The 57,671-nt window shown below is 53.7% G+C and carries 55 protein-coding genes (1 of these 55 only partly in view); 38 read left to right on the forward strand and 17 right to left on the reverse strand.

The genetic code is table 11. The annotated features are described in order from the left end of the window. Together rhlB and NHM04_RS16390 are read left to right on the forward strand one after the other, a co-directional pair. Positions 1-807: the 3' portion of an ATP-dependent RNA helicase RhlB gene (gene rhlB / locus NHM04_RS16385; RefSeq protein ID WP_254266658.1), read on the forward strand. It extends 777 nt beyond the left edge of the window; the window shows 807 of its 1,584 coding nt (coding positions 778-1,584); its start codon lies beyond the left edge, outside the window; the stop codon is at positions 805-807. Positions 808-906: 99 nt separating this feature from the next. Beyond that, entirely contained in the window at positions 907-2,259 is a 1,353-nt protein-coding gene (locus NHM04_RS16390) for an MFS transporter (RefSeq protein WP_254264827.1), read from the forward strand. On the opposite strand, the gene NHM04_RS16395 is transcribed toward NHM04_RS16390, so the two are convergent. Further along, positions 2,256-2,561, reverse strand: a complete 306-nt coding sequence (locus NHM04_RS16395; RefSeq protein ID WP_254264828.1) for an MGMT family protein — start codon at positions 2,559-2,561, stop codon at positions 2,256-2,258. The genes NHM04_RS16390 and NHM04_RS16395 overlap by 4 nt on opposite strands. 30 nt (positions 2,562-2,591) lie before the next feature. Between NHM04_RS16395 and NHM04_RS16400 the strand changes: the two genes are divergently transcribed. The 10 genes from NHM04_RS16400 (at position 2,592) to NHM04_RS16445 (ending at position 11,589) form a co-directional block, all read left to right on the forward strand. Continuing rightward, entirely contained in the window at positions 2,592-3,623 is a 1,032-nt protein-coding gene (locus NHM04_RS16400; RefSeq protein WP_254264829.1) for a DUF481 domain-containing protein, read from the forward strand. Positions 3,624-3,627: 4 nt separating this feature from the next. After that, entirely contained in the window at positions 3,628-4,098 is a 471-nt protein-coding gene (locus NHM04_RS16405) for an FxsA family protein (protein ID WP_254264830.1), read from the forward strand. 231 nt (positions 4,099-4,329) lie between these two features. Then, positions 4,330-4,620: a co-chaperone GroES gene (groES, locus tag NHM04_RS16410; RefSeq protein ID WP_254264831.1), complete on the forward strand. Its 291-nt coding sequence runs from the start codon at positions 4,330-4,332 to the stop codon at positions 4,618-4,620. 50 nt (positions 4,621-4,670) lie between these two features. Beyond that, positions 4,671-6,320: a chaperonin GroEL gene (groL, locus tag NHM04_RS16415; protein WP_254264832.1), complete on the forward strand. Its 1,650-nt coding sequence runs from the start codon at positions 4,671-4,673 to the stop codon at positions 6,318-6,320. Positions 6,321-6,501: 181 nt separating this feature from the next. Next, positions 6,502-7,083, forward strand: coding sequence for a superoxide dismutase [Fe] (gene sodB / locus NHM04_RS16420; RefSeq protein WP_254264833.1), 582 nt, complete (start codon positions 6,502-6,504; stop codon positions 7,081-7,083). Positions 7,084-7,224: 141 nt separating this feature from the next. Continuing rightward, complete coding sequence (locus NHM04_RS16425; RefSeq protein ID WP_254264834.1) at positions 7,225-8,016, forward strand: hypothetical protein; 792 nt, start codon at positions 7,225-7,227, stop codon at positions 8,014-8,016. 77 nt (positions 8,017-8,093) lie between these two features. Further along, on the forward strand, positions 8,094-9,614 hold the full coding sequence (locus NHM04_RS16430; RefSeq protein WP_254264835.1) for a fumarate hydratase: 1,521 nt from the start codon (positions 8,094-8,096) through the stop codon (positions 9,612-9,614). Between the two features lie 98 nt (positions 9,615-9,712). Beyond that, positions 9,713-10,048 carry a 4a-hydroxytetrahydrobiopterin dehydratase gene (locus NHM04_RS16435; protein ID WP_254264836.1) on the forward strand — a complete coding sequence of 112 codons (336 nt, stop codon included), beginning with the start codon at positions 9,713-9,715 and terminating at the stop codon, positions 10,046-10,048. Positions 10,049-10,170: 122 nt separating this feature from the next. After that, the gene (locus tag NHM04_RS16440; protein WP_254264837.1) at positions 10,171-10,932 is read left to right on the forward strand and encodes a sulfotransferase family 2 domain-containing protein; all 762 of its coding nucleotides are present in this window, start codon (positions 10,171-10,173) and stop codon (positions 10,930-10,932) included. A 15-nt stretch (positions 10,933-10,947) separates the two neighbouring features. Then, a complete protein-coding gene (locus tag NHM04_RS16445) occupies positions 10,948-11,589 on the forward strand; it encodes a hypothetical protein (RefSeq protein WP_254264838.1) in 642 nt (213 codons plus the stop codon). Between the two features lie 30 nt (positions 11,590-11,619). Here NHM04_RS16445 and can read toward each other — a convergent pair whose 3' ends face one another. Beyond that, positions 11,620-12,249, reverse strand: coding sequence for a carbonate dehydratase (gene can / locus NHM04_RS16450; RefSeq protein WP_254264839.1), 630 nt, complete (start codon positions 12,247-12,249; stop codon positions 11,620-11,622). Positions 12,250-12,349: 100 nt separating this feature from the next. Between can and sbcB the strand changes: the two genes are divergently transcribed. The 13 genes from sbcB (at position 12,350) to NHM04_RS16515 (ending at position 26,763) form a co-directional block, all read left to right on the forward strand. After that, the gene (sbcB, locus tag NHM04_RS16455) at positions 12,350-13,813 is read left to right on the forward strand and encodes an exodeoxyribonuclease I (RefSeq protein WP_254264840.1); all 1,464 of its coding nucleotides are present in this window, start codon (positions 12,350-12,352) and stop codon (positions 13,811-13,813) included. 147 nt (positions 13,814-13,960) lie between these two features. Then, complete coding sequence (locus NHM04_RS16460) at positions 13,961-15,181, forward strand: argininosuccinate synthase (RefSeq protein WP_254264841.1); 1,221 nt, start codon at positions 13,961-13,963, stop codon at positions 15,179-15,181. Positions 15,182-15,388: 207 nt separating this feature from the next. Then, a complete protein-coding gene (gene ccoN / locus NHM04_RS16465) occupies positions 15,389-16,837 on the forward strand; it encodes a cytochrome-c oxidase, cbb3-type subunit I (RefSeq protein ID WP_254264842.1) in 1,449 nt (482 codons plus the stop codon). Between the two features lie 12 nt (positions 16,838-16,849). After that, complete coding sequence (gene ccoO / locus NHM04_RS16470; RefSeq protein ID WP_254264843.1) at positions 16,850-17,461, forward strand: cytochrome-c oxidase, cbb3-type subunit II; 612 nt, start codon at positions 16,850-16,852, stop codon at positions 17,459-17,461. Further along, positions 17,462-17,668, forward strand: a complete 207-nt coding sequence (locus NHM04_RS16475; RefSeq protein WP_254264844.1) for a cbb3-type cytochrome c oxidase subunit 3 — start codon at positions 17,462-17,464, stop codon at positions 17,666-17,668. It begins immediately after the preceding gene. Positions 17,669-17,670: 2 nt separating this feature from the next. After that, a complete protein-coding gene (ccoP, locus tag NHM04_RS16480; RefSeq protein WP_254264845.1) occupies positions 17,671-18,579 on the forward strand; it encodes a cytochrome-c oxidase, cbb3-type subunit III in 909 nt (302 codons plus the stop codon). A 60-nt stretch (positions 18,580-18,639) separates the two neighbouring features. Beyond that, positions 18,640-20,052 (forward strand): cytochrome c oxidase accessory protein CcoG, encoded by a 1,413-nt coding sequence (gene ccoG, locus NHM04_RS16485; RefSeq protein ID WP_254264846.1) that lies wholly within the window; start codon positions 18,640-18,642, stop codon positions 20,050-20,052. 4 nt (positions 20,053-20,056) lie between these two features. Further along, a complete protein-coding gene (locus NHM04_RS16490; RefSeq protein WP_254264847.1) occupies positions 20,057-20,581 on the forward strand; it encodes a FixH family protein in 525 nt (174 codons plus the stop codon). A 3-nt stretch (positions 20,582-20,584) separates the two neighbouring features. Beyond that, positions 20,585-22,963 (forward strand): heavy metal translocating P-type ATPase, encoded by a 2,379-nt coding sequence (locus tag NHM04_RS16495; protein ID WP_254264848.1) that lies wholly within the window; start codon positions 20,585-20,587, stop codon positions 22,961-22,963. A gap of 14 nt (positions 22,964-22,977) precedes the next feature. Next, positions 22,978-23,193, forward strand: coding sequence for a cbb3-type cytochrome oxidase assembly protein CcoS (ccoS, locus tag NHM04_RS16500; RefSeq protein WP_254264849.1), 216 nt, complete (start codon positions 22,978-22,980; stop codon positions 23,191-23,193). Then, positions 23,186-23,950 (forward strand): sulfite exporter TauE/SafE family protein, encoded by a 765-nt coding sequence (locus tag NHM04_RS16505; RefSeq protein WP_254264850.1) that lies wholly within the window; start codon positions 23,186-23,188, stop codon positions 23,948-23,950. Before ccoS ends, NHM04_RS16505 begins: the two co-directional genes overlap by 8 nt. A gap of 150 nt (positions 23,951-24,100) precedes the next feature. Further along, positions 24,101-25,798 (forward strand): hypothetical protein, encoded by a 1,698-nt coding sequence (locus tag NHM04_RS16510; RefSeq protein WP_254264851.1) that lies wholly within the window; start codon positions 24,101-24,103, stop codon positions 25,796-25,798. 56 nt (positions 25,799-25,854) lie between these two features. Beyond that, positions 25,855-26,763: an MBL fold metallo-hydrolase gene (locus NHM04_RS16515; RefSeq protein ID WP_254264852.1), complete on the forward strand. Its 909-nt coding sequence runs from the start codon at positions 25,855-25,857 to the stop codon at positions 26,761-26,763. 35 nt (positions 26,764-26,798) lie between these two features. Here NHM04_RS16515 and NHM04_RS16520 read toward each other — a convergent pair whose 3' ends face one another. Next, positions 26,799-27,440: a DUF2799 domain-containing protein gene (locus NHM04_RS16520; RefSeq protein WP_254264853.1), complete on the reverse strand. Its 642-nt coding sequence runs from the start codon at positions 27,438-27,440 to the stop codon at positions 26,799-26,801. A gap of 48 nt (positions 27,441-27,488) precedes the next feature. Here NHM04_RS16520 and NHM04_RS16525 point away from each other — a divergent pair, with 48 nt between their 5' ends. The 3 genes from NHM04_RS16525 (at position 27,489) to NHM04_RS16535 (ending at position 30,199) form a co-directional block, all read left to right on the forward strand. Further along, positions 27,489-28,346, forward strand: coding sequence for a hypothetical protein (locus NHM04_RS16525; protein WP_254264854.1), 858 nt, complete (start codon positions 27,489-27,491; stop codon positions 28,344-28,346). 20 nt (positions 28,347-28,366) lie between these two features. After that, positions 28,367-29,659 (forward strand): DUF945 family protein, encoded by a 1,293-nt coding sequence (locus NHM04_RS16530; protein WP_254264855.1) that lies wholly within the window; start codon positions 28,367-28,369, stop codon positions 29,657-29,659. Between the two features lie 105 nt (positions 29,660-29,764). Continuing rightward, complete coding sequence (locus tag NHM04_RS16535) at positions 29,765-30,199, forward strand: Spy/CpxP family protein refolding chaperone (RefSeq protein ID WP_254264856.1); 435 nt, start codon at positions 29,765-29,767, stop codon at positions 30,197-30,199. A gap of 78 nt (positions 30,200-30,277) precedes the next feature. Here NHM04_RS16535 and NHM04_RS16540 read toward each other — a convergent pair whose 3' ends face one another. The 10 genes from NHM04_RS16540 to metG form a co-directional block, all read right to left on the reverse strand. Beyond that, a complete protein-coding gene (locus tag NHM04_RS16540) occupies positions 30,278-31,585 on the reverse strand; it encodes an ATP-binding protein (RefSeq protein WP_254264857.1) in 1,308 nt (435 codons plus the stop codon). Beyond that, entirely contained in the window at positions 31,582-32,247 is a 666-nt protein-coding gene (locus tag NHM04_RS16545) for a response regulator transcription factor (protein WP_254264858.1), read from the reverse strand. Before NHM04_RS16545 ends, NHM04_RS16540 begins: the two co-directional genes overlap by 4 nt. A 103-nt stretch (positions 32,248-32,350) precedes the next feature. Beyond that, positions 32,351-33,190 (reverse strand): mechanosensitive ion channel family protein, encoded by an 840-nt coding sequence (locus NHM04_RS16550; protein ID WP_254264859.1) that lies wholly within the window; start codon positions 33,188-33,190, stop codon positions 32,351-32,353. Between the two features lie 151 nt (positions 33,191-33,341). After that, a complete protein-coding gene (locus NHM04_RS16555; protein ID WP_254264860.1) occupies positions 33,342-34,058 on the reverse strand; it encodes an electron transport complex subunit E in 717 nt (238 codons plus the stop codon). Next, a complete protein-coding gene (gene rsxG / locus NHM04_RS16560) occupies positions 34,048-34,698 on the reverse strand; it encodes an electron transport complex subunit RsxG (RefSeq protein ID WP_254264861.1) in 651 nt (216 codons plus the stop codon). The genes NHM04_RS16555 and rsxG overlap by 11 nt, the downstream gene beginning before the upstream one ends. Further along, positions 34,698-35,750 (reverse strand): electron transport complex subunit RsxD, encoded by a 1,053-nt coding sequence (gene rsxD, locus NHM04_RS16565; protein WP_254264862.1) that lies wholly within the window; start codon positions 35,748-35,750, stop codon positions 34,698-34,700. Before rsxD ends, rsxG begins: the two co-directional genes overlap by 1 nt. 10 nt (positions 35,751-35,760) lie before the next feature. Next, positions 35,761-38,292: an electron transport complex subunit RsxC gene (gene rsxC, locus NHM04_RS16570; RefSeq protein WP_254264863.1), complete on the reverse strand. Its 2,532-nt coding sequence runs from the start codon at positions 38,290-38,292 to the stop codon at positions 35,761-35,763. Then, positions 38,292-38,927: an electron transport complex subunit RsxB gene (rsxB, locus tag NHM04_RS16575; RefSeq protein WP_253966193.1), complete on the reverse strand. Its 636-nt coding sequence runs from the start codon at positions 38,925-38,927 to the stop codon at positions 38,292-38,294. The genes rsxC and rsxB overlap by 1 nt, the downstream gene beginning before the upstream one ends. Before the next feature lie 12 nt (positions 38,928-38,939). Further along, the gene (rsxA, locus tag NHM04_RS16580; protein ID WP_253966194.1) at positions 38,940-39,515 is read right to left on the reverse strand and encodes an electron transport complex subunit RsxA; all 576 of its coding nucleotides are present in this window, start codon (positions 39,513-39,515) and stop codon (positions 38,940-38,942) included. Between the two features lie 173 nt (positions 39,516-39,688). After that, on the reverse strand, positions 39,689-41,695 hold the full coding sequence (gene metG / locus NHM04_RS16585) for a methionine--tRNA ligase (protein WP_254264864.1): 2,007 nt from the start codon (positions 41,693-41,695) through the stop codon (positions 39,689-39,691). A 229-nt stretch (positions 41,696-41,924) separates the two neighbouring features. Here metG and apbC point away from each other — a divergent pair, with 229 nt between their 5' ends. Beyond that, entirely contained in the window at positions 41,925-43,013 is a 1,089-nt protein-coding gene (gene apbC / locus NHM04_RS16590; RefSeq protein WP_254264865.1) for an iron-sulfur cluster carrier protein ApbC, read from the forward strand. 284 nt (positions 43,014-43,297) lie between these two features. On the opposite strand, the gene NHM04_RS16595 is transcribed toward apbC, so the two are convergent. Continuing rightward, entirely contained in the window at positions 43,298-44,182 is an 885-nt protein-coding gene (locus tag NHM04_RS16595) for a ChbG/HpnK family deacetylase (protein ID WP_254264866.1), read from the reverse strand. 513 nt (positions 44,183-44,695) lie between these two features. Here NHM04_RS16595 and NHM04_RS16600 point away from each other — a divergent pair. The 5 genes from NHM04_RS16600 to NHM04_RS16620 all read left to right on the forward strand — a co-directional run bounded on the left by NHM04_RS16600 (position 44,696) and on the right by NHM04_RS16620 (position 49,456). Then, complete coding sequence (locus NHM04_RS16600; RefSeq protein WP_254264867.1) at positions 44,696-45,601, forward strand: lytic polysaccharide monooxygenase; 906 nt, start codon at positions 44,696-44,698, stop codon at positions 45,599-45,601. A 134-nt stretch (positions 45,602-45,735) separates the two neighbouring features. Then, the gene (dcd, locus tag NHM04_RS16605) at positions 45,736-46,305 is read left to right on the forward strand and encodes a dCTP deaminase (RefSeq protein ID WP_254264868.1); all 570 of its coding nucleotides are present in this window, start codon (positions 45,736-45,738) and stop codon (positions 46,303-46,305) included. A 206-nt stretch (positions 46,306-46,511) separates the two neighbouring features. Then, entirely contained in the window at positions 46,512-47,366 is an 855-nt protein-coding gene (locus NHM04_RS16610; protein ID WP_254264869.1) for a putative porin, read from the forward strand. Between the two features lie 166 nt (positions 47,367-47,532). Then, the gene (locus tag NHM04_RS16615; RefSeq protein WP_254264870.1) at positions 47,533-48,351 is read left to right on the forward strand and encodes a putative porin; all 819 of its coding nucleotides are present in this window, start codon (positions 47,533-47,535) and stop codon (positions 48,349-48,351) included. A 220-nt stretch (positions 48,352-48,571) separates the two neighbouring features. Then, the gene (locus tag NHM04_RS16620; RefSeq protein WP_254264871.1) at positions 48,572-49,456 is read left to right on the forward strand and encodes a putative porin; all 885 of its coding nucleotides are present in this window, start codon (positions 48,572-48,574) and stop codon (positions 49,454-49,456) included. A 74-nt stretch (positions 49,457-49,530) separates the two neighbouring features. Here the strand turns inward: NHM04_RS16620 and aroA are convergent, their stop codons facing one another. Further along, positions 49,531-50,817, reverse strand: coding sequence for a 3-phosphoshikimate 1-carboxyvinyltransferase (gene aroA, locus NHM04_RS16625; protein WP_254264872.1), 1,287 nt, complete (start codon positions 50,815-50,817; stop codon positions 49,531-49,533). A gap of 110 nt (positions 50,818-50,927) precedes the next feature. Beyond that, positions 50,928-51,920 carry a Gfo/Idh/MocA family protein gene (locus NHM04_RS16630; protein ID WP_254264873.1) on the reverse strand — a complete coding sequence of 331 codons (993 nt, stop codon included), beginning with the start codon at positions 51,918-51,920 and terminating at the stop codon, positions 50,928-50,930. A gap of 109 nt (positions 51,921-52,029) precedes the next feature. On the opposite strand from NHM04_RS16630, the gene NHM04_RS16635 reads away from it, so the two are divergent. From NHM04_RS16635 to betT, 4 genes are all read left to right on the forward strand, one after another. Then, complete coding sequence (locus tag NHM04_RS16635) at positions 52,030-52,575, forward strand: NUDIX hydrolase (RefSeq protein ID WP_254264874.1); 546 nt, start codon at positions 52,030-52,032, stop codon at positions 52,573-52,575. 16 nt (positions 52,576-52,591) lie between these two features. Further along, entirely contained in the window at positions 52,592-53,338 is a 747-nt protein-coding gene (locus NHM04_RS16640; RefSeq protein WP_254264875.1) for a TIGR01458 family HAD-type hydrolase, read from the forward strand. A 24-nt stretch (positions 53,339-53,362) separates the two neighbouring features. Continuing rightward, positions 53,363-54,262: a Gfo/Idh/MocA family protein gene (locus NHM04_RS16645; protein WP_254264876.1), complete on the forward strand. Its 900-nt coding sequence runs from the start codon at positions 53,363-53,365 to the stop codon at positions 54,260-54,262. A gap of 126 nt (positions 54,263-54,388) precedes the next feature. Further along, complete coding sequence (betT, locus tag NHM04_RS16650) at positions 54,389-56,395, forward strand: choline BCCT transporter BetT (protein WP_254264877.1); 2,007 nt, start codon at positions 54,389-54,391, stop codon at positions 56,393-56,395. A gap of 16 nt (positions 56,396-56,411) precedes the next feature. Here the strand turns inward: betT and gltS are convergent, their stop codons facing one another. Continuing rightward, entirely contained in the window at positions 56,412-57,614 is a 1,203-nt protein-coding gene (gene gltS / locus NHM04_RS16655) for a sodium/glutamate symporter (protein ID WP_254264878.1), read from the reverse strand. Positions 57,615-57,671 lie beyond the last annotated feature (57 nt).

Raw genomic sequence — 57,671 nt, forward strand, 5'->3', positions numbered from 1 at the left:
CAACTGGAAATTCTGGTGATCGACGAAGCCGACCGTATGCTGGATATGGGGTTTATTCCCCAAGTGCGGCAAATTGTTCGCCAGACACCCAAACGCGAAGATCGCCAGACCCTGTTTTTCTCGGCGACTTTCACCGATGAAGTGCATCGGCTGGTAGAGCAGTGGACCGATAACCCGGTTACGGTTGAGATCGCGCCGGAAAGTGTCGCCACCGACACCGTAGAACAGCATGTTTATTTGGCCAGTACCGACGAAAAATACACCTTGTTGTACAACCTGATTCAGGACGCCGAGGTGGAGAGCATGATTGTGTTCGCCAATCGTCGTGATGAGTGCCGCCGCCTGGAAGACAAGTTACAGCGCCACGGCATTCGGGTGGGCTTGCTCTCGGGTGAAATTGCACAGAACAAACGAGTCTCTACCCTCAAAGCTTTTAAAGAGGGTGACCTAAAAGTATTGGTAGCAACTGATGTGGCTGGGCGAGGTATTCACATTGATGGCATCAGTCATGTGGTTAACTTCACCTTGCCCGAAGAGCCCGAAGATTACGTGCACCGCATTGGTCGCACCGGTCGGGCGGGCAAGTCGGGTACGTCTATCAGCTTTGCCTGTGAAGATGACGCTTTCCGTTTGATGCCGATCGAAGAGCTGTTGGGGCGTCCCCTGCGCTGTGAGCAACCACCGCAGGACTTACTGTTAGAAACACCGCCTATGGCGCCGGCCAAGCCCAAGCCGCGCGGCGAGCAAAACCAGCGTCGCGGCGGACGCGGGCGAGGCGGTCAGCGTTCGGGGCAACGTCGGTCTTAACGAATCTTTCTTTACAAGGGCGGCGGCTGCGCCGTGCGCCCTGCGGGCTTTTCTGCTAACGTTGCGCTTTTATTAAAACGCAGACGATAACAGGCTCCGATGCTGGATAATTCCAATCGCGTCCGCCACCCTTGGCTAGCGGCGCTTGATAACTACCGCGATCTGCGACTGCTGTATATTTTCTTGCTGGGCTGCTCGTCCGGTTTTCCCTTCGTTCTTATTGGTTCTAATTTAAGCGGTTGGCTAACGGACAGTGGTATCGCCCGCGCGCAGGTGGGTTTGCTGTATTCGGTGTTTGCGGTCTACGCCATCAATTTTCTTTGGGCGCCACTATTGGACCGCATTCAGCTGCCGGGTATTTGCCGTTTGCTGGGTTTGCGGCGCGGTTGGATCTTTACCCTGCAGGCAATCATGCTACTCGCGACCGTGGTTTTAGCCTCGCTTGATCCGAACCACGATCTGTTTGTGTTGTCCTTACTGGCGCTGCTAATTGCCACCTGTTCGGCCACTCACGATATCGCGATTGATGCCTACCGCATTGACATCATCGGCAAAGATGCCGGCAAGGTGCCGGCGGCTTCGGCAGTCAGTATTGTCGGCTGGTGGACTGGCTACTCGCTCCCCGGCTATCTGGCGTTTGCCAATGCAGACTCGGTGGGGTGGGCCGGAGTGTATGCCTGGATGGCGGTGATACTCGGGGTGTTAATGGTATTTACCCTGGTAGTGAGGGAGCCTGCGAGCGACCGTCAGGCTTTACAGCAGCAGGCGCAGTTGCGGTATCAGGGCATGTTGGACGCGGGCAATTCCCCCTGGGGGCGGGCGCTGGTCTGGCTGACGGTGACGGTAGTGGAGCCCTTTGCCGAATTTTTTCGTCGCAACGGTGTACGCCTGGCGCTCGCGATTTTGTTGTTTGTGTTTTTGTTCAAGATTGGTGAGGCCTTTTTAGGGCGGATGTCTATCGTGTTTTACCGCGAGATTGGCTACTCCAATGAGCAGATCGCCCACTACTCCAAACTCGTGGGGTGGGGGCTGACCATTGTCTTTACCCTGCTGGGCAGCACCATTAACATTCGCTACGGTATTGTGCGCGGTCTGTTTATTGGCGGTGTCGCCATGGCCGCGAGCAATTTAATGTTCGCCTGGATTGCCTTGGCCGGGCCCAAAGAGAACTTATTTTTAGCCGCCATTGTGGTGGACAACTTTTGCGCTGCCTTTTCTACCGTGGCGTTTGTGTCGCTGCTTACGTGGTTGACGGGCAGGGCTTTCTCGGGGGCTCAGTATGCGCTTTTGGCATCACTCGGCAGTCTAGGGCGCACGACCCTGGCCTCGGGCAGTGGTTTTTTAGTGGATGCCTTGCATGGCAATTGGGCGTTGTTTTTTGTTCTGACGGCGCTGATGGTGATACCTGGTCTGGTGCTTTTAGTGTTTATCGGTAAAAAGTTGCGCGATTAACCGCGGTATTGGCAGTGCCTTAATAAGCTCGCGCCTTGCCTATGAATACCTTCGGCCGCCAGACGGTCGAGCTGGCGTTGGCCACCGCTATCAAGTGGCAGAGAGATGCGCCCGGCGGCGTTGACCACCCGGTGCCAGGGCAGTGTTGAGTCCGTGGGCAGTTCTCTTAACAGACGACCTGCCCAGCGCGCGGCCCCCGGCCGACCGGCCAGGCGGGCCAGCTGACCGTAGGTGACAACCTGACCTTCAGGAACATGGGCGAGCGCGGTGTAGAGCGCTTGGGCTGAATCAGAATTGGGCATGGATAGCTCTGGTCAATTACTAGAGTAATTATGAGACGGTTAATAGCATACAGTTTACTGCTTTTGCTCTGCTGGTTTCCCGGCGCTCGGGCCGGCGTGGTCGAGCTGTTTAACGGCGATCGGCTGGAAGGGGATTTTGTGCGTCTGGAGGGCGACAAATTGGTGTGGGCCTCGGGCAATTTCGGTGAGGTTAAAATAGATCGCAGTAAAATTAAAAATATGACCACCACCATGCCGATGAAAATCAGCGGCAGTGACACGCCCTGCTTGATTGACGGCATGAAACAGGAGTACCTGTTTTACACCTGCGGAGGGGACCCGGATCAGCGCAGCGCACCTTTGGCGGCGTTAGAAATCATGCTTCCGTTCGAAAGTCACATTGAAGGCGAGTACACCCTCAAAGGCAAATTCAGTCTGTCGGGCTTTTACGCCGAGGGTAACGACGTGCGCCGGGATATAAAATCCAAGGCCACTACTGAGTATCGCCGCAGTGAGTTTCGTCATAATGGCTCATTGGAGTACGCCAGTTATTCATCGGATAACGAGGCGCCGGATGAAATCTGGGCCGCTCGCTATATTGTCGACTGGTTTTTTCGCGAGCGCTGGTTCTGGAACAATGATATTTCTTTCGGTGCGGACGAGTCGCGCGCGGTGCAGCGCTACTCTCAAATTGGTAGCGGTACCGGTTTTCAGGTGTGGGAAAGCAGCGAGCGTGCCCTGGCCTTTACCGCCGGTTTAAGTTATCTGAATGAGCGCTATGAGATACCGGAGGAGCCGGAGGATGATTTTGAAAGAGTTAACGAGCGCTTTGCCGGCCGCCTGGGGACCAACTTTCGCTATAAACTTCCCCTGGGAATTTCCTTTTTTCACGAAAATGAATTGTTTCAGTCGCTGGAAGACAGTAACGACTGGCGTCTGGTAACTAATACCGGGGTGAGCACCTTAATAGCCGGGGAACTGTACTCCGAGCTGAAAGTCGATTACAACGTCGACAATGAGCCCCAGCCCGATAAAACCCGAGAAGACACCCGAGTACTCGTGGGTGTCAGTTACGAATGGTGAGTGAATGCCTGTATTCTTAGTCTTGTTTATTGTTATTCCTCTGATAGAAATCGCCCTGTTTATTCAGGTGGGGGATGAAATTGGTGTGCTCGCCACCGTGGGGCTGATTATCCTCACCGCTGTTATCGGCGTCGCATTACTGCGCTGGCAGGGGGTTGCAACCTTGTTGCGGGCGCGCAGCCGCATGGCCAGCGGCGAGCTGCCAGCGCGGGAAATGATCGAAGGGGTGATGCTGGCCATTGCCGGCGCCTTTTTGCTGACGCCCGGCTTTTTCACCGACACCCTGGGCTTTTTACTTCTGATCCCGATGAGTCGGCGCTGGATTATTCACACCTGGGGCGACAAGATTAAAGTCCAGGGCGCGTCACAGCGGGGAGCTTTTTACCGCGCCTCTGAAGATGAACACACCTTTGAAGGTGAGTACCGCCGCACCGATAGCACCAACCCCACTGATAGAGAGTTGCCTAAAAAGTAGCCAGTCGGCCCCTGCGTGGAGCGATATTGCGCTCCCAAAGCAAAAAAGTGAATTTTTTTCGCCTCTGCCTATTGAAAAGAGCGCGTCTAGCCCCACCTTCTCTCCAAGCTGATCGGCCCTCGGCCGTGATACAGAATTTTTGCTTTGGGCTCAGGCCCTTAGCAAAATCCCGGTACGCCGGGTTTTTAACATTGATAAGCATATCAACCTGCTAGTTGGAGATTACTATCCATGAATATTCGTCCTTTACACGATCGCGTTGTGGTTCGCCGCAAGGAAGAAGAGGAAAAAACCGCCGGTGGTATCGTTCTGCCGGGTTCGGCCAAGGAAAAGCCCAATCAGGGTGAAGTCGTTGCCGTAGGCAATGGCCGTGTGCTGGATAACGGTGAAGTTCGCGCTGTAGATGTAAAAGTGGGTGACGTTGTGGTTTTCGGTAAGTACGCCGGTAGTGACACCATTGAAATCGACGGTGAAGAACTGGTGATTCTGAGCGAGAGCGACATTAAGGCCGTGTTGTCTTAATCCCCCTTATTTCTTGTATTGTTGAACGAATTATTGGAAGGAATTGAATTATGTCTGCAAAAGAAGTGAAGTTTGGTGACAGCGCTCGTCAGCGTATGGCCAAAGGTGTAAACATTCTGGCTGATGCCGTTAAAGCCACTTTGGGTCCCAAGGGCCGTAACGTGGTACTGGAGAAATCTTTCGGCGCCCCTACCGTAACCAAAGACGGTGTATCGGTCGCTAAAGAAATTTCTCTGGAAGACAAATTTGAAAACATGGGCGCGCAGATGGTGAAAGAGGTTGCCTCTAAAGCCTCTGACGATGCCGGTGACGGTACCACCACTGCTACCGTTCTGGCCCAGTCCATTGTTAACGAAGGCTTGAAATCAGTGGCCGCGGGTATGAACCCGATGGATCTGAAGCGCGGTATCGATAAAGCCGTGACCGCCGCTGTGGCGCACATTCAGTCTATCGCTCAGCCTTGCGATACCCCTAAAGCCATCGCTCAGGTAGGTACTATTTCTGCGAACAGTGATTCTCACGTGGGTGACATCATCGCCGAGGCCATGGGCAAAGTCGGTAAAGAAGGTGTTATTACCGTAGAAGAGGGCACCAGCCTGGAGAACGAGCTGGACGTGGTTGAAGGTATGCAGTTTGACCGCGGTTACCTGTCGCCTTACTTCATCACCAACCAGGACAACATGATGGTTGAGCAGGACGACCCCTTCATCCTGCTGGTAGACAAGAAAATCTCGAACATCCGCGAGTTGCTGCCAACTCTGGAAGCCGTAGCAAAAGCCGGTAAGCCTTTGGTGATCGTTGCCGAAGACGTGGAAGGCGAAGCTCTGGCCACTCTGGTGGTAAACAACATGCGCGGCATCGTGAAAGTATCTGCGTGTAAAGCGCCTGGCTTCGGCGATCGTCGCAAAGCCATGCTGCAGGATATCGCTGTGCTGACCGGCGGCACCGTAATCAGTGAAGAAGTGGGTCTGGATCTGGAAAGCATCACTCTGGAGCACCTGGGTACTGCCAAGCGTGTGACCATGAGCAAAGAGAACACCACCATTGTTGACGGTGCTGGCGATGCCAAAGAAATCGAATCTCGCGTAGCGCAAATTCGCACTCAGATCGAAGAAACGTCTTCTGATTACGACCGCGAAAAACTGCAAGAGCGCGTAGCCAAACTTGCTGGCGGTGTTGCGGTAATCAAGGTCGGTGCCGCTACCGAAATCGAAATGAAAGAGAAAAAAGCCCGCGTTGAAGACGCACTGCACGCTACCCGCGCTGCGGTTGAAGAGGGTGTTGTGCCTGGCGGTGGTACCGCTCTGCTGCGCGCTGTTGCGGCCATCTTGGATCTGAAAGGCGACAACGAAGAGCAAGACGCCGGTATCGCTATCGCCCGTCGTGCGATGGAAGCTCCGCTGCGTCAAATCGTGACCAACGCCGGTGAAGAAGCCTCTGTGGTGGCTGAAGCGGTGCGCAAAGGCGAAGGCAACTTCGGCTTTAATGCGGCTACCGGTGAGTACGGCGATATGCTGGAAATGGGTATCCTCGACCCCGCCAAGGTAACTCGTACTGCTCTGCAGGCGGCCGGCTCAGTGGCAGGCTTGATGATTACCACCGAAGCTATGGTGGCTGATAAGCCCGATGAGAAAGGCGCTGGTGGTGCCCCAGATATGGGCGGCATGGGCGGCATGGGTGGTATGGGCGGCATGATGTAAGCCCACTCCCTCGCAAAGGCATCTGCACCCGCAGGTGCCTTTGTTTTATATTGCGGCTATACTAGTGGCCCCGATATTGCTCCATTCTAAAAAGTATCAGTTGATAGCCACGCTGATGACAAACCTTACAAACCCGGCCTGCGCCGGTGTATGTTTTTCACCGTGATCTAAGGAGATTGTTATGGCTTTTGAATTACCGGAACTGCCCTACGCGAAAGACGCTTTGGCTCCGCACATTTCTGAAGAAACCCTGGAATTTCACTACGGCAAACACCACAAGACTTACGTTGATAAGCTCAACGCCGCCGTACCGGGTACTGAATTTGAAGGTAAAAGCCTGGAAGAGGTGATTAAGTCGTCTTCTGGTGGTGTTTTTAACAACGCCGCTCAGGTATGGAACCACACCTTCTACTGGAACTGCCTGAGCCCCAATGGCGGCGGTGAAGCAACTGGCGCCGTTGCCGCAGCGATCGACAGCGCTTTTGGATCTTTTGACAAGTTCAAAGAAGAGTTCACCAATTCTGCCATTGGCAACTTTGGCTCTGGCTGGACTTGGTTGGTGAAAAAAGCCGATGGTTCGGTTGCCATTGTAAACACTTCTAACGCCGAAACTCCGCTGACCGACGAGTCAGTGACTCCGCTGTTGACCGTGGATGTGTGGGAGCACGCCTACTACATCGACTACCGCAATGCTCGTCCTAAGTACATGGACGCATTCTGGGCACTGGTGAACTGGGATTTTGTGAACCAAAACTTCGCATAATCATTGTCAGTATTTGCAAAAACGCCGGGCACTGCCCGGCGTTTTTGTGTCGGTATCCAGTGCCGGGCACTTCTCTTCTTTTTTGTTGCCAGACCTGTTATAAACTCACCGACGCGAATTTCTGCAGTAGATAGGTAATTTATGGAACGCAAAGAGCCCACTTTGTCTGGTATTGTGCCTGAGCGAGACGATGATCATCCATCGCAGCCCCCCCGCAGACCAGCGGGTAAATCCTCGTCCGGTGGGACTCCGCCACCCCAAGTGATCAAAGAGAGCTCCGGTCCCGGCTTTTTTGCGGTGTTTGCATTGATTCTCGCGGTTGGAGCCCTGGGCTACAGCGGCTACCTGACCTGGCAGTTTACCGAGGCGCAGAAAGAGCTAGTGGCGGCGCAGAACCGCGTAACAAACCTTGAGGCGCGGCTGGACCTCAACTCCAACGAGTCCAATGAAACCGTGGATGAAATTCGCGATAAGCTGGAGTGGGCCGATTCAGAAATCCGCAAGTTGTGGGGCGTTTCACACGACACCAACCGCAAGAAAATTACCGCCAACGAAGATGCCTTGGCGGCGCTCAAAAAACAGGTGGCTGCCACAGAAAAAGACGCGGCTACCGCTCGAGCCAACGCCAATAGCATTAAAACTGAGCTGGAAAAGCGCATTGCCGCCATGGATAAGCAGCTCAGCTCATCCACCAAAGAGCTGCAAAAATCACAGCAAGCCCTGCAAGATCTCGCCGCGAACGGCGAGCGTTTACAGAGTTTGAGTATGGATGTTCAGCGCCTATCCCAGCAATTGCCCGGACTGAAGGATATAGCCGCAAGGGTTAAAACCAACGAAGAGGCCATCGCCGCCATTGATGCCTATCGACGCAATATCAATCGCGATATTTTGCAGTTAAAGCAAAGTGTCGGCGGCTCCACAAGCGGACCTTAGGGGCAAAACCTAGCGGGCAGAAAAGCCTCACATGGTGTAAAATTCGCCGCAAAATCCAAATACCCAGAGATTTTGCTATGACCACCGTGATTAAAGAAGCCGATTTTATCGAGAGCGTCGCCGACGCTCTCCAGTTTATCTCCTATTATCACCCCGTCGATTTTATCCAAGCCGTCAATCAGGCCTACGAGCGCGAGGCTAACCCCGCCGCAAAAGACGCCATGGCGCAGATTCTGATTAATTCGCGCATGTGCGCTATGGGCCACCGGCCTATTTGTCAGGATACCGGCATTGTGACCGTGTTTGTCACCGTGGGTATGGACGTTCAATGGGACACTACCCAGAGCCTGACCGATATGGTCAATGAAGGCGTGCGCCGCGCCTACAACCACCCGGATAACGTCCTGCGCGCGTCGATCCTGGAAGATCCGGACGGCTCGCGGAAAAATACCGGCGATAACACCCCGGCGGTGATTCATTACAATATTGTGCCCGGCAACGAAGTTGACGTTCACGTCGCTGCTAAAGGCGGCGGCAGCGAGGCTAAAACCAAATTTGCCATGCTCAACCCGTCTGATTCCGTGGTGGAGTGGGTGCTGGATATGGTGCCGAAAATGGGTGCCGGCTGGTGTCCTCCCGGCATGCTCGGCATTGGCATTGGCGGCACGGCGGAAAAAGCCATGTTACTCGCCAAAGAGGCTTTGCTCGATCCCGTGGACATTCAAGATCTGCAGGCCAAGGGTGCCGATAACCGCAGCGAAGAACTGCGCCTGGAGCTGTATGACAAGGTGAACCGTCTGGGAATTGGTGCCCAGGGGCTGGGCGGCTTGACCACAGTGTTGGATGTTAAAGTCAAAGACTACCCCACCCACGCGGCCAACAAAGCCGTGGCAATTATCCCCAATTGCGCCGCTACCCGTCATGCGCACTTTACTCTGAAAGGTGATGGCCCTGCATTGCAGACGCCACCATCGCTGGACGACTGGCCTGAGATCAGCTGGGAAGTGTCAGATACCGTGCGCCGGGTCAACCTGGATGAGGTCACCGCCGAGGACGTAAAAACCTGGCAGCCTGGCGATACTATTTTGCTGTCCGGAAAAATGCTTACTGGCCGCGATGCCGCGCACAAGAAGATGGTGGATATGCTGGCCAAGGGTGAGCAGTTGCCGGTGGACTTAACCGGACGCTTTATTTATTACGTGGGCCCGGTAGATCCAGTGCGCGACGAAGTTGTTGGCCCGGCGGGCCCCACTACCGCCACCCGTATGGATAAATTTACGCGAACTATGCTCGAGCAAACCGGTCTGTTAGGCATGATCGGTAAAGCGGAGCGAGGCCCCGCTGCGATTGAAGCTATCCGCGACAATGAATCTGTCTATCTGATGGCCGTGGGGGGCGCTGCCTACCTAGTGGCCCAGGCGATTAAATCCGCTAAGGTGCTGGGCTTCCCAGAATTGGGCATGGAAGCTATTTACGAGTTTGAGGTAAAGGATATGCCTGTTACTGTGGCGGTAGACAGTAAAGGCGAGTCGGTGCACCAGACCGGCCCGCAGGAATGGCGCGCCAAGATCGAAGAAGGCGTTGTTACTGTTGCTTGAAAGAGTAACTGTTGGTTGGATCGCCAGGGATAGCTACTGTCGGTTAAACACTTTTATCGGGCGGATTTCCGCCCGTATCGCTTGAGGAGGAAAACATCATGTCAGAACTTCACGAGCAACAATGTGAGGCTTGCCGCGCCGATGCGCCTAAGTTGGACGAGCAGCAAATTGCCGAATTGCAGCAAAGCTTACCCCAGTGGCAGGTGGTGCATCATGACGATATTCCCGTGCTAACCCGGGAGTTTAAGTTTGACAATTTTGTCCAGGCATTGGCCTTCACCAACGCCGTCGGCGAGCTGGCCGAGCAGCATCAACACCACCCGGCGCTCACTACTGAGTGGGGCAAGGTAAAGGTTGAGTGGTGGACCCACAAGATAAAGGGATTGCATCGGAACGATTTTGTTATGGCAGCAAAGACGGATAAATGCCGGTAGCGTGTTGTTACAGGGAAGTTGTTTTGATTAATACTGAACTTTAGAGTCTAGCGGAACCATTGGTCAGCGGCTCCAGGCTTCAAAGTGCCCAGGCTGTGCTTGTAGGGGTAAACAGGGCATAAATGCGAAAAGTTATTTTTCACTATCATTTGTTTAAAAATGCAGGCACATCCATCGACTCTATTTTTCGTTCGTTGTTTGCGTCAGGCATTTCACAGGAAAAAGAGTTTCCTGAGGGAATTAAGCGCAATAGGGCGTGTGTCAAAGCTTGGATATCAGAGCAAAAGAGCTGTCTTTACTTCTCATCTCATACGGCATATTTACCGCCACCAAGGTTTTTGTTTACCAGGGTGCTGCCTATTATCTTTGTGAGGCACCCCCTTGATAGGGTTGCTTCTGTGTATGAGTTTGAAAGCCGAAGTGCCGGTAGTGATTTTGGCTCTGCTCTGGCCCGAAAAACCGATTTTTCGGGTTATCTTAACGCTCGCTTGGCGGTTCCTCTTGATCGGCAATGTAGAAACTTTCACGCGCAGAAGCTGGCGTTTATGTATGGTGAAAGACATGGGCCAGATATAGTGCGAGCTGAGAAAGCGATTCGCTGCTTGCCGTTTGTGGGTGTGGTAGACAGATTCGCTGAGTCACTGATGGTGCTGCAGTCCTGGTTGAAGCGAGAAGGTGTCATAGGGGCTGACGTAGTGCTTGAGCCGCAATGGAAAAATGCAACGCAAAGTCGTAAATACGAATTAGATCAGCGGCTGGTGTCAATGGAGGAGGGTTTGGCGCCCTCAACTTTTAGTAGGCTGTTAGAGGCAAATCAAGATGATTTGCAGGTTTATCAGCTGGCAAATGAAAAACTGGACAGAGCGCTTTTAGGGTGTTCTTAACTTGGTGGTTTATCTGTGATTTGGAATAACAAAGTTTTATTTATTCATACTCCGAAAACGGCTGGTATGAGCATGACCCAAATGCTTTTGGAGTCATTGGAAGGTCAGGTTTTCGTGACTGGGCCGTTTGAGCAAAAGCGAGAAGATCGAGTCGGGTATTTGCCCGGTCGCCGACACGAAACCTTGGTGGACGCGCAGTCGTTTTTTACTTACCGAAACATGGATCTCGCGGGTTTTGAGCGTATTTTTGCGGTTATGCGTAACCCTTATGATTTGGAATTGTCGCGCTATGCGTATCTACGCAAAAACTTGCCTCAGGACAGGGGGCCTGCGCAAAAAATTGCACTGGCAAATGATTATAAGGAGTACTTAAAGCAGGCACCTTTTTTTGGCATGAATCCGCCTCGCTTGAATTTGTACTTTTCCATGAATGGCGCTTTACCGGATAACCTGACCGTTCTCAAGTTTGAAAATTTAAATGCTGATATTGAAACTTATATGAGCCCATATTTGAGTGCAGGTTATAAGCTTCCTTTTGAAAATGTCAGCAAACACAAAAAATATCAAGAAGTTTACGATGCAGAGTGCGAGCAATTAGTTTTTGACCGTAACCGCTGGTTCTTTGAAAAAGGTTTCTACGCTAGGGAAAATTTCTAACAAAAAGGGCGCTTTGGCGCCCTTTGCTTGTTAGATTAAACGATATCTCTCGCTTAAATCTTCTGGGCCGCTAATTGAGTCCATCAAATTGCGGATAATGCCGTCCTTAATGCTGTAGCACCAGCCGTGCAGGGTGAGCTCCTGGCCACGTGCCCAGGCGTTTTGCACAATGTTGGTGTGGGAGACATTGGCCACCTGCTGCATCACGTTCAGCTCAACCAAGCGTTCCAGGCGCTTCTCTTCATCGCCGATAGCTTCCAGTTCATCCTGGTGGTTGTAGTACACGTCGCGGATATTGCGAATCCAGTAGTCGACAATGCCTACTTGTTGGTTTTGCATTGAGGCTTTAACACCACCGCAGCCGTAGTGTCCCGTTACCATAATATGTTTCACTTTTAACACTTCTACGGCGAATTGCATCACCGACAGGCAGTTCAAGTCCGTATGCACCACCAGGTTGGCGACATTGCGGTGCACGAACACATCTCCGGGCATCAAATCGACAATTTGGTTGGCCGGCACGCGGCTGTCGGAGCAGCCGATCCAGAGGTATTCGGGGGTTTGTTGTTCAGACAGTTTGGCAAAAAATTCAGGGTCTTCGGATTTGATCCGCTCCGCCCACTCGGCGTTTTGCTTAAAAAGGTGATCTAGGTTCGACATGAATTCCTCCCGGCTGTTTTTTCGTCGCGCAATTATATTTCAAAGTGGGCGGGTGATACAGTAGGCGTGGATTTTGGAAGGGGGCTCAGAGGAGAACAATATGGCAGCGGGCGGTTTTAGCTTTTATTGGCACGACTATGAAACCTGGGGCGAGGTGCCCGCCATTGACAGGCCCTCGCAGTTTGCCGGGGTGCGTACCGATGCCGACCTAAATGTTATTGGCGAGCCGCTGATGATTTACTGCAAGCCGCCGCAGGATTTGCTGCCCAAGCCCGCCGCCTGTTTGGTGACTGGTCTGAGCCCGCAGCTGGCCCAGGAGCGGGGATTGTGCGAGGCGGAATTCATGGCGCAAATCGCCGCTGAACTGGGGGCTCCCGGCACCTGTGGCGTGGGTTATAACTCTATTCGTTTTGATGATGAAGTCACCCGCTACAACCTCTACCGAAATTTTTACGACCCCTATGAGCGCGAGTGGAAAAACGGTAATTCGCGCTGGGATTTAATTGATGTCATGCGTATGGCGCGCGCCCTGAGACCCGAGGGCATTACCTGGCCCAACTACGAAGATGGCACCCCGTGTTTTAAGCTGGAGGCCTTGACGGCGGCGAATAATCTGGAGCACGGTTCGGCGCACGACGCCCTGAGTGATGTTTACGCCACAATTGCTCTGGCCCGGCTGTTAAAGACCGCTCAGCCCAAGCTGTTTGAATACGCCTTAAAATTGCGCAATAAACGGTTTGCGGCGGGGCAACTGGATGTCGACGGTCTCAAGCCGGTGTTGCACATTTCATCGCGTTTCCCGTCTGCCCAGGGTAATGCAGCCCTGGTGGTTCCCCTGGCCTGGCATCCCCAAAACAAGAACAGTGTGATTGCTTTTAACCTCAGCAGTGATCCGCAAGCGCTGCTTAATCTTGCTTCGGAGGCGCTTGCCGAGCGATTGTTTGTGGCGACCAGTGAGTTACCCGAAGGTGTCGAGCGGTTGGCACTTAAGGAAATTCATTTGAATAAAAGTCCCATGGTTTTGCCGCTCACCGCCCTGGATGAGGCGACAGCTGCGCGCCTGGGGCTGGATCGCAACCTGTGTGAGCGCCACTGGCAAACCTTTTACAACTTATCTGTGGCAGAGCTGGCCGAGTTGCGTAAGAAGCTTGCGGATTTGTATCAGCTGGGGCAGTTTGCGCCGCGTACCGATCCCGAGCAGATGCTATACGAGGGTTTTTTCTCCGATCACGACCGGGCGTTGATGCGCAAGATTCGCAATTCGTCCCCTGAGGCCTTGGGCGGGGAGTTCGACTTTCACGACGGGCGCCTGCCCGAGCTTTTGTTTCGCTACCGTGCGCGTAACTTCCCGCACACCTTGACCCCGGACGAGGCCGAGCGCTGGCGGCGTTTTTGCTATCGTCGCCTGACCGATCCGGCGGCGGGCGCATCGCTGGTGAAAAGCGATTTTGACCGGTTAATGGCTGAGCTTCTGCAGGGCGGCGAAGTAACTCCCTCGCAGCGTCAGCTACTGGAAGAAGTGACCGCATTCGCCAATCATCAGCTGGCCGTGGCGGGCGGGTAATCTTATCCACAGGGGCGCGAGCCTCTGTATATCTGTGTAATCCGGTAACATTTAGTGTGGGAATTGGCTGCGATTGCGGGTACAATTTCGCCGCACCTTTTCTGGTGCTCTACAATTGGTGAAAATCTAGTCAATTAGGAGCAGTGTATGTCGTCCATCAATAAAGTTGTGCTGGCTTATTCCGGCGGTCTGGACACTTCGGTGATCGTGAAATGGCTGCAGGAAACCTACAACTGCGAAGTGGTGACATTCACTGCCGATATCGGTCAGGGTGAAGAAGTCGCGCCCGCCCGCGCCAAAGCTGAGGCGTTGGGAGTTAAAGAAATTTATATTGACGATTTGCGCGAAGAGTTTGTGCGCGACTTCGTCTTCCCCATGTTTCGTGCTAACACTATCTACGAGGGTGAGTACCTGCTGGGTACTTCTATCGCCCGCCCGTTGATCGCCAAGCGCCTGATCGAGATCGCCAACGAAACCGGCGCCGATGCCATCGCCCACGGCGCCACCGGGAAGGGTAATGATCAGGTTCGATTTGAGCTTGGCGCCTATGCACTCAAGCCCGGCATCCAGGTGATTGCACCCTGGCGCGAGTGGGATCTGACCTCGCGCGAAACGTTGATGGCCTACTGCGAAAAGCACAGTATTCCGGTGGACTTTTCTTCCAAGAAGAAAAAGTCGCCTTATTCCATGGATGCCAATCTGCTGCACATCTCCTACGAAGGCGGTGTGCTGGAAGATCCCTGGACCGAAGCTGAAGAAGATATGTGGCGCTGGAGCGTGTCACCGGAGGCGGCTCCGGACACTCCTACCTACGTTGATCTTACCTTTGAGAAAGGTGACATCGTCGCTATTGATGGTGAGCGCCTTAGCCCGGCCACCGTGCTGGAAACGCTTAATAAGCTCGGCGGCGACAATGGTATCGGCCGCTTGGATATCGTGGAAAACCGCTACGTGGGTATGAAATCCCGCGGTTGCTACGAAACTCCCGGGGGCACCATTATTCTGAAAGCGCACCGCGCGATTGAGTCCATTACTCTGGATCGGGAAGTGGCGCATCTGAAGGACAGCTTAATGCCCAAATATGCCGAAGTTATTTACAACGGCTACTGGTGGAGTCCTGAGCGCAAGATGCTGCAAAAGGCTATTGATGAAACTCAAGAGCCAGTGAACGGCGATGTGCGGGTTAAGCTGTATAAAGGGGCCGTCCACGTAGTGGGCCGTCGCTCAGCAGATAGCCTGTTCGATGAGAAAGTCGCCACCTTTGAAGACGATGCTGGCGCCTACGATCAGAAAGACGCCGAGGGCTTTATTAAGCTCAATGCCTTGCGTATGCGTATCGCGGCCAGTAAGGGCCGCAACCTGCTGTAACAATGCTGTGACTCGGGGTTGATATACCTCGTGTCAGCGCAGCCAGTTTTTACCTCGCCGGGTTTACGGCTCCGGTGTTTGTACTATATTTGATGAGAATCAAATACTCATAGGCCCGGGTGGCGCAGAATGTCACCGGGGCCTAAGTACATCTCTAATAACAACATTCACTTACAATTGTGTTTTGCCAAAAATAGGGAAGATCCTATGAGTAGTAACCTAGTTGCGGCGGGCGACCACCCGGTGTACGACTATAAAGTCGTACGTCAGTTCGCAATCATGACCATTGTCTGGGGCATCGTCGGCATGGGGGTCGGCGTATTAATCGCGGCTCAGCTGGTCTGGCCCCAGTTAAACGATATTTTTCAGCCATATACCCACTTTGGCCGTTTGCGTCCGCTGCACACCAATGCGGTAATCTTCGCATTTGGTGGCTGTGCGCTGTTTGGTACCTCTTATTATGTGGTGCAGCGTACTTGTCAGGCTAAATTATGGGGTGGCTGGCTGGTGCCTTTCACTTTCTGGGGCTGGCAGTTGGTTATTGTTCTGGCGGCCATTACCCTGCCGCTGGGTCTGACTTCAGCAAAAGAGTATGCCGAGCTTGAGTGGCCCATCGATATTTTGATTGCTATTGTCTGGGTCTCTTACGCTGCGGTGTTCTTTGGCACTATTGTCAAACGTAAAACTTCGCACATCTACGTGGCTAACTGGTTCTACGGTGGTTTCATTCTTACTGTTGCGGTATTGCATATCGTCAATAGCGCCGCTATCCCGATTTCCTGGTTTAAATCCTACTCGGCCTATGCGGGCGCTGCCGATGCTATGGTGCAGTGGTGGTACGGCCACAACGCCGTGGGCTTTTTCCTGACCGCCGGCTTCTTGGGCATGATGTATTACTTTGTACCCAAGCAGGCTGATCGTCCGGTGTATTCCTATCAGCTTTCTATCGTGCACTTTTGGGCCCTGATTTCTATCTACATTTGGGCCGGTGCTCACCACCTGCATTACTCAGCATTGCCGGACTGGGCACAGAGCTTGGGTATGGTGATGTCACTGATTCTGTTGGCGCCCAGCTGGGGCGGTATGATCAACGGTATCATGACCTTGTCAGGGGCCTGGCATAAGCTTCGCACTGATCCCACCCTGCGCTTTTTGGTAGTGTCTCTGTCGTTCTACGGTATGTCGACCTTTGAAGGTCCGATGATGTCGATCAAAACCGTTAATGCGCTGAGCCACAACACTGACTGGACCATCGGTCACGTGCACTCTGGTGCCCTGGGCTGGGTGGCGATGATCTCCATCGGTGCTGTTTATCATTTGCTGCCTATTCTGTTCGGCCGCAAAGAGATGTACAGCGTGAAATGGATTAATGTCCACTTCTGGCTCGCCACCATAGGCACGGTGTTGTACATCGCCTCTATGTGGGTAAACGGCATTATGCAGGGCTTGATGTGGCGCGCGTTTAACGACGACGGTACCTTAACCTACAGCTTCGTTGAGGCTGTTCAGGCCAGCTACCCAGGATACTTTGTCCGCTTCCTCGGCGGCGCCTTCTTCCTTGCCGGTATGGTGTTGATGGCCTACAACGCCTACTGCACTGCCAAAGCACCAAAGCAGTCAGACGCACAAGCTGACGCTGAGCCACAGACGGTATAAGGGAGAAGAAAGATGAAGAATCACGATATCGTCGAAAAAAATATCGGCTTGATGACCGTTTTGGTTATTGTCGCCATCAGTTTTGGCGGCCTGGTAGAAATTGTGCCGCAGTTCTTCCTCAAGGAGACCACTGAGCCTGTCGCTGGTTTGAAGCCATTGGGCCCGGTGGAACTTGAGGGGCGCGATATTTATATTCGCGAGGGCTGCCATGTCTGCCACACCCAGATGGTGCGCCCACTGCGCGCCGAAGTTGAGCGCTATGGCCATTATTCAGTGGCCGGTGAAAGTGTTTACGAGCACCCCTTCCTGTGGGGTTCCAAGCGCACGGGTCCGGACCTTGCCCGGGTCGGTGGTCGCTACTCGGACGACTGGCACAAAGTGCATCTGTTTAACCCGCGCATAGTGGTGCCCGAATCAAATATGCCTGCTTTCCCCTGGCTGTATGACAACACCCTGGATGGCAAGCACACTGAAGCGAAAATGCGCGGCCTGCGCAAAGTGGGCGTTCCCTATACCGATGAAGATATCGAGGGCGCCGGCGATAAAGTCAGAGGCGTGACCGAAATGGATGCGCTGGTGGCTTATTTGCAGCAGCTAGGCACGCTGCTGAAGGAGAAGCGCTAAGTGGATAAGGGCACACTGGGTGCCATCAGCACTGTGCTGGTGGCCATAGCGTTTGCGGCGGTGTGCTGGTGGGCCTTTGCCCCTAAGCGCAAAAAACGTTTTGAAGAAGATGCCAACCTGCCGTTTGCCGATGAGCAAAACGACGGGGAAAAACAACAAGCAGAAAAAGACACTCCATCGACCGATGATGTAGCAAGGCGGAATTAACTATGAGTACTTTTTGGAGCCTTTGGATTATCGGCCTGACCCTGACCAACCTGGTACTGGTGTTGTGGGTTTTGCTGGCCAATCGCAAGGTGGCGGTAAGGGACGACGAATCCCCTGAAAACCGCACCACAGGACATGTGTACGACGGCATTGAGGAGTACGACAATCCTCTGCCACGCTGGTGGTTTAAGATGTTTATTGCCACCTTTGTGTTTGCCGGTGCCTATCTGATTATTTACCCGGGGCTGGGGGCGTTTGAAGGTATCGCCGGCTGGACTCAGGAAAAGCAGCTGGCTGAGCATCAGCAAAAAGCTGAGGCCTTGTACTCCGAGCAGTTTGGTAAATACAACGCCATGCCTATTGAGGAGCTGGCGCGCGATCCTGAAGCCATGAAAATGGGGCTGCGTTTATTTGCCAACAACTGTGCAGTGTGCCATGGCGCCGATGGCGGTGGTAACCACGGCTTCCCCAACTTGACCGATAACGATTGGCTGTGGGGAGGCGAGCCGGCCACCATTAAGCAGACTATTACCGGCGGTCGTAAAGGTGTTATGCCACCCTGGGCTGCTATTTTGGGTGAAGAGGGCGTTCACGAAACCGCTGAATACGTTTTAAGCCTGTCGGGCCGTGAGCACGACCAAACCATGGCAAGTGCGGGTGAAGCGCACTTTAAGCAAAATTGTGTTGCCTGCCACGGGGTAGATGGTAAAGGGAATCACGCCCTGGGCGCACCTAACCTGACGGATGATATCTGGTTGTATGGTGGCGAGCCGAGCGATATTCGTCAGACGCTGCGTAATGGCCGCAATGGTGTTATGCCAGCCCAGCAAGAGCTGTTAAAAGACAGTCGTATCCATTTGTTGGCAGCGTATGTTTATAGCTTGTCCCTGCCTTTTGAGGAGCAAGAGTAAATCCTGCCCGCGCCGGGGTAACCCGGCGCACGCCACACATTGCTCACGTCGAGGTGTCCTGTGAGTCAAGATCCTGCTTCCGACGACAGCCCAGAAGGCGTTCGTTATATCAATCTCTATGAGGCGGAAGATAAGGTTTACACCCGTCACATAACCGGTTTTTATCAAAAGCTTCGTCGCTACACCGGCCTGCCGCTCATTCTCGGATTTATACTGATGCCCTGGCTGGTGATCGATGGCCGCCCGGCCATGTTGTTCGATTTGCCAGAGCGCAAGTTTCATATTCTTTGGACCACTTTTTGGCCCCAGGACGGTATGTATCTGGCCTGGTTGCTGATTATCAGTGCCTTTTTATTGTTTACCGTGACGGTGCTAGTGGGGCGCGTCTGGTGTGGTTTTACTTGTCCGCAAACCGTATGGACTCAGATGTTTATCTGGGTGGAGTACATTTGTCAGGGGGATCGCAATAAGCGTATCCGGCTGGACGCAGCGCCCTGGAGTGCAAACAAGCTGATGCGCAAGGGGGCGACTTTCACCCTTTGGTTTGTGATTGCACTGATTACCGGTCTCACCTTTGTCGGTTATTTTGTACCGATTCGCGATTTGATCATGGGGCTGGTAACCATCGATGTGCATCCGGCGGCTGCGTTCTGGGTGTTTTTCTTTACCGCTGCGACGTTTATCAATGCCGGGTTTATGCGCCAGCAGGTGTGCAAGTATATGTGCCCCTATGCGCGGTTTCAGTCGGTGATGTACGATCGCGATACCCTTACTGTGTTTTACGATTATGTGCGTGGCGAGAAACGCGGCCCGCGCAAGGCTAACGAAGACTACAAGGCAGCGGGTAAGGGCGATTGCATTGATTGCTCTTGGTGTGTGCAGGTGTGTCCTGTGGATATTGATATCCGCGACGGCATGCAATCTGAGTGTATCGATTGTGGATTGTGTGTAGATGCCTGCAACACGGTAATGGATAAAATGCATTACCCCCGTGGTTTAATTCGGTTTACCACCGAAGACAATATTAAACACGGCAAAACCCATGTAATGCGGCCGCGCTTTATTGGTTATCTGGTGGTCTTGTTGGTCATGATCAGTGTCTTTATCTACAACCTGTCTACTCGCACAGCCCTGGGGATGGAGGTGCTGCGCGATCGCGGTGTACGTATGTATCGTATCAGCGGTAAAGATGTACAGAATGTCTATACCATCAAAATCAATAATATGGATAGCAAACCACACCAGTACAATTTGGCCGTGGACGGTGATTTCGATTTTCAGGTCCAGGGCTTCAGGCCCATCACCGTCAACTCCGGTGAAGTGTTTACCATGCCCGTGCGAGTTGCGGTGGATCGCAGCGAACTCACCGAAGTAAAAACCAGCGTGACATTCACCCTGAGTGCCAAGGATAATCCGGACCTGGTAACGGAACACGAAACCTCTTTTATTGGCCCGCAACCGAGAGACCGCTAATCCTATGCAAGATCGTTCTGCCAACCCCTGGTATCGCGAGCCGTGGGCCTGGTTCGTTTTAACGCCCCTTATTGTAGTTGTGATTGTGTCGCTGAGTTTCGTCACTGTTGCGGTGCGTCACGCTGACGATACGGTAATCGACAACTATTACAAACAGGGCCGAATGATCAACCAGAGCCTGGAACAGGATAAGCGTGCGGCCAACTGGCAGTTGCAGGCCGAACTGCAGTGGCGCGGCGCTAAGAGCGAGGTTAACGTCGAGCTAAGTTCGCCGGTGATTCCCGCACCCGAAGAGCTGACTCTGTGGCTGGATCATCCGTTTGAAGAGTCTCTGGATACCCGCTTAACCCTGCAAAAGGTGTCGGATACCTCTTACCGCGCACAGAGCCCAAACCTTACACATCAGTGGTATGTCACCCTAGTGCCCGGCCGCTCCGACAGCGGCCGCACAGATTCTCCCTGGCGCTTACGTGGAGAAATTAATTTTGATCACAGGGAACAGTGGACTCTTTCGCCCACGGTACCCTAACCCATGAGTGAGCAAACAGCAGCGGATTGCGGCTGCTATCACTGCGGCCTGCCTTTACCCCGACAGCAGCAATACCCCGTCGAAATTGATGGCCAGACCCGTTTTATGTGTTGCCCCGGCTGCCAGGCGGTGGCCTCGGCCATTGTCAGTGGTGGTCTAGAGCAGTTTTATCAATATCGCAGCGAATTAAGTGAGAAGCCGGGGGCGGCGGGGCAGGACTTTTCGGTTTACGACTTACCCGAGCTGCAGGAAGAGTTTGTTCTGCCTTTGGGGCAGAACAGGCATCAGGCGAACTTACTGCTTGAGGGAATCTCCTGCGCCGCTTGCAGCTGGCTAATTGAAAAGCATCTGGAGCCCCTAACTGGCCTCGAGTCGGTGCGGGTTAATGTCACCAGCTATCGTGCCCAGTTAGTGTACGATCCCGCGCAAATAAAACTCAGTGAGTTAATGTCCACCCTCGCAGCGATTGGCTATCAGCCCAGGCCCGCCACCGATGAACAGCAGGCACAGTTGGATGCACGCGAAAACCGTCGCGCGCTCTTGCGCTTGGGGGTGGCCGGTTTTGGCATGATGCAGGCTGGTATGGTGGCCGTAGGACTCTACACCGGGGCCGTGGACGAATGGCAAAACCTGTTGCGTTGGTTGAGCCTGCTATTGGCCACTCCCGTGGTTTTTTACAGCGCCTGGCCGTTTTTTAATAATGCCTGGCGCAGTCTAAGAAGCGGCGCCCTGGTTATGGACGTGCCTGTCGCCCTGGCAATTGGGTTGGGGTACGGAGCCAGTGTGTGGGCGACACTGAGCGGTAGCGGCGATGTCTATTTCGAATCCATCGCCATGTTTGTCTTCTTCCTGCTGTTGGGGCGTTATTTAGAGTTGCGCTCGCGCACCCGCAGCCGTATCGGTCTTGCCAATGTGGCGCAGCTGCTGCCGCCGGTGGCGGAGCGCCTCAATGATGGCATATGGCAGCAGGTGCCGATGCGGTTATTACAGCTGGGTGACCGGGTGCGTGTCAGTGCAGGGCAGAGTTTTTGCGCCGATGGGGTGGTGCTCGCTGGCAGCAGTTGCGCTGATGAATCCCTATTGACCGGTGAGTCTCGCCCGGTCGCTAAAACGGTGGGGGATTTTGTCATCGCCGGCAGCGGTAATATCGACAGCCCTGTGGAAATTGAAGTGATGGCAATGGGTGCGGACACCCGCTTGTCTTCGATTGAGCGGCTGATCGACCGGGCGCAAAAAGACAAACCGCGCCGGGCCCTGATCGCCGATCGAGTGGCGCGTTATTTTGTCGCCGCCGTGCTCTTGGTCTGTGCTGGGGTGTATTGTTATTGGCACTTTACCGAGCCCACTCGAGCCCTCTGGGTAGCGCTGTCTGTGCTGGTCGTAACCTGTCCCTGTGCGCTAGCACTAGCCATGCCCACAGCCTTAACAACAGCGGCTGAATATTTACGACGCCAGGGCGTGCTGATGACCCGCGGGCACGTACTGGAAAGCCTGGAGCAAATTGACCGGGTTATTTTTGATAAAACTGGCACGCTTACCAGCGGGCACTTGTCGGTGTCTGAATACATTCCCCTGCAAGGAAAAGAGAACCGCGAGGCCCACTTGGCCATTGCTGCGGCTCTGGAAGAGGGCAGTTCGCATCCCATTGCCAGTGCGTTTGCGCCATGGCGCGGGCAGTTTAAAGCCGAGGGCATTAAACAAAACACGGGCCAGGGCGTCAGTGGCCTGGTTAATGGCGAGCGCTATCAGCTCGGGCGACCCGATGCGATCGATAGCCATCTTGCCGCGCCGCCCGGCGACTGTCTCTGGTTGTTGCTGGCCGATACGCGCGGACCATTGGCGTGGGTAGGCCTAGCCGATCCGCTGCGTCCAGAGGCCGCCGAGGTCGTCGCTCGCTTGCAGCAGCAGGGAATTGCGGTGGAGCTACTGAGCGGCGACGCCGAAGCCAACGTAGCGCGAGTGGCGCGAACGCTGGGGATAACCGACTATCGCGCCGGGGCCTCGCCCGACGACAAACTGTCGCACCTGGCCAAACGTCAGCGCCTGGGTGATAAAGTACTGATGGTGGGTGATGGCATTAACGATGTGCCGGTGCTTTCCGCCGCGGATGTTTCTCTGGCTATGGCAAGAGCCTCGGATTTGGCGCAAACCCACGCAGACGCTCTGTTGTTGGCGGACAGCTTGCAACCTTTGCCCTTGGCTTTACACAGAGCCAGACGCACGGGCACGATAGTGCGGCAAAACCTGGGATTGTCACTTTTGTATAATCTACTCGCTCTGCCCTTGGCGGCAGCCGGGATGGTGGCGCCCTGGGCAGCGGCGCTGGGTATGACCACCAGTTCGCTGCTGGTGGTCGCTAACGCCCTGCGTTTATCTCGTTAATCCGGAGTTAGGTAGTGGATAGCTTATTTTTCTTGATCCCTGTGGCACTGGTTTTTGTCGCCATCGCTGTACGAGTGCTCTTCTGGGCGATCAACTCGGGCCAGTATGACAATCTGGATACCGAAGCGCACCGCATTTTATTTGACGATGAGCGGGACTATAAAAAGGTGCCACCATCACCGAACTCTGAAAACGAACCCCAGCAAAACGACGAGCAAAACCGTGGCTGAGCCTTTGAGTCTCGCGGCGGGCCTGCTGCTGGGTTTTTTTAGCAGCAGCCATTGTGTGGGCATGTGCGGGGGCATCATGGGGGCCTTGACTCTCGCGGTTGGGCAGGTTTCCGGGGCGCGCAAGATGGCGATCGTGGTGAGCTATAACATAGGCCGAATTGCCAGTTACACGCTTATGGGCGCTTTGGTGGCTCTGGCTGGGGAGCAATTAACGGCCATGGGGGCCGGTAATGGGCTGCGTTTGTTGGCGGCGCTGTTACTTTTGGCCATGGCTTTGTATCTATTGGATTGGTGGCGAGGCTTAACCCACCTCGAGGCTTTAGGCGGCCGACTGTGGCGTTTTCTACAGCCCTGGGGCCAGCGGCTAATGCCAGTGCGCACTCCTGGCAGTGCGCTGTTGCTTGGAGCGATATGGGGCTGGTTGCCCTGCGGTCTGGTTTACACCGCCCTGAGTTATGCAATGCTACAGGCCAGCAGTGCTGCTGGCGCCGGGTTTATGTTCGCCTTTGGTGTTGGAACCTTACCAGCGGTTATTCTAGTGGCCGTTGCCGCAGACCCGGTGATGCGGCTCATGCGCGCGCGCAAAGTGCGCATTCTAGCAGCGCTCTTGTTGGTCATTTTTGCAATCTGGACGGCATATGGTGCAATGGGTGGTCACAGTCACCAGCACCACGAGTCTTCGGATAGGCCTTCAAGTGTTTTACCCGCTAGCGAGAATTCGCCCGAACCCCACCAGCATCACCATCACAGCCACTAATTCTGTACATTTTTTATTCGCGTTACAAAGTTTTACTGCAGTTGCGGTACAGCATGGTATTTTATTTAAAGCCGTGGCAAGCTAGTTGCATTGTCTCAGCTAGTCGATCATTCAGTTACGGAGTTACCCAGCCGCTAGGCGGTAAAATACATGAATAATAGGGTTAATTGGTCAGTAGTATGTGCGGCGGTTTTAACGTGCTTGTCGCTTTCCGCTTTAGGTGCCGAACCTGGCACAGACGAAGGTTGTTACCTTTTTGATTACGAGAAGTCGGCGCTCGCGCGTTTTCGCGATAGTAACCGATTGGACACATCGGATATCGATGATTTAAAAGGGCGGGTAATCCGCAACATTCGCTATATGCGGGTGGGGGTTTTCGATGAAAATAATCCGGACGAGAACAACTCACTGTATCGATTTTTAAATCGCCTGCACATTAATACCAAAGAGTATGTCGTGTCTTCGCAAATATTATTTGCCGAGGGCGATACCTTGGATCCTGATGTGATTCACGAAACCGAGCGTTTGCTGCGCACCCGAGATTACTTTGCTGGTGCGTTTATTGTGCCGGAGCAAATTTGCGAAGGCACGGTGGATTTGGTGGTGGTCACGCGGGACAGTTGGTCGCTGGAAATTGAGGGTTCGTTCAGCCACAGCGGCGGCGACTCGTCCACCGGCATAGGTATTAGTGACGACAATATCCTCGGTACCGGTACCAGCTTATCTATCGGCTATGAGCAAGATGAAGAGCGCAAAGGGGTGCGCTATTCACTGAGCACCGATCACTTGTTTAACAGCCGCTGGGCGACGCGCCTGGCTTACGCCGATAACTCCGATGGCGAAAATGTGATTGTCGAGCTGCGGCGCCCGTTCTTTTCCCGCCATACGCCCTGGTCGGCCGGGGGGCACTACCAGGATGTCACCGAAGCGGAAATCATTCGCTCCAACGATGAAGAGATTAACGAATACCAGCATCAGAACATTGACCAGCAGGTGTTTTATGGCCACAGTCTCAGCGTCACGGCCACGGCTACCCAGCGCCTGATAGGTGGCTATACCGTCGAAGAAGACACCTTCTACGCCAATGAAAATACCACCGACCTAGGCGTACCTGAAAGCCGAAAAATGAGCTATCCGTGGTTGGAGTATCAGTATTTGGAAGACAAATACGCGGTGTTTCGTAATCTGAATCAAATTCAACGCACTGAAGATGTGCCACTGGGTATTACTTTCGGGTTTCGCGTTGGTTACGGCGAGGCTGAACCCGCGCGGCACGGCGATGCGATCCGCTATATTGGCGAGTATCAGCACATTTACAGTGTGGACGACAAGCATCTGCTGGCCATCCAGTTAGGTGTTGACGGGCGTGACCACGTGGATTCGGACGGCGCCGATAGTGCCATCTGGTCATCAAAAATCTCCTATAACCTGATGCAAAACTACAAAAACCGTTGGTATGGCAGCGTCAGCTACGACGCGGGCCAAGACTTGCTGCAGCATGAGGAACTAACCGTCGGCGGTATTGTGGGAATGCGTGGCTACCCCACCTCTTTTCAGCGTGGTAAAAAACGTTTTTTGTCGACCATCGAACGGCGCTACTACTCCGACTGGCACTGGTTTAACCTGGTGCGCGTGGGGGCGGTGGCGTTTATTGAAGCCGGTAAGGCTTGGGACGGTCCTGGGGATGAGGATAATCCTATACTCGCCGACGCTGGTATAGGCTTGCGGTTCAGTTCTAGTAAAGTGCGCGTTGGCAGCGTCGTCCATGTTGATATCGCTACGCCTTTAGTAGAAAACGATGGTATCGATGATTACCAGCTTCTTATTAAAGCAAAACAGCAGTTTTAGAGCCTCGATTGCCCATAAAATAAATGTCTCGTACTGAATATCTTCCGGGAGGACGTATGCAAAAAACTTGGTTAATGGGGCTTGTATTAACGAGCATTGTCGCAGCATCGGCTAACGCACAAGATGATGTTAGTTTTAAAACCAATGAAATCGCTAAAGGTCTGTATGTTATTTCCGGTGTAGGCGGCTTTGCTGGCGGTAATATATTGGTCAGCACAGGTGAGGACGGCACGGTAATGATTGATGATTCCATCCCGCCGCTCCTTGGTAAGTTACGTCAAACCGTGGAAAAAATTGCCGATAGCGACATTGAATTTCTCATAAATACGCATCTGCATGGCGATCATACTGGCAACAATCTGAGCTTTGCCAAAACTGGCACTCATATTATTGGTCACGAGAATGTTCGCAAGCGCATGGCTGCCGACGAGGAAAAGGATCCGCAGGCGCTGCCGGTGCTGACATTTAGCGAAGAAGTTTCTTTTTATCTCAATCATCAGCAAGCCCAGGTTATTCACGTGGCTCGCGCTCACACCGACGGCGATGCCATTATTTATTTCCCCGAGGCCAATGTCCTGCATACCGGCGATGTGCTGTTTAATGGGATGTTTCCTTTTATCGATCTCGATAATGGCGGTTCGGTGCAGGGTTATTTGGATGCGCAAATGAAGGTGTTAGAGCTTGCCGACGAACAGACAATCATCGTCCCCGGTCACGGCCCTCTGGCTCGCAAAGCAGATGTTCTTAGTGCTCATGAGATGCTGATTGATGCGCGTAAACGCGTCGCGGCGATGATTATGGATGGCAAAAAAGAAGAGCAGATTGTGGCAGCCAATCCGCTTGAGGTCTACCACGATGACTGGAACTGGGATTTTATTACCACAGAAAAAATGACTCGCCAGTTGCATCGCGACCTGCATATGCACGGCGATGGTTCCCATGCTCACGGTCATCACCATCATTGATTTTATCTCCCGCTCTGCAGCAGGCGGGAGATAAACTAGCGAAAGTAGCCTTGTTGCTGGTGCTGTTGTTCCATTTGTTGTTGGTCGTTGCGCAAAACGGCCAGCTCACGCTCGGCGTAAAGGCTGCTTTCTTCCAATTGCAGCATCTCCCTTTCGTTAGCTTTAATCGCATTCAGGTGCGAGCGCCGGTTGTCGGTGTTACCCTCGGTATTTAAAAGTTGCTCTTCATGATCTTGGCTCTTCGCGTAGAGCTCATCCATACGTGAGCGGTTGTTCTGCAGTCTTTGTTCCAGCTCGCCGACTGCAGCATTGATGCGATATAAATCTCGCCCGTATTGAAAGGCCTGAGCAAATTCCACTGCAAGGTCAGCCGGACAGACATTGTTATAACTGCCACCTTGAGCGCCCAACTGATAGCCTTTATTGGCCACGCAGTAGTCCCGGTAACCGCGTTTTAAACCCTCAAGATATTCATCAACCTGGGGGGTTATCTGCGCCTGCGAGCAGGCCTGCCGGTGGCTGCGGATGCGACTTGAATCGTAGCCTCTGCTGCCGTCTTCAAAACCGATTAAATACCAGTCGGCCGTTTCGCACTCGGTCTGGTCAAGGGTGGCGCAACCGCTTGTGATTACGCTGCAAATCGCTAAGATGAGCAAATGTAGGTTGGTAAGTCGCATGGCATCAACGCAGTTTAGTACAGGGTTTATAAATGATCGCAGGAGTGTATGGGTAAAAATAACATATCTCGCCTGATTTTCCTGCTATCGAGTTTCGTCTGTTCACAAAGCTTAGCTCAGGAGCTGAATTATTGGGGCGGCGTGCCGGGGCGGGTCGACTACGAGTTGGCGGTATTGCGGGCAGCTTTGGCCGAAACCCACACCCGTGGGCCGGTGCACATTAACTTGATTAAACGTTCGCTGGGCAGTATGCGCGGGCGTCAAGAAGTGGCTAGAGGCGCGCTGGTTAATGTTTATGCCTCCGGTTATCGCATGGACGATCTGGTTTCCAGTGGACAACTAATCCCTCTCCCCGTGCCTCTGCTGCAGGGGTTGTTGGGGTATCGGCAGCTACTGGTTAAGCGCGATAACCTGCAAGCGTTCCGGAGTATTGATACCCTGGCCGAGCTGCGTCAAATCATCATTGGCCAGGGGACTGACTGGCCGGATATTCCCGTCTATCGGCATAACCAGGTGCCCGTGGATGACAGTGGTCGCTACGGTGTGCTGCCGGGTATGTTGGCTCGCGGGCGTTTCGATGCATTGGCCCTAGCCATCGTTGAGGCAGAGCCGATATTGCACAACAGTGATCTCAGCCAGGCTCTGGCGGTATTGCCGAATTTAATAGTCTATTATCCCCAGCCTTTAGTGTTTTACGTTAGTGGCCAGGCTCCAGAGCTGGCCGATAGATTAAGAGAGGGGATGACAGCGCTGGTCCGCTCGGGCAAGTTAGAGCAATTGTTTCAGCAGCACTACGCCGATACCCTGGAGCGCTTGCGCAGTGGCACTCATACCGTGATTGTCCTCGCGCATCCGCAGCCGACTACAACGTTAGGGCTGGATAAGCCCGCATTTTTAACACCTTAGGATTGGGCTGGGAGCTTGCTATGAAAAAGTGGATTCTATTGGCATTGGGGTTAATTGCTGTCTATTTGGCGCTAACCTACTATTGCGGTGTGCAAGCCGAGCGCAGTATTCGCCAGCAGGTTGCGCTGAATAACACACAGGCAAAAGCCAACAGCCAACCGCAGGTTGCGCTGCAAGAATATCGCCGAGGTTTTTTTCGCAGTAAATTGCGTGCCAGCGTGGAGCTGGGCGCGACTGATACAAGTTTACGCGGTCGGGTAGATACCGATATTGTGCTTTGGCATGGTCCCCTCATTTTCGCCAATGGTGTTAAACCCGGCTGGTTTTATGCCGCCGGGGAGCTTAAGCCCCAGTGGCAAAATCGCGAACATCAGCAGTTGTTTGAACGCGTATTTAAAAACGGTCTGGGGCCTATTAGCTTGTGGGGAAAGTTTACTGGTCGCTACCAACTTGACTGGCACATTCCAGCAGTAGACGTCCAAGATTCAGAGCTTTCGCTGCAGACGCAGCCCTCGCATTTACGTACCGAGGGGGTGTTTAATACCTTAGACAGCCAGCACTGGATGAACCTTGGCGCTTTGCAGATACATTGGGGCAATGCGCATATCAAGGCGGCGCCTACGCGGGTAGAGGCCAAGGTTAATTTTGTTGCCGAAGATATTCCCTTGTCTGACGTCGCTGTGACCTCAGAGCATATTGAGTTGGGCGGGCTTTATAAAGGACAACTGCATGGACTGGGGTTTCAGCAGACCCAAGAGTTAGTGAATGGCAAGGTGGATACCCGAGCCCAGCTGAGGCTTGAACGTGCTGAAAGCTTAATTGCACTGCAGCAATTTTCGCTGGACTTTGCGCTGCTACAGACAAGCTTTGCAGCCATTCGTGCCTGGACAGAGCTCTCGCTTGCTGCGCAACAAGAGATTGACGAAAGCCAGTTAAAAGCCCAGGCACTAAAGGCGCTGCGTTTAATGTTGCACCCAGATGCCGGTGCCGAGTTTGCCATGGCGGTGAGCCTGGCCCGCGGCGATATTCAGGCCCAAGCCCAAGTTGCCCCGAGACAGCTAGAGTCACAACAATTGAACTCTATGAGTGTTGTGCAGCTGTTGCAGCTGTTACACGGTACAGGTGAGCTGACGGTGGCGGAAGATGTATTGGTCAATTCGCCACTATTTTTTCTGTTGGTTGAGTTTATCGCTACCTACATGAATCATGAACCTCCCAATTATGTGATGCGCGCGGCGCTTAATGATGGTCAGCTGCGAGTAAACGGGCAACTGGTGCCGCTGATCAACTTACTGCCAGAGGCGTATCGGTAAAGGGTGTCAAGCCTGGGGGTAGTTTTCATTTGTTTACGCTGCGCGACAGTGGTTTTCAATGGTTGAGGTAATCTGAAACTGTCCTTAATGACAGGAGACCATCCGATGAAAAAATTAGTATCTACTCTGGCGCTGTGCGCCGTTATTGCCGCCCCAGCGGCCGTCTATGCCGAGCGCGGCGGTCGCGCTGACTTTGGTGCTGAGCATGCTTTACTGATGCAAGAGCGTCTGGCAGAAAAAATTGGCCTCAGCGAGGAACAGCGCAGCCAAATCCAGGTGCTGGTGGAAAATCACCAATCGGTCTATCCCAAAGATCGCGAAGCTCGCAAAGCCCAGCGCGAAGCATTGCAGGCTATAGTCGATGCGGAAACCTTTGATGAAAGTGCCGCGCGCAACTTGTTCGAACAGGGCATCGAGCAAAAAGTGGCACAGCTGAAGTTGCGTCACGATATTGCCCAAATTCTGACTGCTGAGCAAAAAGCTCAGCTTGAAGAGATAAAACAGCGCGGCAAAAAGCGTTTTAAAGATAAACGACGCTAACATATGATGTGAAGAGGGTTAAAAATGGCGCTGAGGCGCCATTTTTTATGCCTGCTATTTGTGCCAATCAGACAGGGACTAATTGTGTAGCCTGAACTTCAAGCCGCCGAGCGTCGAACGCTCCACGTTTATGCTTAAGCGTTGCGCCTGCGTTGCCGCTTGCACAATGGCGAGCCCCAGACCGATGTTACCACCGTGGGGTCTGGAACTGTCGCCGCGGAAGAAGGGTTCAAATAATTTGTCCAGCTGCTCTGCGGGAACCCCAGGGCCGTTGTCTTCCACAACCAGCTGCCAGTGTTCGGCATTGCCTGATAAGGTTATTTGAATTCTCTCGGCATAGCGTGTGGCGTTGGACAAAAGGTTGTCGAGAATGCGCTGGAGCAGCCGCGGTTTGGCGCGGCAGTGGAGTTGTTCTGGCCCCCGATAGACAAGTGTTTTGCTTGGCATTTGAAAGCGCCAATCCTCCAGCGCAGAGTTAACCAGCTCGGCCATATCGGTGGAGGCAAACTCTTCCTGATAGGCGGATCCTTCCAGTCTTGCCAGCGTTAGCACTTGATCGATCAAGTGCTCGAGTGTGTTGCACTCTTTTTCAATCCTATCTGTATACGAATTTTTTTGCTGATCCGCCAGCAGTCCTGCGGCGAGCTTTAACCGGGTTAGAGGTGAGCGCAATTCGTGAGATACGTCAGCCAGCAGGCGCTGCTGATTGGTCATGGCCATTTTTAACTTTGCGGCCATGTCGTTAAATTCGTGACCCAGCTCGCCCAGCTCCCCTTTAATCGGCGCGACTCTAACGCTTAAATCTCCGTCGCCTAACAGTCGCGCGGCGCGTGTCAGCTGGCGTACCGGGCGGCTAAGCCAGCGCGCCAAAATCAGCGACAGTGCCATAACCAGTAGCGAAGAGGTGAGCAGACGCCAGAGTGGCGAGTCGTGCAATATTTGTTTCCATACCGGCACGGGTCGTGGGGGCATCAACCAGATGGCCGCGACACTCCCCTCTGCCGTGGATATGTCAAAGGGACCCAGTGCCACATGACCAGGGCGAATTTCCAAAGCACTGAGAGTGGTCGCCTCTACAAGCGGCCGCAGGCGCCAGTATAAGCGCTTATCTGGGAAGGGCTTTTTATCACTCGGGTCCAGCAGAATTAATTCTTTGGCGGCGCGGCTGCGGCGCACACGCTCGATACTTTGATATTCGCGTTTTTCCAATAGACGCTGCAGATGTTCAAACTGGCGCAGTTCACGCTGCGAGGGCGGGCGAGGATCGGTGTGATCCTCAAGGTAGCGGCCAAGAAAAAAATTCGTCACCAGCACCAGAGTCAGCGAGAGCCAGAACCAGAGAAAAAGCCTGCCGGCAAAACCGGTCAGCAGGTCTTTTAATTTCATGGGTTAACCATGAGTTGATAGCCAGAACCGCGCACGGTTTTAATAGTGTCGGTGGGGTTAATATCGGCCATTTTCTTGCGAATGTGAGAAATATGTATATCGATATGACGGTCAAACTGTTGTAAGCGCCGACCGAAGGCCTGCTGACATATATCGTCTTTTGAGACTATTTCTCCGGGCGTTTCGTACAGTACAGACAGTACGCGAAATTCGGCAGCGGTTAAATCCAGTGGCTCGCCAAAAAAGCTCGCCTCCAAACGCTCGGGCTTTAGCTGCAGCGCACTGTCGCTACTTTGCGGTGGATTTAGCCGGCGTAGAATAGCCTGAATACGCGCTACCAGTTCGCGATGGGAGAAGGGCTTAGGGACATAATCATCCGCTCCAAGCTCCAGTCCCAAAACGCGGTCAATTTCATCACCGCGCGCGGTCAGCATCAACACGGGCACCTGAGATTTTTGCCGTAATTGTTTGAGTACATCGAAGCCATTGAGTTCGGGCATCATTACATCCAGCAACACTAGGTCGGGCTTTTGCGTCAATATCGCATCCAGGCCGTCGCGGCCGGTATGACTGCACACTACCTCATAGTCGTGTTGACTCAGGTAGTCTTGCAGAAGTTCACACAGGGCTTTGTCGTCATCGATAATATGTATTTGCGTCATGATTTTATTGTATAAAACCCCACTTTAAAGGCACGGTGGTTTACTTTAGTTTACCCAGCTTTTTGCGGCGCAAGAAAAAAGGGGCCTGAGCCCCTTTGTAAACTTAAGCTACCTGGTCGTTGGCCGGCTTATCCATATGTACATCCATCTGTGGGTAGGGGATGGTAATGTCGTTTTCATCAAAAGCCAGTTTGATATTTTCGATCAAAGCAAATTTAACAGGCCAAAAGTCGGCGCTGTTGACCCAGGGGCGCACCACAAAGTTAACACTGGAATCGGCCAGCTCGCTTACTGCAATCTGAGGTTCTGGATCGGCCAAGACGCGCTCGTCGGCTTTAACCACGCGCTCCATAATCTCTTTGGCTTTTTTGATGTCATCGTCGTAGCTGATGCCGAACACCAAGTCCACACGGCGGGTGGGCAGGGCCGAGTAATTGGTGATGTTGCCCGAGTAGATAGCGCCGTTGGGTACGGTGATTTCGCGGTTGTCGGGGCTGTTTAAAATTGTGGTGAAGATGCCAATGGTTTTAACCACACCGGCCGTTCCGCCTGCTTCAATATAATCACCCGCGGTGAAAGGGCGAAATACCAGTAGCAAAAAGCCTGCGGCAAAGTTTTGCAGTGAGCCCTGCAGAGCCAAGCCAATGGCAAGACCAGCGGCACCGATAAGAGCAATAAGTGAGGTGGTGTCCACGCCTAGCTGATCCAGCGCGGCAATAATAACGACAATCAGCAAGAGCGCATTGGCGATGGCTTGGATAAACTCCACCAGAATATTATCCAGATTAGTGCGGCGCAGCAGTTTGCCGATAATGCCCACTAAAATTTTCACCACAATCTTACCGACAATAAATATCAGCAGCGCTGTGACAATATTGATGCCCCAGGGAATCACATGATTCTGGGCAAATTCATTCATTTCGTCTTGGCTAAAATCGAACATAATGCATCCCTCATTTGAATAGGCGTACCGCTGCATGCGGCGCAGGTGGTGTGGATTGCCACGAAGTGTGAACGCAGATTATTGCGAGTATTCACGGCGGGTGCAATAGCACCCACCAAAAGGCTGGGAGAATCTGGCTATAAAAAAGCGATCAGGCAATTTTGCCGGTGGTGCGTACGCGTTTGCTGCCTTTGGCTGGTTTTTCTTTTTTGGCGGCGGCGCGGGCTTCCAGATTTTTATCCACCACATTTTTCAGGGCGATTAAAAAGCCGGTAATAATAAATGCGCCGGGGGGCAAAATGGCCACCAGGAAGCCGGGATAGTTAGCAAACAAGGTCAGGGTCCAGCCGCGGGCGGCATCGCCAAACAACAGGTGCATATTCGCAAACAGTGTACCCGATCCCAAAACTTCGCGAATTGCCCCCAGGGTAACCAGCACCAGGGTAAAGCCCAGGCCCATCATAAATCCGTCCCAGGCAGCAGGCAGTACCGGGTTCTTACTGGCAAAGGCGTCGGCTCGGCCCAAAATGGCGCAGTTAGTGACAATCAGCGGAATAAAAATGCCGAGAATGGTGTACAGCTCGTAGGTAAAGGCCTGCATTAGCAGTTCAATACAGGTGGTTAGCGAGGCGATAATCATCACAAAGGCGGGTAGGCGCACCGCGTCGCTCACGGTTTTGCGAATTAACGATACCGCGATATTGGAGCACAGTAGCACCAGCATAGTGGCGAATCCCAGACCCAGGGCATTAACTACCGAGCCAGACACGGCCAGTAGCGGGCACAACCCCAGCAGCTGCACCAGGGCAGGGTTGTTGCTCCAAAGTCCTTTTTCAGAAATTTCCTGCCATTGGCTGTTATCGGCCATTGCTGTCTCCTGCATCGGCTGGAAGTTCAAACAATAGGGTGCGGTGTTCCGCTACTTGTTGCAATACCCGTTTTACCTGACCGGTAACCGCGCGCGGGGTAATGGTGGCGCCGGTAAACTGATCGAACACACCGCCGTCTTTTCTCACTTGCCATTGCTCTACCGGCGGCTCGCCCAGGCTTTTACCGTTGAAACCTAAAATCCAGTCGCTTTTGGCGGTATCAATTTTATCCCCCAGGCCCGGGGTCTCTTTGTGGGCCAGAGCGCGGACACCGGCGACACTGCCGTCGCGATTGACGCCCACAATGATACGAATATCACCACTGTAGCCATCGGGGGCGACGGCCGGGACAATGACGGCGATGACTTTGCCGTCGTTACGGGCACGGTGTATTTCTTCTGCGCTGTCCAATCCCAGGGCCGGCAACATGGCCTCGGGGGTGGGCAGGGTATCGGTGAGTAGGTCGTTATCCACCCGCGAGGCCGGTACCAGCTCGTAGAGGGCTTTTTCAGCGGCGGCGCGCTGGGCGTCGGCTATGCGATCGCGGGTGCCAACGTTGGTCACCGCCAGCACCCCGGCGGTGACCAGTGCGAATAGCCCTAGCAGCAGACTGTTTTTACTGATCGATTTCCCCAGCATTACTGATCCACCTTGCGGGTTGCCCGCTCACTTTTCTTGTGGCCGTAAGTGCGCGGCAATGTGTAATAGTCGATAAAGGGCGCGGCAAAGTTGAGCAGCAATACAGCGAAGGCGACGCCGTCCGGGTAGTTACCCCAGATGCGAATCACGTAAATCAGTACACCGATAGCGGCGCCGTAAATCAAACGCCCGCGGGTGCTGACCGCCGAGCTGACCGGGTCGGTGACAATAAAAAACGCCCCCAACATGGTCGCGCCCGAGAATAGGTGAAACAGCACCGAGCCGCCGCTCTGCGAGCTGCCGCCGTCGTAAAACAGAGCCGCCATCAGCGACAGGGACGCCAGCATGGCCACGGGCGCGTGCCAGGTAAAGATGCGACGATACAGCAGATAAAGCCCACCCAGCAGGAAGGCGACATTGGCCCATTCCCAACCGGCGCCCGCAAATTGCCCCGCGCTTAATACCGGGTCTTGTAAGTACAGAGCATCCAGCATCAGGCTGGAGTTCTGTTTCACGGTATCCAGCGGTGTCGCGGCGGTGTAGCCATCAATAGGACTACCCAGCCAAATCTGCTGGAGCGCTTCGATAATACCCGGCGTCTGGCCGCCAATGTCCTGGGGCGCGGCCCACTGGCTCATCTGCAGTGGGAAGGAAATCAGCAGCACCACATAGGCGACCATAGCCGGATTAAACGGATTAAAACCCATGCCGCCGTAGAGTTGCTTGGCGAGAATAATCGCCACCGCACTGCCCAGCACCACCAGCCACCAGGGGCAGTAGGGGGGCAAAGCGAGGCCTAACAACACACCAGTTACCAGGGCGCTGCAGTCGCGCAGGTAAAACCATACCGGGCGGCCGCGCAGCTTTACTACCGCTGCCTCAAAGCCCAGTGCTGTAATGCTTGCCAAGAGTACGTTGTGCAGCGTGCCCAGGCCGAAAAAGTAAGTAAGCACTGCCAGCCCCGGCAAGGTAGCTAAAACCACATTGCGCATCACCGCACCGGTACCAAGGGCCCGGTGGGTATGGGGTGAGGTGATGCGTTTCAATGCCATAGGGTTTTGCCTATTCGTGCTCTGCCAGCTGCTCGCGGGTAGCGGCCAGCTTGTCTTCCAGGTTAGTGACGGCGCTTCTAAAGGCGTCGACATTGTCGTCGTTTTCTTGCTCGGCTTTGGCGAGCTTGGCGCGAGATTTCTCCAGGCGTGCCTCCAGTGAGTCGACCTGATTGCGCAGCTTATCCGACGCGCTCATAGTGGCCATGGCCGCCGCTTTGGCCTTGGCTTTTTCAATGGCAAGGCTGGCGGCGTCCGAGGTCGCCGGGTCTTGCGGAGTTTCTTCGGCCACGGTAGAGGGTTTAACGTCGGCCAACTCCTTTTGGGTGCTGGCGATTTTCTCTTTTAGCTTGTCCACGCCCTGTTGCAGCGCTTCGGCTTTGTCCGAGCCTTCTGCTTTGGCGTCGGCCGCTTTTTGCTCGGCTTTTTCTAAGCGTTTGTATAACGACTCAAGCGAGCTGCGCAGCTTTTCCTCGGGGGACATGCTCATTTTGGCCTTGGCCCGCTCGATGGCTGCCTGGGCCGCGTCGGGGGTGGTCGAGGTGTTGTTCTCTTGGCTTGCCGGGCTTTTCGCTGGGGCCAGCTCTGCCAGCTCTTTTTCGGCGCTGGCGATTTTTTCTTTCAGCTTGGCCACGCCCTGTTTTAAGGCATCCACCATGTCCGGTTTGTCGGTCTCGGCATCCGCGGCTTTTTGCTCGGCTTTTTCCAGACGTTTTTGCAGCGACTCGATAGACGCGCGCAGTTTTTCCTCCGGCGCCATGGTCTGTTTGGCTTTGGCTCTCTCAATGGCGGCGGCCACCGGATCGTCCGTCGCCGGTTTTTCCGCAGCGGGAGCGCCGGCTTGGCTGGCTTTAAATTCGTCTAGTTTTTTCTGCGCCTCGCTCACTTTCAGCTCGGCCTGTTTAATGCTGGCGGCCTGCTTTTCGCGCTGTTCATTGGTGGCGTCATCGGCCAGTGGTTGTTCGGCCTTTTTCAGGCGCTCTTGCGCCGAGGCGAGCAGCCGCTCCAGCTTGGCCAGCTGCTTGTCTGGGTCTTCGCCAGTTGCGGGCTTGGCGTCGGCCGGAGCCGCCGCCTTTTGCTCGGCCAGCTTTTTCTTTGCCTCTTCGGCGGCTTTTTTGCGCGCCAAGCGCTTGGCTTCTTTTTCCGCCTCTTCTTTGGCGATGCGCTCTTGGCGGAATTCAAAGCGGCGGCGCGAGCGGTCCGACTTTTCTTTGTCGATGCGGTGCTGGCGAATCTCACCCTTGGCTGCGCGGTAATATTGCACCAGCGGAATATGGCTAGGGCAAACGTACGAACAGGCGCCGCATTCAATGCAGTCGAACAGATTGTGGGTTTCCAGCTTTTCCAGGTCTTCGGCCTGGGCATACCAAAACAACTGCTGGGGCAGTAGCTCGGCCGGGCAGGCCTCGGCGCACATGCCGCAACGAATGCAGGCCATGGCCGGCTCGGGCGGCGGCAGCTCTTTTTTACTGGGCGCCAGTAAACAGTTGGTGGTTTTGACCACGGGCACGCTGGTATCGGGTAGGGCAAAGCCCATCATGGGGCCGCCCATCACCAGGCGCGAGGCTTTTTTCTCGTTAAAGCCGTGTTTTTCCAGTACATAGAGCACCGGAGTGCCCAGTAGCACTTCAATATTGCGCTGCTGCGCTAAGGCCTCGCCCACCACGGTGGTAATGCGTTTTACCAGCGGCTCGCCATAGCGCAGGGCGCGGTAAACGGCGGCGGTGGTGCCCACATTCTGGCAGACCACGCCAATGGTGGCGGGAATCTGGCCTGAGGGCACTTCGCGGCCGGTCAGAATTTGAATCAGTTGCTTTTCGCCGCCGGACGGGTACTTGGTGGGAAAACTCACCACCAGAATGTTTGTACCCTCGGCCGCTTTGCGCACGCGCTCAATAGCTTCGGGTTTGTTGTCCTCGATGCCGATAATGACTTTAGCCGGATTGTGCAGCAGGCGCGCCAGAATTTGCGTTCCCGCGACAATGTCATCGGCGCGCTCGCGCATCAGCATATCGTCGGCGGTAATGTAGGGCTCGCACTCGGTGCCGTTGATAATCAAGGTATCAATGGTGTGGTTGGAGCGCGGGTTGAGTTTAACCGCCGCCGGAAAGCCCGCGCCGCCAAGACCGGCAATACCACTGTCGCGGATGCGTTTAACCACGTCATCGTGATCGCGCTGGGCGTAATCTTCCCAGGGCTCAAGCGCCACCCATTCGTCTTTGCCGTCGGTGTCGATAATCACGCAGGTATCGCGCATACCCGAGGGGTGGGGCACCACATGCTCGACAATAGCCGCGACTCGACCCGAGGTGGGGGCGTGAACATTGGCGCTGAATACGCCGTCGGCCTCGGCCACGACTTCGCCGCCCAGCACTTTTTGTCCGACCTCGACAATGGGTTTGGCGGGGGCGCCAATATGCTGACTGACAGGCAGAATCAGCTGGGGCGGAATTTCTATCTGCCCCAGTGGCTCGACCATGGATTGGTGTTTGTTTTCCGGCGGATGCACGCCGCCCGGGATATCCCAGACTTTAATTAACTCCATCAGGCTGCTTCACCGCTTTGTTGGCTCTGGCCGCGACCACGGTCGGTGGCAATTAAATTAGCGGCCTGCTCGTGGCTGGCGGCGGGCAATTCCCACTTCCAGTCTTTAATAGTGGTGGATACCGGAATCATATCAATGCAGTCCACCGGGCAGGGTTCTACACACAGATCGCAACCGGTGCACTCGTCGGCAATCACTGTGTGCATCTGCTTGGCCGCGCCCAGAATGGCGTCCATGGGGCAGGCCTGAATGCACTTGGTGCAGCCGATGCACTCGTCTTCGCGAATAAACGCCACCGTGGGTACATCGGCCTCTTCGCCGTGTTCTTCGTCCAGAGTGGGCGCTTCCACGTCCAGCAAATCGGCCAGCTCGTTAATGGTAGTCTGACCGCCCGGGGGGCACTTATTGATGGCGTCGCCGTTGGCAATGGCCTGGGCGTAGGGGCGGCAGCCGGGGTAGCCACACTGACCGCATTGGGTTTGCGGCAGCAAGTTGTCGATCTGCTCGACAATAGGGTCCCCCTCCACTTTAAAGCGGACGGCGGCGAAACCCAGGAGCGCACCGAACAATAGCGCGAGCCCAATCAGGGCAATCAGCGCGGCGGCAATGGGATGTTGTGCAATGGTTTCCAACATAATCCTGCCTGTTTAAACCAGTCCGCCAAAGCCCATAAAGGCTAACGACATAAGACCGGCGGTAATCATACCGATGGCGGCCCCTTTAAACGGTGTGGGCACATCGGCCACCGCCAAGCGCTCGCGCATAGCGGAAAACAAAATAAGTACCAGCGAAAAACCCAGTGCGGCACCAAAACCAAACAAGGTAGATTCGACAAAATTGTGGGCCTTTTGGGTGTTTTGCAACGCCACGCCCAATACCGCGCAGTTGGTGGTAATCAGCGGCAAAAAGACCCCCAGCACCCGGTATAACAAGGGGCTGGTTTTCTCAATAAACATCTTCGCCAGCTGCACTACCACCGCGATCACCAGAATAAAACTGATGGTGCGCATATACTCAAGGCCCAAAGGCTGTAGCACCCAGGTGGCGACCAGATAGCTGCAAATAGAGGCCAAAGTCAGCACAAACGTGGTTGCACTGGCCATGCCAATGGCGGTTTCCAACTTGTTGGACACACCCATAAAGGGGCACAGGCCCAAAAACTGAACCAGAACAAAGTTGTTGACCAGAATTGTGCTGAGCAAGATAACCGCTAAATCGGTCATGCTGTTCACCTCGAGTGGGCCGGTTTAAGCGGCCATAGCGCTAAGGGCGCATTATCATGGATGCACCCGCACGGGTTCAATATAAAAACGAGTCTCAATTAGGTTGATTGGGTATATGCTTATGAACGTCCGACGTCCGACGTCCGACGTCCGACGTCCGACGCGCGCAAGCGCTACATAACCCTCTGCCCCGGTTGTGAACCGCTATCGGGTTCGAGCAGGTAAATCTCGGAGCCACCGGGGCCTGCGGCCAGTACCATGCCTTCGGACAGGCCGAACTTCATTTTACGCGGTTTTAGGTTGGCCACCATAACGGTCAGGCGGCCTTCCAGGTCTTCGGGTTTGTAGGCCGACTTAATGCCCGAAAACACATTGCGGGTTTCGCCGCCTAAATCCAGGGTAAGCTGCAGTAGCTTATCGGCACCCTCTACATGGGCGGCCTTGGCGATGCGGGCAACCCGCAGGTCGACCTTGGCAAAGTCGCCGAATTCAATTTCGTCGCAAATCGGCTCGTCCGCCAGTGGGCCGGTGGCTTTAGGGGCGGCTTCTTCTTTGCTGGCCTCAATCATGGCGTCTACCTTGTCTTTTTCAATGCGCTGCAAGAGCGGCTTAAATTTGTTGATGGCGCCACCGCGATAGGCGAGCGGCTCGGCCCAGCTTAAGGTTTCGCCCAAAAAGTCCTGTGCGCGCTCGGCCAACAGTGGGGTAACCGGCTTTAAGAAGGTCATAATGGCGCGGAACATATTAATGCCCTGGCTGCAAACATCGATCACTTCCTGCTCGCGGCCTTCTTCTTTGGCCATCTTCCAGGGCTCGGCGGCGGCGATGTATTCATTGGCGGCATCGGCCAGGGCCATGATTTCGCGCATGGCTTTGCCAAAGTTGCGCTGCTCATAGTGCTCGGCGATGGCGGGCTCGGCTGTGGTGAATTTCTGCCACAGCTCGGCATCGGCCGGTTGGGCGCTCATTTCGCCGCCGGCTTTGGCGATAAATTTGGCGGTGCGGCTGGCAATGTTGACCACCTTGCCTACCAAGTCAGAGTTTACTCGGGCGATAAAATCGTCCAGGTTTAAGTCCAGATCATCCACGGCGCTGGTGAGCTTGGCGGCAAAGTAATAGCGCAAATACTCGGGGTCCAGATGGGCCAGATAGGTCTGGCCGTTAATAAAGGTGCCGCGGGATTTAGACATCTTTTTGCCGTTGACCGTCACAAAGCCGTGCACGTTTACCTTGGTCGGGGTGCGCAGCTCGGCCGAGTGCAGCATGGCGGGCCAAAACAGGGCGTGAAAGTTCACGATGTCTTTACCGATAAAGTGGTGCACCTCGGCGGTGGAGTCGGGGCTCCAATACTCCTGCCAGTCGATGCCGTTCTGATCGGCGTAGTTTTTTAAGCTGGCGATATAGCCGATAGGCGCGTCCAGCCAGACGTAAAAGTATTTGCCCGGTGCGCCCGGAATTTCAAAGCCAAAGTAGGGCGCATCGCGGGATATATCCCACTCCTGTAGGTCGGCGTCCAGCCATTCAGCCACCTTATTGGCCACTTCGTCTTGCAGGTGGCCGGCGCGGGTCCACTGCTTTAAAAAGCCGGCGAACTCGGGCAGTTTAAAGAAATAGTGTTCGGATTCTTTGGGGACAGGCGTCGCCCCGGTCAATACCGAAACCGGGTTGATCAGCTCCATGGGGCTGTAGGTGGCGCCACAGGCTTCGCAGTTATCGCCATACTGATCGTCGGTCTTACACTTGGGGCAGGTGCCTTTAATGTAGCGGTCCGCCAGAAACAGCTCTTTTTCCGGATCGAACGCCTGGGTAATGGAGCGCTTGGCAATATGGCCATTGGCGTCCAGGCGCTGATAGATCATCTCGGCCAGCTCGCGGTTTTCCGGCGAGTGGGTGGTGTAGTAGTTGTCATGGCCGATCAGAAAACCTTCCGATACCGCTTTGTGCGCCGCGTGCATATTTTCAATATGCTGCTCGGGGCTGATGCCCTGTTCCTCGGCCTTAAGAGTGATGGCCGTGCCGTGAGCGTCGTCGGCGCAAAAGTAGTGACACTCGTGGCCGCGCAGCTTCTGAAAGCGCACCCAGATATCCGTCTGGATCTGTTCCATCAAATGGCCCAAATGCAATTCACCATTGGCGTAGGGAAGGGCACTGGTTACCATGATTTTGCGGCGAGTGGTCATAGCTTTCCTGTTGGTTGCGGCGCCTTGTGAGCGCATTGTTAGTCACGGCCCGGTGGGGCAGGTAAAAAATGGTGCGGAACTATAGCATTTTTCAGTTTTTTTTGCGCCGCTTTTACACCGTTAATCAATCGCTTAGCTACGGCCCGCCCGCAGGCGCCTCTTGCAATCCGGCCGCCTGCCCCCATCTTGCCCTGACCGCAAAACGTCACTGTTGATGAGAGAGAACCCTATGGCCAGCGCCGACCTTAATGCTGTTAATGCCGCCCTCGATCTGGTTGCCGATCCAAATCTTGAGAAATCGCTGCGCGATTTGGAGGTGCCGCGTCACGCCACCGTGGAGGGGGGGCGAGTTACGGTGGAGTTGACTCTTGGCTACCCGTGCGGGCGCGACGAGACCCTGGCAAAGCGTATTCGCGATGCGCTCATGGCGGTAGAGGGAGTGACTGAGGTGGATATTGATCTTGGTTGGAGTGTCGCGGCGCACCCGGCGGCCAATAGCGCGATGGCGGTGCCCGGCGTTAAAAATATTATTGCCGTGGCCTCCGGCAAAGGCGGTGTGGGTAAATCGACTACCGCTGCCAATATCGCGCTGGCGCTAGCGGCGGAAGGTGCGCGAGTCGGGGTTCTGGACGCCGATATTTACGGCCCCAGTCAGCCGCAAATGCTCGGGGTCGGACAGCAGCGCCCGCAGATCGTGGGCGAAGGAAAGGCTCAGCAGATGATTCCCATCGAGGCCCACGGTCTGCAGACCATATCCATGGGGTATTTAGTGACCGAGCAGACGCCGATGGTCTGGCGTGGGCCAATGGTCAGTGGTGCGTTGAAACAGCTTTTGACGCAAACCCGTTGGGATGAGGTGGACTATTTGATCATCGATATGCCCCCGGGCACCGGGGATATAGCTCTAACCTTGTCGCAAAGTGTGCCGGTTACGGGCGCCGTGGTGGTCACCACGCCGCAGGATATTGCTCTGTTGGATGCGCAAAAGGGCATCGAAATGTTTCGCAAGGTTAATGTTCCTGTGCTCGGCGTGGTGGAAAATATGGCCATTCACGTGTGCAGCGAATGCGGCCATAAAGAACATATTTTCGGTGAAGGGGGGGGCGCCCGGATTGCCGAGGATTACCACACCCAGCTGTTGGGCGCCCTGCCTTTGTCGTTGAGTATTCGCAAGCAAGCCGACGGTGGTCAGCCCTCGGTGGCGGCAAACCCCGAAGCTGCTGAAAGCCAGGAGTACTTTGCTATTGCCCGGCGCTTGGCGGCGCGCTTGTGGCAGGCTAACAGCGAAGCCGAGCCGGTCACTGTTATTGAGACCTAGGGAGCCTCTGATTAAGTCCTCATCGGCCTCTGTAAGCCCCGAAGGGCGCGGCCAAAAGGTCCATCCGCTGTTGTTGCCTACACGGATGTAGGTAAGGGCTGTGAGCAGGACGCGGAAGGCTTGCACTTCTTGCCAAGGACTATGGCCATTGCCTGCGAAGCGCGCCAAGGGCAAGGGATTGCCCGAATGCCAATGCCGGAAGGGCAGGAGCATTTTCCGGCGAAGGAGTGAACGTTTTGACTCGCGCAGAGACCCTTGGAGACTTAATCAGAGGCTCTCTAGGTTTAGCGTTCTTTGTCATAGGGGTTGGGTACTTGGTGGTAGTTAATCAACTCCACATCGTTTGACTTGAACCACTGCTTGGTCTCGTTGGACAGCAGCATCTCGAGCTCGGTGGCGCGGTGCTGGGCCACGAGCGGCTGCATATCTTTGCTGTTCATGACAGGGTTGTTCAGGTCTATCAACGCTTGCATTTCCGGTTGGTTACGAGCGGCATGAATGACCAGAACATTAACCTTGTCGCGCTGCAGTCCATTTTGTAAATGCTCAAGAAAGCGTTTTTGTTTTTCTGCAACAGGCACATCAAACATGGTCATTACCGCCTCTCCCATCCGCATAGACATGCGCAACCGGTACTTCTCTGCCAGCTCGGTTACCACCTGCGTAAGCTCCGGCGTCGCCAAGGCCGTTCGCATATGGTAATCCACATAGGCGATGTCCAGCCCCGAGGCCAGCGCTCGTTTGATTTGCGCCTCCAGTTCTAGGCGGACCTCGTCCAAGTTAATGTCTTGAGCTAAAAACTCAGCGGTGGACGGGTAAAAATAGCCCGTTTCGTTAATTAAGCTTGGCACCTCGGTGCGACCTGCAATGGGACCCCAGCGATAGTGGCGCCACTCGGCGTTCAAGGTAAGGTGCACGCCGACAGAAATTTGCGGGTTTTGTTTGAGGATCTCAACGCCCTCCTGATACCAGGGGGTGGTAAACATAACTGATGCTGCGAAAGGAATTCCTAGATCAGCGAGATCTTGCAGGCCCTGGTTGGTTGCGTGGGACATGCCGATATCGTCGACCCGTAAAATCAATTGTGCGGGGGCGGCGAGGCCGGTTTGCGCAACTGCCAGTAACCATAGGCTTAACAGCAAATGGATAAGATGACGTATTCTTAGCATGATTATTCTCCTATTTTCGCTCTATCTTTGGGTCTTGGTACAACGTTGTCAACTGGACTAAAAGTCTCCCTCTTTTGCGAAACTGTGAGACGGCTCACTTTTATGTCTGCTTTATGCCTTTTTATTGTCAAAATTAATGTATTTGATTGTTAATTTTAATAAGAATAAATCTAAATTAATAAATTCTGTATAAATTCGGAAACGCTATATTGATGTAGCTTTATGTGCCAATTGGCGCGGCTTTGGTGGGTTGAGACCCCAAAGGGGTGCGACAATGTTACGCATTGACACAAGATGGAACATAAGCATTCTGGTAGTAACTAACATCAAAATATTGTGGGATTGTAAGAAAATAACCCTTGTGGTTTGATGTTTGGCGTCCGGCAGAGAGGGCGAGATCATAGGCGTTTGTCATCCTGTGGCTCTTTTCTGCTTGTCTCGCCACAAATAGACAACGTTGTCTTGTGGCGCGTAATTCCTGTCAAAATACATCCACACAAGAGGGTTAATAGGATGAAAGCTCAGTGGTTCAAAACAAAAACGTTTAAGGCGGCTTTAATCGGCTGCTTCTCGATTGCAGGTATCGCGGCGACCAACACCGCGATTGCACACGGCACTATCACATCTCCTGCAAGCCGTATCTGGAATTGTAAAGAAGAGGGGGCCGAAAGCCTGACCTCTGCGGCCTGTATTGCCGCTAAAGCCGAAAGCGGCAGCCAACAGTTTTATGATTGGAATGGCATTCGCCAAGGTAACGCTGGCGGCAATCACACCTCAGTTGTACCCGATGGCGAATTGTGCTCGGGCGGTGATCCAAACACCTTTGGTGGTATGGATTTAGCGCGTAACGATTGGGTGGCCACGCCGGTCAATGGCAATCAAACCTTTACTTGGTACAACTCTGCCGCGCACGCTACCGCTTACTACCGCTACTATATTACCAAGCCTGGCTATGATCCTTTACAGCCACTGACTTGGGACGATCTAGAATTAATGGTTGAAACTCCGCCGGAGGCCGCTGAATTCTATCCGTCGCACACAGTCAGCTTGCCTGCGCGCAGTGGTCGTCATGTCGTGTATGCGGTATGGCAGCGGTCTGACAGCCCGGAAGCCTTCTACGCCTGTGTTGATGTGATGTTTAACGGCGGTTCATCTTCCAGTAGCTCGTCTAGTTCATCCAGCTCGTCTTCGGTAAGTTCAAGCAGCTCTTCGAGCTCGTCCAGCTCCAGCTCTACCGATACCAACACCTGCGTGGGCGTGCCCAACTGGGATGCGGCCGATGTCTATACTCAGGGTGACCAGGTGCGTTACAACAACAGCCGCTTCGAAGCCAAATGGTGGACCCGCGGCGATGTTCCCACCGATCACGACGGCCAGTGGGAAGTGTGGATTAACCAGGGCAGCTGCTCCGGTAGCTAAGTTGCGATAATCCTCATGTCGTCTCGGCCCCGGCAGCCTGGCTGCCGGGGCCTTTTTATGGGTTCCCGGTGCACCGAAAAAACGCTATGATGCGCCCCCAGTTATGACTATCAATCGGCCCCAGGGGAGAGCTAATGAGCATTAAGTCCGACAAGTGGATGCGTCGCATGGTCGAAGAGCAGGGCATGATTGAGCCCTTTGAGCCAGGACAAGTTCGCTACAACGAACAGCAGCAGCGCATAGTCTCTTACGGAACCTCCAGCTACGGCTACGATGTTCGCTGTGCCGATGAGTTTAAAATTTTTACCAATGTATTCTCCTCCGTGGTAGATCCTAAAAACTTCGATGAAAACAGTTTTGTCGATGTGAAAAGCGATGTTTGCGTTATTCCTCCCAACTCGTTTGCCTTGGCTCGTACCGTAGAATATTTTCGCATTCCCCGTTCGGTGCTGACGGTATGCTTGGGTAAGTCCACCTATGCGCGTTGTGGGATTATCGTTAATGTGACCCCGCTTGAGCCCGAGTGGGAGGGGCATGTGACTCTGGAATTTTCCAATACTACGCCGCTTCCCGCCAAAATCTACGCTAACGAAGGCGTGGCACAAATGTTATTTTTTGAGTCAGATGAGGTCTGCGAAACCAGCTACCGCGACCGCGGTGGGAAGTACCAGGGGCAGCGCGGAGTTACCTTGCCGAAGACTTGATCGCGCCGCTTAGTGAAAAGCTCACGGCCAAGAAATAGAAAGTCGCAAAAAGCTGCTTGCCTGAGCAGCTTTTTTTATGGCTTTAGTCGGCGTTAGTTTTTATTGAACTAAATAGTTATTCTCATAGTCTCACCGCTGCGCGTGTCATTACGTACGCCGCATAAAAATAAATGTATGGAGAGCAAGCCAGTTTACAAGGAGTCTATATGACAAAGCTTCCCCTTTTCTTATTCGTATCCCTATCAGGTGTTGCAACCATTGCCGGGGCTCAGAGTGTTTCAGGCAATAGCTATCAGTTCGAGCTTGGTGCAACCTACTCCACCAGTGATGCGGATTTTATTACGGAGTCTAATAACTACTCTGTGGATGGAACCTATTACTTTGCGCCTGTGCAACTAAAAGATAACCCTTACGCTGAAGCGGCGTTTATGGAGCGCGCCGGGTTTGTCAGCTTGGGCGGCGGCTACGGCGAGAATGAAACCAGGACTGCCTGTGTGAGCGCTGCAAGTGGGGCAGGCAGGACTTCATGCAGGACGCGTCAGGAAGGCTCCAGCGCGGGTGTGACAACCGGCTTTTATGTTGCGGATATTTTTTATTTTGAGGGCAGCTATTCGTATAGCGATAACGAGAATAAGTACAACGGCAGGACCTTTAGTTCGAATAATGACTACTGGTCAGCGGCTATTGGTATTGCGCCCATGGAAAATATGCTGTTGACCACGAGTTTCGCCGAAGGTAATGATTTGTTCGGCGACAACTACAACATCAGTGGTAAGTACGTTATTCCCTTTGCATCCGGACAGGCGGTAAACCTTGAGGCAAGCTACGCCTATTACAAAGATGCACCGGACATAGCCGATGACGATGACTGGATTGTAGGCGGCGATTATTATTTTAGTCGAGCTTTTAGCGTCGGAGGTACGTTTAACTCAAGTGACAATTATACCCTGCGTTCGCGTTATTTTTTCAACCAGGCATTGAGTCTTGATGTTGAATACAGTGAGCAAAGTAGTGTTGTGGATATTGATACCTACTCTGTTGGGCTCAGTGCTCGCTTCTAGCCGATAAAAGCCGACGCGAGTCGGCTTTTATTCAACATTTATTATATTTTTAGCCAATATATCGCGCCTTGCCCAGGTGCTCGCAGGCTTGTTTCAAATCGCTAACACCTAGTCGCTAATTACTATAAGTACGTCGTCAGGAGAGTCCCTACCACATGGAGTTGTTATGCAAAAACTACCTCTTGTAGTACTTCTTTCGTTCACATCCATTCCGGTGTGGGCGGATTTAAGAATGATAAACGCCAACAGTCAGTACCAATTTGAGCTCTCTGGCTGGTACGGCGAAGACAACGATCGTTATCCCGAACCCGCGCAAACTTACGGTGTTAAAGGAACCTATTACTTCACTCCGGTATGGCAAGGTGACCACCCCTATGCTGAAGCCGCTTTTTTAGAGCGCGCTAGCTCGGTGAGTTTAAGTGCGAGGCGTCGGGATGATTCGGACCAATACCCCTGTGGCCTGGATGCAACCGGCCTGTGTCATAACGAATATGTGGAAGATAAAATCCTGCTTACCGGCAGCTGGTATTCGGCGGGCTGGCTATTTGTCGAGACCACGTATTTTTATGAGCAAACCGATAACAGTTGGCGCGATGATCGCGAAGCGAGTTTTGATCGCAACAGTTGGAGTGCGCAGGTAGGTATTACACCGCTTGCCGGACTTCGGGTGTCAACCGGTTACTCTGAAGAAAGTGATCTGGGGGAAAACGATTGGAATGTCGAGGCTAAATACGTTGCCCCGTTATCGGATACCCAAGCGATCAATATTGAGCTTGCCTATGAGTATGCCGAGGACGATGAGTGGATGCTGGCAGGGGATTATTATTTGACGCAGGCATTCAGTATCGGCGGCGGGCTTTCGACCGACGACGATTATCTGTTGCGCTCACGGTATTTTGTGACTGATTTTATCAGTGTGGATTTCAGCTATTACGAATACGAAGGCGGCGATGCTTATCAGGTAAGGTTGTCCACCAGGTTTTAACGCTAATAGACCATAAAAACGCCAGCATCCGAGCTGGCTTTTTTATGGTTGGTTTAAGTCTCGTTACTTTCGGTGGGCGTCAGGTTTTTAGTTTTTCAATTGCGATGCAACTTATGATTGTCTTATGGGTCGTATGCACGGTGGCAAACTTGCCATTCGTACAATAAGAGTTATTTAGTAGCCATTGGATATTGGGGAGTAATCTTATCAAGGAGTTGAAATGCAATCTGAAATCGTTAAAAAACCCTTAGCCCTGCTCGCGTTTATCTCTATTCCCGCAGCCGCAGATCCCTATCAGTGGGAAGTCGGAGGCGACTACCAAAGTAAGGATTATGATTCCGTCGTTGTTGGCGATGGAGACGACTATAAACTGTGGGGCGCCTACTATTTAAGTCCAGTGACCACGGATAAAGGACCGCTCGCTGAGGCGGCGTTTTTATCGCGTGCCAGTAATATTTCAATTGACCTGACCAACGAGCAATACAGTTCGGATTATTCTTACGAGTACCGAGTGTGTACCTCGGGATCGAACTGCATGGCTACACACTACGGACGTTCCATGGAGAATAATAAAGCAACGCTCGGATTTGAGTATTATTTGCCCGCCTCTTGGTTGTATGTCGCGGGCAGCTATCAATACTTGGACCGGAGCTATGAGTCAAAAAGGTCTGTGGGTGGGCAGCCTGTTTTTTCGCAATCCTCCAGTACGCATGAATACTGGTCTGCTTCTGTCGGTGTGACGCCGTTAGCGGGCTGGTTGTTGGCGGCTCAGTTTGGTGAAGGCGGCGATGGCGAATTGTTCGAGGGCGATGCGGCGATTAGCAGTAAATATTTATGGCAGCTTGGTGGTGACCGAGCGCTAAATGTAGAAGGGACTTATTTTGTCGATAATGGCTACAACGACTGGCAAATTGGGGCTGATTTTTACTTCAGTAAAACTCTGAGCCTTGGTGCCAGCTATGCAGATAATCAATCTTCAGAAATTCGTTTGAAAAAGTTTGTAACTGATTCAATAGCGCTGGAGGCTAGCTATATTGAGTTTGAAGAAGATTATGGTTATCAAAGTGGCGATGGGTTTACGGTAGGTGTTAGTACGCGATTTTAAGCGTGATTAAGGTAAGTTAGATAAAAAAGAGGGTCAGTCCAGCTGGCCCTCTTTTTTAATCTTTTTAAAGTGACTTAAGCCTGACTGATGCGGGCAAACTCGTCAAAGTAAGTGGGGAAGGTTTTTGACGTGCACTTGGGATCATTGATAATAATATCCGCATCACCAAAGCTTGCCAGAGAAAAGCACATGGCCATGCGGTGGTCGTTGTAGGTATCAATCGCCGCCGAGGTTATTTTTTCCGGCGGTTCAATGTGAATATAGTCTTCACCTTCTTCAACCACGGCGCCAACTTTGCGCAGCTCGGTGGCCATGGCGGCCAGGCGATCGGTTTCTTTAACGCGCCAGTTGTAAATGTTGCGGATGCGTGTAGCGCCTTCGGCAAATAGCGCAGTGGTGGCGATGGTCATGGCGGCATCGGGAATGTGGTTTAAGTCGACATCCACACCGTGTAACTCACCTGTACCTTCCACTTCAATCCACATGTCCGAGTAGGTGACCTTGGCCCCCATTTGCTCAAGTACTTCGGCAAATTTCGCATCGCCCTGAATACTGGCGCTGCCGGTGCCGTGGACTTTCACAGGCCCCTTGCCAATGGCGGCGGCGGCCAAAAAGTAAGACGCGGAAGAGGCATCGCCCTCAACCATAATGTCGCCCGGTGTTTGGTATTGCTGGCCACCGGTAACGGTAAACGACTGGTAATTGTTGTTGGTGACCTGTACGCCGAATTTGGCCATGGTGTCCAGGGTGATATCGATGTAGGGCTTGGATACCAGTTCGCCTTCGACATTAATCTGGGTGTCACCGGTAAACAGCGGTGCCACCATCAGCAGCGCGGTAAGGTACTGGCTGGAAATATTGCCTTTGATGGAGACTTCTCCGCCCGCTAAGGGTTTGCCGTTAATTTCCAGCGGGGGAAAGCCGTCGTCTTTCAGGTAGGTCACGTCCGCGCCCAGAGGGGCGAGTGCATCAATCAAATCGCCGATGGGGCGCTCGTACATGCGTGGCTCGCCGGTGATGGTAAAGGTGCCGTCGCTAATGGCCAGCGCTGCGGTTAATGGGCGCACGGCGGTGCCAGCGTTGCCCAAAAACAGGGTTTGCGGTTCGCTGACGCTAAAAGCGCGCCCCAGGCCTGTCACCACACAGGTGCGGCGGTCGTCGGCCAGTTGATAGTCAACCCCCAAAGCGCTGAGCGCGGTGAGCATATGGCGCACGTCGTCGCTGTCGAGCAAGTTGGTGATGGTGGTTTGCCCTTTGGCCAGAGCCGCCAGCAGCAGTATGCGGTTCGACAGGCTTTTCGAGCCGGGTAGGGTCACTTCACCGCGAACGGTGCTGATGGGTTTAAGCGTCAGGGTTTCCATGAATCTTGCTCGCAACGGGAAAAAGCGGGCATTTTACCTAATGCTTGCCGGTGGTGCCATGGCAACAAAGATGCCGGGCGTCTGCTGGCGGACGCCCGGCGACACTTGGGCTATTCGAAATCGTAGCGAAGGGGGAGTTTGGCGCGTATCTGATCCAGGACTTTCATGATGGCCACGGATTCCTCCAGTGGAATAATAGGGCTCTCGCCGAGGCCTTTACGCAGGCAACGGGCGGCTTCTTCCACCTGATGGACAAAACCATTTTCGGCGTTCTCGGCGCCGACTGTACCGGTATGAGCGTATTCGCGGCCTTCAATCTGTTTCAGGGTGTATTCGCTTTGGCCCTGAAAATTTTCATAGGAAAGGGTACCGGCGTCGCCGTACAGTGTCATTTCCTGGCCCAGCATCAGGTTAAAGCTGGTGTTGACGGTGGCGAGTATGGGGCCGGGGAAGCGCAGCTGAAAACTGGTGATCTCATCCACCCCGGTGTCGGTAAACACGCACTGGGCGCTTACCACCTCGGGCAGCTTGCCTAATGCCGCGCACAGCATGCTCACCGGGTAAATACCCATGTCCAGCGTGACGCCACCGGCTACTGCCGGATCGTACAGCCGACCGCGGTAGTGATCGGGCGCAATACCGCCAAAGGTCACGTGGGCGGCTTTCACCTGGCCGATGGCGCCTTCGCTGATGTGCTCTTTCAGTGAGAGCATGCTGGGCAGAAAACGCGTCCAGATGGCTTCCATGACAAAGCATTTCGTGGCTCGCGCCTTGTCGACAATGGCTTGGGCTTCAGCGGCGTTGACGGTAAAGGGTTTTTCGATCACTAGATTCTTGCCGTGCTCTAAGGCCAGCAAGGCGTTGTCAGCGTGAAAGTTATGGGTGGTGGCGATGTAGACCACATCAATGTCATCCCGCGTTAGCAGGCTTTCATAGGTTTCGGCCGTAATATCGTATTCAGCCGCAAAGGCGTCGGCTTTACTGGGGGTGCGTGAGGCAACAGCTAATAATTGGTTGTCGCTGGCAAGGTTGATGGCGTCGGCCATTTTATGGGCGATAACGCCGGCGCCTAAGATACCCCAGCGGATAGTTTGATCGGTCACAGTTCGCTCTCCTATTCATTTTTTAGCAGTTTGCGGTAGAGCCTAATCTGCGGTCAAATAGCTGCATGAATTCTTATCATTTATTTACCGGAGCGGTGGTCAAAAGCTTATGGGCAAAATCACGCAGTTGAACTCCAAAGAGGTCTATAAGAATTACTGGATGCGGGTGCGCGAAGATAAAATTCGCCGCCCCAGTGGAGCCGAGGGCATTTACGGTGTGGTGGAAAAGCCCGACTTCGCGGTGATCGCCGCCATCGAAAAAGGGCAGATTTTCCTGGTACAGCAGTACCGATATACCGTAGGGGGGCGTTTTTGGGAGATGCCGCAGGGCGCCTGGGAGCAAAACCCGGATGCCGCCCCCGAAGACTTGGCCGCAGGTGAGTTAAAAGAAGAGACGGGGCTGGTGGCAGGTAAAATGACGCAGCTGGCTTATCAGTATTTAGCCTACGGGTTCTGCAATCAGGGCTATCATATTTATGTGGCAGAGGAGTTAACCCAGCGCGCCCGGGATTTAGATGCTGAGGAAGAAGATTTAATTGTTAAGCCGTTTGCTTTGAGCGATGTCGAGCGCATGATTGAAAACGGAGAAATTCGCGACGCCACCACCGTCAATGTTTGGGGTTGGTTGCACAGAAAAGGTTACCTGTCTGCATAAATTCGTGAGGTGAACAATGGCTATTCGCGCTGTGTTTTTCGATTTATCCGGAGTGCTTTACGATGGTGACAGCTTGATTGAGGGCGCGTTGGAAGCGGTAGCTTTGGCGCGTCGTCGCGAGCTGGCGCTGCGTTTTGTCACCAACACGGCCACCAAGTCGCGCCAGCAAATAGTGAAAAAACTACAAGGGCTCGGGATTGATCTTAAGCCCGACGAATTGTTTACCGCACCGGATGCAGCCCTTGCTTATATTCGCGAACATAAACTTCATCCTTTTACCTTGGTGCACCAGGCGATTGCGCCCATGTTTGCCGACCATGATGGCGAGCCAGATAGCGTAGTGCTGGGCGATGCCCGCGAGCAGTTAACCTACGCATCGCTTAACCGCGCCTTCGGGTTATTAATGCAGGGCAAGCCACTTATTGGTATTGGCGATAACCGCTATTTTAGCGACGGCGAGCATTTGTTGCTGGATGCCGGGCCTTTTATTCATGCCTTGAGTTACGCGGCGAGCGTTAAACCTATCATTATGGGTAAACCCAGCGCAGATTTTTTCGCTCAGGTCGTAGCTTCGGTAAATGTGCCTGCCACAGAGTGTTTGATGCTGGGCGACGATGTGTACGGCGATATAGAAGGCGCGCTTAACGCCGGCTTACAGGCGGCACTGGTACAGACGGGTAAGTATCAGGCCGGCGACGAAACAAAATTACCTCAACCTGTGAACACCCTCGCCAGCGTTGCCGCTCTTGCCTCTGTGCTTTAAACTTTGTGATTTGCGAGTTTTTCTATGCGCATAGGTTTAGTGGGATTGGGCGATATTGCGCAAAAGGCGTATCTGCCGCTCATCTGCCGGCACCCGGCTATTACTCCAGTCTTGTGCACCCGTGATCCCCAACGGCTAAAACAGTTGAGTGCTCAATATCGGGTTGGCAAAAGCTACACCGACTACGCTGCGCTACTGCAAAGCGCTCCGGATGCAGTGATGATTCACGCCAGCACCGAATCCCATTACCGTTTGGCGACCGCCGCGCTGGAGCGGGGTATTGCAGTGTTTGTGGACAAGCCCTTAAGTTATCAGTTGGAGGAGTGCGAGGGTGTAATCGAATTTGCTCTTGCGCGAGATCTACCCCTGTTTTGCGGTTTCAATCGTCGCTATGCACCGCTGTATCAAGAGGCGTTGGCAACTGCGCCGTTCAATATTCACTACCAGAAAAATCGCCACGCACTGCCCGCTGCGCCGCGCCAGTTTGTGTACGACGATTTTATTCACGTATTGGATTTTGTGCGTCACGCGGGTGTGGCTCCCGGCCAGAATTTTCACGTGCTGGCGAATCAGCAAAAGGGCTTGCTGGCGAATGTTCAGGTCAGCTGGCAGGGCGCGGGAGCGGTTTTTACCGCCGCGATGAATCGCCTATGCGGCCGCACCTTTGAACGCCTAGATTACAGCGGCGAGAATCAGAGCTGGCATATTGAAAATTTGCGCCAGGGTATTCATTGTCTGGGCGGCAAAAGTCACGAGCTCAATTTTGGCGACTGGCAAGACACGCTTTTTAAACGCGGCTTTGTCGATATGCTAGAGGCATTTCTCTTACAGGTGCGCGAGGGCGCGGCCAATCAGGACTATTTACAGGGCGTGCTCGATAGCCATCGGATGTGCGAACAAGTGCTGCGCGCTCTGCCAAAGTAAGTTAAGTCAAAAGCACGGGTGCACCCGTGCCCATATAGATCGGTTAATTTGGACTATAGTCACATCGACGCCTTGAGTGTTTGCAAGCCGAATTATTACCCCCCTAGCAATGGCAAAGGAGCCGCTATGACCGACCCATCTGCACAGCCGTCACAAACCGATGCGGAAAACAAACCCTGGATCAAAGTGAATCCACCGGTGTTTATCGGCGCCGGTGGTTTATGCCTGCTGTTTGTGCTGTTTACCGTGATAATGCCCAAAAGGGCGGAGGGTCTGTTTGCCGCGATCCAAAGCTGGGTCTTAACCTCGGCGGGCTGGTTTTACATTTTAGCCGTCGCGCTGTTTTTGATTTTTGTGGTGGGGCTTGCCATTTCAGGATTCGGTCGTATAAAGCTTGGTCCCGACCACAGCGAGCCAGATTACAGTTACACCTCGTGGTTTGCCATGCTCTTCTCTGCCGGTATGGGCATCGGCCTGATGTTTTTTGGTGTGGCGGAGCCTGTAATGCACACCATGACTCCGCCGGTGGCGGACCCGGCCAGTGCCGATGCGGCCCGCGAGGCGATGCGCATTACGTTTTTTCACTGGGGCGTGCACGCCTGGGCCATTTACGCGGTGGTTGCTTTGTCGCTGGCTTATTTTGCGTTTCGCCAGGGGTTGCCGCTGACGATTCGCTCGGCGTTTTACCCGCTTATTGGTGAGCGCATTTACGGCCCCATTGGTCACGCAGTGGATATTTTCGCGGTACTAGGCACTATTTTTGGTGTTGCCACCTCGCTGGGTTTTGGTGTGATGCAAGTCAACGCCGGGCTCAATTATTTATTCGATGTGCAAATCAGCACCTGGGTACAAATTGGCCTCATTGCCATTATCACCGTGTTTGCCACCATTTCGGTGGTAATGGGGCTGGATGGCGGTATTCGCCGGGTGTCAGAGTTAAATCTTATTTTGGCGGTGCTGTTGCTGGTGTTTGTTTTGATTGCCGGGCCCACTGAGTATTTGCTGCAAACCTACGTGCAAAACACCGGCTATTACCTGTCGGGCCTGATTGAAACCACATTCAATTTATACGCTTATGAGCCCTCCGGCTGGATTGGGGGATGGACGCTGTTTTACTGGGGCTGGTGGATCGCCTGGTCGCCGTTTGTGGGTATGTTTATCGCGCGGGTTTCTAAGGGGCGCACCATTCGCGAGTTTGTGGTGGGCGTGCTGCTGGTGCCGGTCGGTTTTACTTTTATGTGGATGACCTTTTTTGGCAATACCGGTATTCACATGATTCTCGATGAAGGTATCACCCAGCTGGCGGATGCGGTTGCGGCGGATACCTCACTGGCGCTGTTTCAGTTTTTTGAATACCTGCCTTTCAGCACGCTTGCGTCCCTGTTGGCGACCATACTCGTTGTGACCTTTTTTGTGACTTCGTCGGATTCCGGCTCTTTGGTGGTGGATATGCTGACCTCTGGCGGGGTGGATGATGATACGCCGGTTTGGCAGCGCATTTTCTGGTCGGTTACCGAGGGTGTTATTGCCGCCGCTTTGCTGCTGGCTGGCGGGTTAACGGCGTTGCAAACAGCCACCATTGCCAGCGCCTTGCCGTTTGCCATTATCATGCTGCTGATGTGCTGGGGCCTGTTAAAAGCCTTGCGCCTGGAGTTGGTAAAACGCACCAGTTTAAAAGAGGCCATGCTGGCACCTCGCGTGGCGACGAACCCGGTGCCGTGGGAAAAACGCTTAGCGCGTATTGTGCGTCAGCCCGGGCGAGAGGATGTGTTAGCGTTTATCGACTCCACAGTGCAGTCGGCATTGCAACGGGTGGCCGACCAGCTGGAAAAGGTGGGGGTAGAAGCCGCAGTGGGGCGGGATGAAAAAGACCGCTTGTGGCTTGAAGTGAATCACGGCACCGAGCAGGACTTTTTCTACTCGGTGCACGCCAAACCTTATTCGCCACCGGCGTTTATTATGCGCGATACCCGCGCCAATCGCGGTGAAAAATTACGGTACTACCACGCCGAGGTTTACCTAAAAGAAGGCGGGCAGGATTACGACATTATGGGCTGGAGCGAAGAGCAAGTCATTGCCGATGTGCTCGACCAGTACGAAAAGCACATGTATTTCCTATCGGCTGTGCGTTAATTTTTACATGGGGCGGCTACCAGCCGCCCATCACGCCAATAAAAAACTTAATTGCAGCGGCGTTAAGAATATCGATAAAAAACGCGCCGACTAAGGGAATCACCAAAAACGCTTTTTGTGAGGGGCCAAAGCGAGTGGTAATGGCATCCATATTAGCGATCGCTACAGGTGTCGCGCCCAACCCCAAACCCGCAAAACCCGAGGTAATAACCGCAGCGTCGTAATCACGCCCCATAAAGTGAAAGACCACATATAGCGCAAACAGAGTCATTACCAGTGTTTGTACCGCCAGCACTAATAAGATGGGGGTAAAGGCGCGCTCCAGTGACCACAACTGCAGGGCCATTAAACTCATGGCCAAAAACAAACTGAGCGAGACCTGCCCAAACTTGCTGATATTGACGGTGTTGAGGGGCACTTTACAGGCGTCAGCGGCATTGGTTAAAACAATGCCGGAAAACATCGCGGTTAAAAAGCCCGGCAATAAAATGTTGTAGCCCGCTAACAGGTCGTTCGCGAGCTGCCCCAGTTGAATGCACAAGGCCAATACAAAAATGGTGCGTAACAGGTGCGGCAGACTGTAAGGGTCGCTGGTTTCCGGGCTGGCGGCGTTAAAGGCAATTTCAGGGGCGGTTTCATCGCTGCTGTAAAGCTGGTTTTTCTGGATCAAGCGCCGGGCGATGGGGCCACCTATCATGCCGCCCATCACCAGGCCGAAAGTGGCAAAGGCAATGCCTAATTCGCCGGCGCGCATTAAACCTGCCGCTTCAGCCTCTTGCCCCCAGGCAATCGCGGTGCCGTGCCCACCGGCAAACGACACGCTGCCTGCCATTAAACCGTAACCCGGGTGCGCGCCCCACAGCCAGGCAATCAAAACGCCGATAATATCTTGTAACAGTAAAAACACGGCGGCAATGGCTACCAGCTTGGCCAGCGCTCGGCCGCCAGCGCTCAAGGTATTAAGCTTGGCCGAGAGGCCAATGGTGCTGAAAAACACCAATAGCAAAAAGTCGCGGATTTGCATGTCGAATAATAATTGCACGCCACCAATAAAATAGAGCGAGGCGGTAACCAGACTAAAAATAATGCCGCCGGTTACGGAAGGTGGGATATTGCTGCGCTCCAGCCAGGCAAAGCGGCGGTTGAGGTAAAGGCCTAAAAATAGCACCAGAATGCTTAGCGTAAGCGTGGGTAAGGGCGGTAGGGTTAGGCTTTGCATGCGGTTCCTTGCGCGGCATAGAGTGTAAAGCGTATGCCTTTGATTATAGCGGCGCCA

Origin of the sequence: Gilvimarinus sp. DA14, assembly GCF_024204685.1 — a bacterium.
Lineage (GTDB): Bacteria > Pseudomonadota > Gammaproteobacteria > Pseudomonadales > Cellvibrionaceae > Gilvimarinus.

Excerpts from the sequence above, each read along its gene's own strand:
- NHM04_RS16540 (WP_254264857.1), bottom strand. The coding sequence starts at position 31,585 with ATGAAATTAAAAGACCTGCTGACCGGTTTTGCCGGCAGGCTTTTTCTC.
- NHM04_RS16550 (WP_254264859.1), bottom strand. The coding sequence starts at position 33,190 with ATGTTCGATTTTAGCCAAGACGAAATGAATGAATTTGCCCAGAATCAT.
- NHM04_RS16430 (WP_254264835.1), top strand. The coding sequence starts at position 8,094 with ATGACCACCGTGATTAAAGAAGCCGATTTTATCGAGAGCGTCGCCGAC.
- gltS (WP_254264878.1), bottom strand. The coding sequence starts at position 57,614 with ATGCAAAGCCTAACCCTACCGCCCTTACCCACGCTTACGCTAAGCATT.
- rsxD (WP_254264862.1), bottom strand. The coding sequence starts at position 35,750 with ATGGCATTGAAACGCATCACCTCACCCCATACCCACCGGGCCCTTGGT.
- betT (WP_254264877.1), top strand. The coding sequence starts at position 54,389 with ATGACCGACCCATCTGCACAGCCGTCACAAACCGATGCGGAAAACAAA.
- rsxB (WP_253966193.1), bottom strand. The coding sequence starts at position 38,927 with ATGTTGGAAACCATTGCACAACATCCCATTGCCGCCGCGCTGATTGCC.
- rsxG (WP_254264861.1), bottom strand. The coding sequence starts at position 34,698 with ATGCTGGGGAAATCGATCAGTAAAAACAGTCTGCTGCTAGGGCTATTC.
- rsxC (WP_254264863.1), bottom strand. The coding sequence starts at position 38,292 with ATGGAGTTAATTAAAGTCTGGGATATCCCGGGCGGCGTGCATCCGCCG.
- groL (WP_254264832.1), top strand. The coding sequence starts at position 4,671 with ATGTCTGCAAAAGAAGTGAAGTTTGGTGACAGCGCTCGTCAGCGTATG.
- NHM04_RS16435 (WP_254264836.1), top strand. The coding sequence starts at position 9,713 with ATGTCAGAACTTCACGAGCAACAATGTGAGGCTTGCCGCGCCGATGCG.
- NHM04_RS16530 (WP_254264855.1), top strand. The coding sequence starts at position 28,367 with ATGAAAAAGTGGATTCTATTGGCATTGGGGTTAATTGCTGTCTATTTG.
- dcd (WP_254264868.1), top strand. The coding sequence starts at position 45,736 with ATGAGCATTAAGTCCGACAAGTGGATGCGTCGCATGGTCGAAGAGCAG.
- metG (WP_254264864.1), bottom strand. The coding sequence starts at position 41,695 with ATGACCACTCGCCGCAAAATCATGGTAACCAGTGCCCTTCCCTACGCC.
- NHM04_RS16525 (WP_254264854.1), top strand. The coding sequence starts at position 27,489 with ATGGGTAAAAATAACATATCTCGCCTGATTTTCCTGCTATCGAGTTTC.
- NHM04_RS16390 (WP_254264827.1), top strand. The coding sequence starts at position 907 with ATGCTGGATAATTCCAATCGCGTCCGCCACCCTTGGCTAGCGGCGCTT.
- NHM04_RS16440 (WP_254264837.1), top strand. The coding sequence starts at position 10,171 with ATGCGAAAAGTTATTTTTCACTATCATTTGTTTAAAAATGCAGGCACA.
- can (WP_254264839.1), bottom strand. The coding sequence starts at position 12,249 with ATGTCGAACCTAGATCACCTTTTTAAGCAAAACGCCGAGTGGGCGGAG.
- NHM04_RS16460 (WP_254264841.1), top strand. The coding sequence starts at position 13,961 with ATGTCGTCCATCAATAAAGTTGTGCTGGCTTATTCCGGCGGTCTGGAC.
- NHM04_RS16395 (WP_254264828.1), bottom strand. The coding sequence starts at position 2,561 with ATGCCCAATTCTGATTCAGCCCAAGCGCTCTACACCGCGCTCGCCCAT.
- NHM04_RS16615 (WP_254264870.1), top strand. The coding sequence starts at position 47,533 with ATGCAAAAACTACCTCTTGTAGTACTTCTTTCGTTCACATCCATTCCG.
- NHM04_RS16495 (WP_254264848.1), top strand. The coding sequence starts at position 20,585 with ATGAGTGAGCAAACAGCAGCGGATTGCGGCTGCTATCACTGCGGCCTG.
- ccoO (WP_254264843.1), top strand. The coding sequence starts at position 16,850 with ATGAAGAATCACGATATCGTCGAAAAAAATATCGGCTTGATGACCGTT.
- NHM04_RS16510 (WP_254264851.1), top strand. The coding sequence starts at position 24,101 with ATGAATAATAGGGTTAATTGGTCAGTAGTATGTGCGGCGGTTTTAACG.
- NHM04_RS16425 (WP_254264834.1), top strand. The coding sequence starts at position 7,225 with ATGGAACGCAAAGAGCCCACTTTGTCTGGTATTGTGCCTGAGCGAGAC.
- groES (WP_254264831.1), top strand. The coding sequence starts at position 4,330 with ATGAATATTCGTCCTTTACACGATCGCGTTGTGGTTCGCCGCAAGGAA.
- NHM04_RS16490 (WP_254264847.1), top strand. The coding sequence starts at position 20,057 with ATGCAAGATCGTTCTGCCAACCCCTGGTATCGCGAGCCGTGGGCCTGG.
- NHM04_RS16515 (WP_254264852.1), top strand. The coding sequence starts at position 25,855 with ATGCAAAAAACTTGGTTAATGGGGCTTGTATTAACGAGCATTGTCGCA.
- NHM04_RS16640 (WP_254264875.1), top strand. The coding sequence starts at position 52,592 with ATGGCTATTCGCGCTGTGTTTTTCGATTTATCCGGAGTGCTTTACGAT.
- NHM04_RS16405 (WP_254264830.1), top strand. The coding sequence starts at position 3,628 with ATGCCTGTATTCTTAGTCTTGTTTATTGTTATTCCTCTGATAGAAATC.
- ccoN (WP_254264842.1), top strand. The coding sequence starts at position 15,389 with ATGAGTAGTAACCTAGTTGCGGCGGGCGACCACCCGGTGTACGACTAT.
- ccoP (WP_254264845.1), top strand. The coding sequence starts at position 17,671 with ATGAGTACTTTTTGGAGCCTTTGGATTATCGGCCTGACCCTGACCAAC.
- apbC (WP_254264865.1), top strand. The coding sequence starts at position 41,925 with ATGGCCAGCGCCGACCTTAATGCTGTTAATGCCGCCCTCGATCTGGTT.
- sbcB (WP_254264840.1), top strand. The coding sequence starts at position 12,350 with ATGGCAGCGGGCGGTTTTAGCTTTTATTGGCACGACTATGAAACCTGG.
- NHM04_RS16645 (WP_254264876.1), top strand. The coding sequence starts at position 53,363 with ATGCGCATAGGTTTAGTGGGATTGGGCGATATTGCGCAAAAGGCGTAT.
- NHM04_RS16595 (WP_254264866.1), bottom strand. The coding sequence starts at position 44,182 with ATGCTAAGAATACGTCATCTTATCCATTTGCTGTTAAGCCTATGGTTA.
- NHM04_RS16620 (WP_254264871.1), top strand. The coding sequence starts at position 48,572 with ATGCAATCTGAAATCGTTAAAAAACCCTTAGCCCTGCTCGCGTTTATC.
- NHM04_RS16635 (WP_254264874.1), top strand. The coding sequence starts at position 52,030 with ATGGGCAAAATCACGCAGTTGAACTCCAAAGAGGTCTATAAGAATTAC.
- sodB (WP_254264833.1), top strand. The coding sequence starts at position 6,502 with ATGGCTTTTGAATTACCGGAACTGCCCTACGCGAAAGACGCTTTGGCT.
- NHM04_RS16400 (WP_254264829.1), top strand. The coding sequence starts at position 2,592 with ATGAGACGGTTAATAGCATACAGTTTACTGCTTTTGCTCTGCTGGTTT.
- NHM04_RS16520 (WP_254264853.1), bottom strand. The coding sequence starts at position 27,440 with ATGCGACTTACCAACCTACATTTGCTCATCTTAGCGATTTGCAGCGTA.
- NHM04_RS16545 (WP_254264858.1), bottom strand. The coding sequence starts at position 32,247 with ATGACGCAAATACATATTATCGATGACGACAAAGCCCTGTGTGAACTT.
- NHM04_RS16600 (WP_254264867.1), top strand. The coding sequence starts at position 44,696 with ATGAAAGCTCAGTGGTTCAAAACAAAAACGTTTAAGGCGGCTTTAATC.
- NHM04_RS16555 (WP_254264860.1), bottom strand. The coding sequence starts at position 34,058 with ATGGCCGATAACAGCCAATGGCAGGAAATTTCTGAAAAAGGACTTTGG.
- aroA (WP_254264872.1), bottom strand. The coding sequence starts at position 50,817 with ATGGAAACCCTGACGCTTAAACCCATCAGCACCGTTCGCGGTGAAGTG.
- NHM04_RS16535 (WP_254264856.1), top strand. The coding sequence starts at position 29,765 with ATGAAAAAATTAGTATCTACTCTGGCGCTGTGCGCCGTTATTGCCGCC.
- rsxA (WP_253966194.1), bottom strand. The coding sequence starts at position 39,515 with ATGACCGATTTAGCGGTTATCTTGCTCAGCACAATTCTGGTCAACAAC.
- NHM04_RS16610 (WP_254264869.1), top strand. The coding sequence starts at position 46,512 with ATGACAAAGCTTCCCCTTTTCTTATTCGTATCCCTATCAGGTGTTGCA.